The organism is Campylobacter volucris (genome assembly GCF_008011665.1).
Taxonomy (GTDB): Bacteria; Campylobacterota; Campylobacteria; order Campylobacterales; family Campylobacteraceae; genus Campylobacter_D; species Campylobacter_D volucris_A.
This window is the reverse complement of sequence record NZ_VOWJ01000013.1, coordinates 1-57,671: the sequence shown is the minus strand read 5'-3', so window position 1 is coordinate 57,671 and position 57,671 is coordinate 1. Positions and strand designations below refer to the sequence as shown.

General features: G+C 28.7%; 59 protein-coding genes and 1 pseudogene (1 of these 60 running past the window's edge). 36 read left to right on the top strand and 24 right to left on the bottom strand.

Annotation, left to right across the window (positions count from 1 at the left end):
* From FPD38_RS01075 to FPD38_RS01050, 6 genes are all read left to right on the top strand, one after another.
* Window positions 1–1,182, top strand: the 3' portion of a protein-coding gene (locus FPD38_RS01075) for an AAA family ATPase (protein WP_147554955.1). 948 nt of this gene lie to the left of the window's left edge; only the last 1,182 of its 2,130 coding nucleotides appear in the window; the start codon falls outside the window, past its left edge; it ends in the stop codon at window positions 1,180–1,182.
* The gene (gene aat, locus FPD38_RS01070) at window positions 1,157–1,798 is read left to right on the top strand and encodes a leucyl/phenylalanyl-tRNA--protein transferase (RefSeq protein ID WP_147554954.1); all 642 of its coding nucleotides are present in this window, start codon (window positions 1,157–1,159) and stop codon (window positions 1,796–1,798) included. Before FPD38_RS01075 ends, aat begins: the two co-directional genes overlap by 26 nt.
* Window positions 1,799–1,887: 89 nt before the next feature.
* Complete coding sequence (gene flgB, locus FPD38_RS01065) at window positions 1,888–2,319, top strand: flagellar basal body rod protein FlgB (protein WP_147554953.1); 432 nt, start codon at window positions 1,888–1,890, stop codon at window positions 2,317–2,319.
* Between the two features lie 10 nt (window positions 2,320–2,329).
* Window positions 2,330–2,824 carry a flagellar basal body rod protein FlgC gene (gene flgC / locus FPD38_RS01060; protein WP_133373488.1) on the top strand — a complete coding sequence of 165 codons (495 nt, stop codon included), beginning with the start codon at window positions 2,330–2,332 and terminating at the stop codon, window positions 2,822–2,824.
* Window positions 2,825–2,834: 10 nt separating this feature from the next.
* Window positions 2,835–3,125: a flagellar hook-basal body complex protein FliE gene (gene fliE / locus FPD38_RS01055; protein ID WP_147555105.1), complete on the top strand. Its 291-nt coding sequence runs from the start codon at window positions 2,835–2,837 to the stop codon at window positions 3,123–3,125.
* 3 nt (window positions 3,126–3,128) lie between these two features.
* Window positions 3,129–4,922, top strand: a complete 1,794-nt coding sequence (locus tag FPD38_RS01050; RefSeq protein WP_147554952.1) for a peptidoglycan D,D-transpeptidase FtsI family protein — start codon at window positions 3,129–3,131, stop codon at window positions 4,920–4,922.
* Here FPD38_RS01050 and hemH read toward each other — a convergent pair.
* The 3 genes from hemH to FPD38_RS01035 all read right to left on the bottom strand — a co-directional run bounded on the left by hemH (window position 4,919) and on the right by FPD38_RS01035 (window position 7,849).
* Window positions 4,919–5,824 (bottom strand): ferrochelatase, encoded by a 906-nt coding sequence (hemH, locus tag FPD38_RS01045; protein WP_147554951.1) that lies wholly within the window; start codon window positions 5,822–5,824, stop codon window positions 4,919–4,921. The two genes, FPD38_RS01050 and hemH, sit on opposite strands and share 4 nt — an antisense overlap.
* A gap of 80 nt (window positions 5,825–5,904) precedes the next feature.
* Complete coding sequence (locus tag FPD38_RS01040; protein ID WP_147554950.1) at window positions 5,905–6,771, bottom strand: Gfo/Idh/MocA family protein; 867 nt, start codon at window positions 6,769–6,771, stop codon at window positions 5,905–5,907.
* Between the two features lie 4 nt (window positions 6,772–6,775).
* Window positions 6,776–7,849, bottom strand: coding sequence for a DegT/DnrJ/EryC1/StrS family aminotransferase (locus tag FPD38_RS01035; RefSeq protein ID WP_147555104.1), 1,074 nt, complete (start codon window positions 7,847–7,849; stop codon window positions 6,776–6,778).
* 106 nt (window positions 7,850–7,955) lie between these two features.
* Between FPD38_RS01035 and alaS the strand changes: the two genes are divergently transcribed.
* The 6 genes from alaS (at window position 7,956) to FPD38_RS01005 (ending at window position 16,486) form a co-directional block, all read left to right on the top strand.
* The gene (gene alaS, locus FPD38_RS01030) at window positions 7,956–10,493 is read left to right on the top strand and encodes an alanine--tRNA ligase (protein WP_147554949.1); all 2,538 of its coding nucleotides are present in this window, start codon (window positions 7,956–7,958) and stop codon (window positions 10,491–10,493) included.
* Complete coding sequence (gene maf, locus FPD38_RS01025) at window positions 10,493–11,047, top strand: septum formation inhibitor Maf (protein ID WP_147554948.1); 555 nt, start codon at window positions 10,493–10,495, stop codon at window positions 11,045–11,047. Before alaS ends, maf begins: the two co-directional genes overlap by 1 nt.
* A complete protein-coding gene (locus FPD38_RS01020; protein WP_261798268.1) occupies window positions 11,034–12,965 on the top strand; it encodes a transglycosylase domain-containing protein in 1,932 nt (643 codons plus the stop codon). The genes maf and FPD38_RS01020 overlap by 14 nt, the downstream gene beginning before the upstream one ends.
* Before the next feature lie 81 nt (window positions 12,966–13,046).
* Window positions 13,047–13,940, top strand: a complete 894-nt coding sequence (gene msrP, locus FPD38_RS01015; protein ID WP_147554946.1) for a protein-methionine-sulfoxide reductase catalytic subunit MsrP — start codon at window positions 13,047–13,049, stop codon at window positions 13,938–13,940.
* Window positions 13,940–14,521 carry a ferric reductase-like transmembrane domain-containing protein gene (locus FPD38_RS01010; protein ID WP_147554945.1) on the top strand — a complete coding sequence of 194 codons (582 nt, stop codon included), beginning with the start codon at window positions 13,940–13,942 and terminating at the stop codon, window positions 14,519–14,521. Before msrP ends, FPD38_RS01010 begins: the two co-directional genes overlap by 1 nt.
* A gap of 69 nt (window positions 14,522–14,590) precedes the next feature.
* Entirely contained in the window at window positions 14,591–16,486 is a 1,896-nt protein-coding gene (locus FPD38_RS01005) for an NAD(P)/FAD-dependent oxidoreductase (RefSeq protein ID WP_147554944.1), read from the top strand.
* On the opposite strand, the gene FPD38_RS01000 is transcribed toward FPD38_RS01005, so the two are convergent.
* From FPD38_RS01000 to FPD38_RS00985, 4 genes are read right to left on the bottom strand one after another with little or no spacing between them, the layout of a single operon-like run.
* Window positions 16,462–18,612, bottom strand: a complete 2,151-nt coding sequence (locus FPD38_RS01000) for a heavy metal translocating P-type ATPase (protein WP_147554943.1) — start codon at window positions 18,610–18,612, stop codon at window positions 16,462–16,464. The two genes, FPD38_RS01005 and FPD38_RS01000, sit on opposite strands and share 25 nt — an antisense overlap.
* Window positions 18,605–18,799 (bottom strand): heavy-metal-associated domain-containing protein, encoded by a 195-nt coding sequence (locus tag FPD38_RS00995; RefSeq protein ID WP_147554942.1) that lies wholly within the window; start codon window positions 18,797–18,799, stop codon window positions 18,605–18,607. Before FPD38_RS00995 ends, FPD38_RS01000 begins: the two co-directional genes overlap by 8 nt.
* Before the next feature lie 12 nt (window positions 18,800–18,811).
* Window positions 18,812–19,126: a DMT family transporter gene (locus FPD38_RS00990; RefSeq protein WP_039665784.1), complete on the bottom strand. Its 315-nt coding sequence runs from the start codon at window positions 19,124–19,126 to the stop codon at window positions 18,812–18,814.
* Window positions 19,123–19,464, bottom strand: a complete 342-nt coding sequence (locus FPD38_RS00985) for a DMT family transporter (RefSeq protein ID WP_147554941.1) — start codon at window positions 19,462–19,464, stop codon at window positions 19,123–19,125. The genes FPD38_RS00990 and FPD38_RS00985 overlap by 4 nt, the downstream gene beginning before the upstream one ends.
* Window positions 19,465–19,606: 142 nt before the next feature.
* On the opposite strand from FPD38_RS00985, the gene FPD38_RS00980 reads away from it, so the two are divergent.
* From FPD38_RS00980 to FPD38_RS00960, 5 genes are read left to right on the top strand one after another with little or no spacing between them, the layout of a single operon-like run.
* A complete protein-coding gene (locus FPD38_RS00980) occupies window positions 19,607–20,314 on the top strand; it encodes a YebC/PmpR family DNA-binding transcriptional regulator (protein WP_147554940.1) in 708 nt (235 codons plus the stop codon).
* A gap of 8 nt (window positions 20,315–20,322) precedes the next feature.
* Window positions 20,323–20,814: a peptidylprolyl isomerase gene (locus FPD38_RS00975; RefSeq protein ID WP_039665787.1), complete on the top strand. Its 492-nt coding sequence runs from the start codon at window positions 20,323–20,325 to the stop codon at window positions 20,812–20,814.
* 19 nt (window positions 20,815–20,833) lie between these two features.
* Window positions 20,834–21,475, top strand: coding sequence for a DedA family protein (locus FPD38_RS00970; protein ID WP_147554939.1), 642 nt, complete (start codon window positions 20,834–20,836; stop codon window positions 21,473–21,475).
* The gene (locus tag FPD38_RS00965; RefSeq protein WP_147554938.1) at window positions 21,448–22,224 is read left to right on the top strand and encodes a threonine/serine exporter family protein; all 777 of its coding nucleotides are present in this window, start codon (window positions 21,448–21,450) and stop codon (window positions 22,222–22,224) included. The genes FPD38_RS00970 and FPD38_RS00965 overlap by 28 nt, the downstream gene beginning before the upstream one ends.
* Complete coding sequence (locus tag FPD38_RS00960; protein WP_147554937.1) at window positions 22,221–22,724, top strand: threonine/serine exporter family protein; 504 nt, start codon at window positions 22,221–22,223, stop codon at window positions 22,722–22,724. The genes FPD38_RS00965 and FPD38_RS00960 overlap by 4 nt, the downstream gene beginning before the upstream one ends.
* Window positions 22,725–22,727: 3 nt before the next feature.
* Here FPD38_RS00960 and argS read toward each other — a convergent pair whose 3' ends face one another.
* From argS to mnmG, 12 genes are all read right to left on the bottom strand, one after another.
* Window positions 22,728–24,323, bottom strand: a complete 1,596-nt coding sequence (gene argS / locus FPD38_RS00955) for an arginine--tRNA ligase (RefSeq protein ID WP_147554936.1) — start codon at window positions 24,321–24,323, stop codon at window positions 22,728–22,730.
* Window positions 24,324–24,342: 19 nt separating this feature from the next.
* Window positions 24,343–24,579, bottom strand: coding sequence for a twin-arginine translocase TatA/TatE family subunit (locus tag FPD38_RS00950; RefSeq protein WP_147554935.1), 237 nt, complete (start codon window positions 24,577–24,579; stop codon window positions 24,343–24,345).
* Window position 24,580: 1 nt separating this feature from the next.
* Window positions 24,581–25,195, bottom strand: coding sequence for a guanylate kinase (gene gmk, locus FPD38_RS00945; protein ID WP_147554934.1), 615 nt, complete (start codon window positions 25,193–25,195; stop codon window positions 24,581–24,583).
* Window positions 25,192–26,334, bottom strand: coding sequence for a hypothetical protein (locus FPD38_RS08110; protein WP_187153071.1), 1,143 nt, complete (start codon window positions 26,332–26,334; stop codon window positions 25,192–25,194). The genes gmk and FPD38_RS08110 overlap by 4 nt, the downstream gene beginning before the upstream one ends.
* 60 nt (window positions 26,335–26,394) lie before the next feature.
* Window positions 26,395–27,165 carry a flagellar biosynthetic protein FliR gene (fliR, locus tag FPD38_RS00935; protein WP_147554933.1) on the bottom strand — a complete coding sequence of 257 codons (771 nt, stop codon included), beginning with the start codon at window positions 27,163–27,165 and terminating at the stop codon, window positions 26,395–26,397.
* Complete coding sequence (locus FPD38_RS00930; RefSeq protein ID WP_147554932.1) at window positions 27,152–27,787, bottom strand: ABC transporter ATP-binding protein; 636 nt, start codon at window positions 27,785–27,787, stop codon at window positions 27,152–27,154. Before FPD38_RS00930 ends, fliR begins: the two co-directional genes overlap by 14 nt.
* 2 nt (window positions 27,788–27,789) lie before the next feature.
* Window positions 27,790–28,866: a translation elongation factor Ts gene (tsf, locus tag FPD38_RS00925; protein WP_147554931.1), complete on the bottom strand. Its 1,077-nt coding sequence runs from the start codon at window positions 28,864–28,866 to the stop codon at window positions 27,790–27,792.
* Entirely contained in the window at window positions 28,866–29,651 is a 786-nt protein-coding gene (gene rpsB / locus FPD38_RS00920; protein WP_147554930.1) for a 30S ribosomal protein S2, read from the bottom strand. Before rpsB ends, tsf begins: the two co-directional genes overlap by 1 nt.
* Window positions 29,652–29,824: 173 nt before the next feature.
* Entirely contained in the window at window positions 29,825–30,952 is a 1,128-nt protein-coding gene (locus FPD38_RS00915; RefSeq protein ID WP_147554929.1) for a c-type cytochrome, read from the bottom strand.
* A 2-nt stretch (window positions 30,953–30,954) separates the two neighbouring features.
* Entirely contained in the window at window positions 30,955–32,199 is a 1,245-nt protein-coding gene (locus FPD38_RS00910) for a cytochrome b (protein WP_147554928.1), read from the bottom strand.
* A gap of 1 nt (window position 32,200) precedes the next feature.
* Entirely contained in the window at window positions 32,201–32,704 is a 504-nt protein-coding gene (gene petA, locus FPD38_RS00905) for a ubiquinol-cytochrome c reductase iron-sulfur subunit (RefSeq protein WP_147554927.1), read from the bottom strand.
* 170 nt (window positions 32,705–32,874) lie between these two features.
* Entirely contained in the window at window positions 32,875–34,725 is a 1,851-nt protein-coding gene (gene mnmG / locus FPD38_RS00900; protein WP_147554926.1) for a tRNA uridine-5-carboxymethylaminomethyl(34) synthesis enzyme MnmG, read from the bottom strand.
* Between the two features lie 103 nt (window positions 34,726–34,828).
* On the opposite strand from mnmG, the gene ribE reads away from it, so the two are divergent.
* The 16 genes from ribE (at window position 34,829) to lepA (ending at window position 50,867) form a co-directional block, all read left to right on the top strand.
* A complete protein-coding gene (gene ribE / locus FPD38_RS00895) occupies window positions 34,829–35,437 on the top strand; it encodes a riboflavin synthase (RefSeq protein ID WP_147554925.1) in 609 nt (202 codons plus the stop codon).
* Window positions 35,401–36,072: a purine nucleoside phosphorylase YfiH/LACC1 family protein gene (locus FPD38_RS00890; RefSeq protein ID WP_147554924.1), complete on the top strand. Its 672-nt coding sequence runs from the start codon at window positions 35,401–35,403 to the stop codon at window positions 36,070–36,072. The genes ribE and FPD38_RS00890 overlap by 37 nt, the downstream gene beginning before the upstream one ends.
* Before the next feature lies 1 nt (window position 36,073).
* Complete coding sequence (locus FPD38_RS00885; protein WP_147554923.1) at window positions 36,074–36,280, top strand: hypothetical protein; 207 nt, start codon at window positions 36,074–36,076, stop codon at window positions 36,278–36,280.
* A gap of 1,480 nt (window positions 36,281–37,760) precedes the next feature.
* Window positions 37,761–38,351, top strand: a complete 591-nt coding sequence (locus tag FPD38_RS00880) for a bacteriohemerythrin (protein ID WP_187153070.1) — start codon at window positions 37,761–37,763, stop codon at window positions 38,349–38,351.
* 73 nt (window positions 38,352–38,424) lie between these two features.
* A complete protein-coding gene (locus FPD38_RS00875; protein ID WP_147554921.1) occupies window positions 38,425–38,985 on the top strand; it encodes a bacteriohemerythrin in 561 nt (186 codons plus the stop codon).
* Window positions 38,986–38,995: 10 nt separating this feature from the next.
* Window positions 38,996–39,217 carry a YlcI/YnfO family protein gene (locus tag FPD38_RS00870; protein WP_147554920.1) on the top strand — a complete coding sequence of 74 codons (222 nt, stop codon included), beginning with the start codon at window positions 38,996–38,998 and terminating at the stop codon, window positions 39,215–39,217.
* Window positions 39,218–39,329: 112 nt separating this feature from the next.
* Entirely contained in the window at window positions 39,330–39,767 is a 438-nt protein-coding gene (locus FPD38_RS00865) for a c-type cytochrome (protein WP_147554919.1), read from the top strand.
* A gap of 14 nt (window positions 39,768–39,781) precedes the next feature.
* A complete protein-coding gene (locus FPD38_RS00860; protein WP_147554918.1) occupies window positions 39,782–40,894 on the top strand; it encodes an ABC transporter substrate-binding protein in 1,113 nt (370 codons plus the stop codon).
* Between the two features lie 12 nt (window positions 40,895–40,906).
* A complete protein-coding gene (locus FPD38_RS00855) occupies window positions 40,907–42,025 on the top strand; it encodes an ABC transporter substrate-binding protein (RefSeq protein WP_147554917.1) in 1,119 nt (372 codons plus the stop codon).
* 8 nt (window positions 42,026–42,033) lie between these two features.
* Complete coding sequence (locus FPD38_RS00850) at window positions 42,034–42,930, top strand: branched-chain amino acid ABC transporter permease (RefSeq protein ID WP_147554916.1); 897 nt, start codon at window positions 42,034–42,036, stop codon at window positions 42,928–42,930.
* A 2-nt stretch (window positions 42,931–42,932) separates the two neighbouring features.
* Window positions 42,933–43,964, top strand: coding sequence for a branched-chain amino acid ABC transporter permease (locus FPD38_RS00845; protein ID WP_039665815.1), 1,032 nt, complete (start codon window positions 42,933–42,935; stop codon window positions 43,962–43,964).
* Window positions 43,961–44,731, top strand: a complete 771-nt coding sequence (locus FPD38_RS00840) for an ABC transporter ATP-binding protein (RefSeq protein ID WP_147554915.1) — start codon at window positions 43,961–43,963, stop codon at window positions 44,729–44,731. Before FPD38_RS00845 ends, FPD38_RS00840 begins: the two co-directional genes overlap by 4 nt.
* Window positions 44,718–45,413: a high-affinity branched-chain amino acid transporter, ATP-binding protein gene (locus FPD38_RS00835; protein ID WP_039665817.1), complete on the top strand. Its 696-nt coding sequence runs from the start codon at window positions 44,718–44,720 to the stop codon at window positions 45,411–45,413. Before FPD38_RS00840 ends, FPD38_RS00835 begins: the two co-directional genes overlap by 14 nt.
* 2 nt (window positions 45,414–45,415) lie before the next feature.
* The gene (gene ccsB, locus FPD38_RS00830; RefSeq protein WP_147554914.1) at window positions 45,416–48,646 is read left to right on the top strand and encodes a c-type cytochrome biogenesis protein CcsB; all 3,231 of its coding nucleotides are present in this window, start codon (window positions 45,416–45,418) and stop codon (window positions 48,644–48,646) included.
* 8 nt (window positions 48,647–48,654) lie between these two features.
* Window positions 48,655–49,077 (top strand): hypothetical protein, encoded by a 423-nt coding sequence (locus FPD38_RS00825; protein ID WP_147554913.1) that lies wholly within the window; start codon window positions 48,655–48,657, stop codon window positions 49,075–49,077.
* Complete coding sequence (gene lepA / locus FPD38_RS00820) at window positions 49,071–50,867, top strand: translation elongation factor 4 (protein WP_147554912.1); 1,797 nt, start codon at window positions 49,071–49,073, stop codon at window positions 50,865–50,867. Before FPD38_RS00825 ends, lepA begins: the two co-directional genes overlap by 7 nt.
* Before the next feature lie 18 nt (window positions 50,868–50,885).
* Here lepA and FPD38_RS00815 read toward each other — a convergent pair whose 3' ends face one another.
* Window positions 50,886–51,506: a hypothetical protein gene (locus FPD38_RS00815; protein ID WP_147554911.1), complete on the bottom strand. Its 621-nt coding sequence runs from the start codon at window positions 51,504–51,506 to the stop codon at window positions 50,886–50,888.
* A 265-nt stretch (window positions 51,507–51,771) separates the two neighbouring features.
* On the opposite strand from FPD38_RS00815, the pseudogene FPD38_RS00810 reads away from it, so the two are divergent.
* A pseudogene (locus tag FPD38_RS00810) lies at window positions 51,772–53,107 on the top strand (MATE family efflux transporter).
* Here the strand turns inward: FPD38_RS00810 and FPD38_RS00805 are convergent.
* The 4 genes from FPD38_RS00805 to thiD are packed head-to-tail and all read right to left on the bottom strand — an operon-like array spanning window position 53,088 to window position 55,917.
* Complete coding sequence (locus FPD38_RS00805) at window positions 53,088–53,720, bottom strand: uroporphyrinogen-III synthase (RefSeq protein WP_147554910.1); 633 nt, start codon at window positions 53,718–53,720, stop codon at window positions 53,088–53,090. The pseudogene FPD38_RS00810 and the gene FPD38_RS00805 sit on opposite strands and share 20 nt — an antisense overlap.
* 2 nt (window positions 53,721–53,722) lie before the next feature.
* Entirely contained in the window at window positions 53,723–54,337 is a 615-nt protein-coding gene (gene thiE / locus FPD38_RS00800) for a thiamine phosphate synthase (protein ID WP_147554909.1), read from the bottom strand.
* Window positions 54,324–55,103, bottom strand: a complete 780-nt coding sequence (gene thiM, locus FPD38_RS00795; protein WP_147554908.1) for a hydroxyethylthiazole kinase — start codon at window positions 55,101–55,103, stop codon at window positions 54,324–54,326. Before thiM ends, thiE begins: the two co-directional genes overlap by 14 nt.
* Before the next feature lies 1 nt (window position 55,104).
* A complete protein-coding gene (gene thiD, locus FPD38_RS00790) occupies window positions 55,105–55,917 on the bottom strand; it encodes a bifunctional hydroxymethylpyrimidine kinase/phosphomethylpyrimidine kinase (protein WP_147554907.1) in 813 nt (270 codons plus the stop codon).
* A gap of 194 nt (window positions 55,918–56,111) precedes the next feature.
* On the opposite strand from thiD, the gene FPD38_RS00785 reads away from it, so the two are divergent.
* Together FPD38_RS00785 and FPD38_RS00780 are read left to right on the top strand one after the other, a co-directional pair.
* Complete coding sequence (locus FPD38_RS00785; protein ID WP_147554906.1) at window positions 56,112–56,573, top strand: low molecular weight protein-tyrosine-phosphatase; 462 nt, start codon at window positions 56,112–56,114, stop codon at window positions 56,571–56,573.
* A 67-nt stretch (window positions 56,574–56,640) separates the two neighbouring features.
* The coding region (locus FPD38_RS00780) for a PDC sensor domain-containing protein (RefSeq protein ID WP_187153069.1) at window positions 56,641–57,671 on the top strand (1,031 nt) is incomplete at its 3' end.

Below are 57,671 nucleotides of genomic sequence, written 5' to 3'. Positions count from 1 at the left end.
ATAGATGAACCAAGCGAAGAGGAATGCTTTTTAATATTACAAGGCTTAAAAAGCAAATATGAAAATTTTCATAAAATCAAGCTTAGTGATGAAATTTTACAAATTAGCATTAAGTTAGCCAAACAATTTTTGCATGATAAATTTTTACCTGATAGTGCTATTGATTTGATAGATGAGCTTGGGGCTAGCTTTGCTTTGATTGATAAAAAAACAAAAAAAATTATTAAAACTAAAGATTTAGAAAATACCCTAGCTAGAATGACTCGCTCGCATAAAATTTATGAAAGCGATCAAGGGGTAATTTTAAAAAATTTAGAAAAAAATCTAAAAGATAATATTTTTGGTCAAGATGAAGCTATTAAAGCTTTATGTTCAGTTTTAAAGCAAAGCTATGCTGGATTAAAAGCTAAAAATACTCCTAGAGGTGTATTCTTATTTACAGGCTCTAGCGGAGTTGGGAAAACTGAACTTGCCAAGCAATTAGCGCAAAATCTAAATTTAAATCTTGAAAGATTTGATATGAGTGAATACGCTCAAAAACATGATATTAGCAAACTTATAGGAACATCTGCTGGTTATGTAGGATATGAAGATGGTGGATTATTAAGCAATAGCGTAAGAAAAAATCCTTTTAGCGTAATTCTTTTTGATGAAATTGAAAAAGCTCATCCTGACTTAACCAATACTTTTTTGCAAATTTTTGACAATGCAAGTTTAACTGATAATAGCGGTTTAAAAGCTGATTTTAAAAATACCATTATTATCATGACTTCTAATTTAGGCCTAAAAGAAACAAACGAATTAGGATTTTTAAGCAATAATCAAGAAAAAAATAATAAAGCTATTAAAGATTTTTTTACACCTGAATTTATTAATCGTATCGATAAAATCATACATTTTAATGACTTAAATGATGATATTTTAGAACAAATCGTGCAAAAAGAACTTGATTTAATATCATTCAATTTAAAAAATATTAGCATAGAAGCAGATAAAAAAGTGAAAGAATTTATTGCTGCTAAAGCCACTTCAAAAGAATTTGGAGTGAGATTATTAAAACGCATTATTGCAGATGAAATTGGTGAGAAATTAAGTGATGAAATTTTATTTGGTAAATTAAAAAATGGTGGAAAAGTTAAACTAAAACTTTCTAAAAATGCAAAAATCGAATTTATATTCTAAGCTTTTAAAAAGTCCTGATGATGCACCAGTTTTTATAAGTGATAAACTAGAGGTGGATTTTATACCTTTTGCTTATAGCTTAGGGCTTTTTCCTTGGACAAGTAATCCAGTAACATGGTGGTGTCCATCTCCTAGAATGATACTTTTACCAGATCAAATTCACATTCAAAAAAGCATAAAAAAAGCTTTAAAAAACTATAAAATCAAACTAGATCAAAATTTTTGTGATTTGATAAAACTTTGTGCTTTGAGAAAAAAAACATGGATATCAAAAGAATTTATTACAATTTACACTCAACTTTTTGAAAAAAATATCGCTCATAGCGTAGAAGTTTATGAAAATGATGATCTTATAGGTGGATTATACGGGCTTATCATAGGAAAAGTATTTTTTGGAGAAAGTATGATAAGCCTTAAAAAAGATGCTTCTAAAACTGCTTTAATTAAACTTTGTGAAATTTTAAAACCTTGTGATTTTATAATTGATTGTCAAGTTCCTAACAAGCATTTAAAATTTATGGGCGCAAAAGAAATTTGTAAAAAAGATTTTTTAAAAATTTTAGAGCAAAAAGTTACCCTTGAAAGTGGTTTTGAAAATTTCAAAAATTTACTATAAAAAGATATAATTAAACCTAAAAATGATTATATATATTTTTGGAATGTTTTTTGCTTTTATTTTTGTAAAGCTTTTAAGAAAGGAAAAATATGATAAGCCCTTTTAAATCAAAAGAACTTATTGTTGATGCACTAGCAGGAAGAAACCTAAGAAGTCAAATGATTAATTCTAACCTTGCAAATGTTGATACTCCTTTTTATAAAGCAAGAGATATTGAATTTGAAACTGCTTTAGTTAATAGAGCAAATGAAATTTTTAAGAAAAAAGATAACAAAGAGCTTGAAGTTGCTACTACTCATGAAGGTCATCAAAAGCCTTGGAAATTTCCAGATCCAAATAAATCTACTATTTATTTAAGAGATGGTCATTTAGCAAGAAATGATGCAAATACTGTTGATTTAGATGTTGAAACAACAGAAATGGGTAAAAATACAATGATGATTACAGCTTTAGATGGTGTCTTAAGAAGACAAAGTAATATTTTTTCAACCATCATTGAAACAAGTTCTAAATTAGGCTAGGAGATAAATAATGGCTTATTTAAGTGATTTTGATATTAGCGGATATGGGCTTAGCGCTCAGCGTTTTAGAATGAATGTTATTAGCTCAAATATAGCTAATGCAAATACAACTAGAACAGCAGAAGGTGGGCCTTATAGAAGAAGAGAAGTGATTTTTAAAGCAACAGATTTTAATGAAATTTTAAATAAACAAATCGAAAAAAATAATAATTTTTTAGAATATGAAAATCCTTTAAATGATCCAGATGCTCAAAAATATGCAAAACCACCTATAATGAGCGTAGTAGTAGATAAAGTTGTAAGAGATGATAAAGATTTTCGTATGAAATTTGATCCTTCTCATCCTGATGCTAATGAGCAAGGATATGTTGCTTTTCCTAATATCAACCCAGTTATTGAAATGGCTGATTTGATAGAAGCAACAAGAGCATATCAAGCAAATGTTAGTGCATTTACAAGCACTAAAACCATAGCACAAAGTGCTATAGATTTACTAAGAGGTTAAGATGAATACTATAAATAATATTAATCAATTAAATAATGTTAATAATAAATCTAATACCAATACAAACGCAAACAATATCGGAGATGAATTTTCAAAATTGTTAAAAAATTCCATCAACGATCTTAATAAAAACCAAGAAGTTGCAGAAGCAGCAATGGTAGATATAGCAACAGGTGAAGTAAAAGACTTGCATCAAGCAGCTATTGCCATTAGTAAAGCTGAATCAAGTATGAAATTTATGCTCGAAGTTAGAAATAAAGCTATAAACGCATATAAAGAAATTTCAAGAACTCAAATATAATATATGCTCCAAAACACTATTAAAAATAGAGTTTCTAAGGTTGCCTTTGCATTTTGTATGACTCTGTTTTTTATGGTTTTATTTTTACTTTCTACCTTTTTTCTTACCTCTAAACGCCATATTCCTAACACAGAAAAAGAACAATATTTATCAGCTTTAAGGGGAAATATCATTACTAGTGATAATTTTACTATTACTTCTAGTAGGCAAATTTATAGAGCCGAAATTGATTTAAGAAGCCTAAATCCTGATAAAAAAGAACTTTTTTTAAAACTGTTTCAAATTTATAGTGGTGCTAGTGATGAAGAAATGCAAGATATCAAAAAAAGAATGAATGCGAAGAAAAAAAGAAGTTATAGTTTTATACTCTTGCAAAATATTAATTCTAAAAATGCAAGCTATTTAAAAGAACTTGCTAAAAAACTTTACACGCAAGGTTATTTTAAGGCCTTTACAAATAGCAATGGTCGTGTTGAAACAAGAGGACTTGACATCATCGAGCACAAAGAAGATCGTATTTATATGCCAAAAGATTCCTTAACTCCAGTTGTGGGATACACTAGAACCTATATGGATGAAGAAAACGAAATTTTTAAAAATACAGGTATCAAGGGCTTGGAAAAATACTACAATGATTGTCTTAATCCTTTGCAAAATGCAAAAATACAAGGCTTAAAAGATATAGGTGGTAATATCATTTTAAATTTATATTCTTACGAACAACGCAAAATTAACGGCTGTGATTTATACTTAAATATATCATTAAAACTGCAAAAAAGCTTAGAAAAAGCAATCGATCAAAGAAATGAAGATCTAAAAGCAAACGAAATCATCGTTGGAATTATGGAAAGTAAAAGTGGTAAAATTCTAGCACTTGCTAGCTCAAGAAGATACGATCCTCAAAATCGCGGAAGAGATTTATCTGTATTAAATGCTAGTGCTATTGAGTATGGATATGAAGCAGGTTCAGTTATAAAGCCTTTTATATTTACTACTGCATTAATGCTTGATAAGATTAAAACTAATGAAATCATAGACACCAACAAAGGCCAATACAAACTTGGAAGATTTACCATACGCGATGATCATATTAAAAACAAAATGAGTATGGAAGAAATAATTACTTATTCATCAAACATAGGTATGATTAAAATTGCTCAAAGACTTAGTAATCTTGAAATCATTTCTGGTCTTAGAATTTTTCGCTTTGGAGAAAAAAGTGGTATAGATTTACCTTATGAGCAAAAAGGAGAAATTCCTAATCCAAAAAGACTAAGAGAGATAGAAAAATCGGTTTTAAGCTATGGTTATGGTCTCAAAACCACTTTCATACAACTTCTAGCTGCTTATAATGTTTTTAACAATGATGGAATTTATATCACGCCACAAATTGCAAATAAATTTTATCAAAATGGTAGATTGGTAAAATTAGATGAAGATATCAAAAAAGATAAAATTCTTTCAAGCAAAGCAGCTAAAGAAATGCAACAAATTCTAATTAATGTTATAGAAAAAGGCACAGGAAAAAAAGCTATCACAGAAGGTATTATCATAGGTGGAAAAACAGGAACAGCAAGGATAGCTGAAAGAAAAGGATATACTTCAAATCGCTATAATGCTTCCTTTTTTGGCTTTGCTAATGATGCAACTCATGCATATACCATAGGAGTTTTAGTAAGAAATCCTACAAAAGCTTATAGCTACTACGCGGCTCAAAGTGCTTTACCCATGTTTAAAGATACGGTAAATATTTTGATTAAAGAAAGCTATTTAAAACCTATCAAAACCCAAGATTAAATTTTTAAATAATTTAAAATAAATTCTATAAATTCATGACTATCATTTGGACAAGGAATTAATTCATAATCACATTTTGCTAAATACTTATACTCCATACCTAATTCAAAAATAGTTTCAGAACAATCTATACAAAAAGATATAGGATAAATCAAAGCTTTTGAATTTAAATTTGCTAAAACATCGCTAGTATTTGGCTCAAGCCATTTTACAGGACCAAGTTTTGATTGATAAGAAAGATAAATTTCATCAAATTTATCTTTTAATTTTTCTTTTAAAAATTCAACATGTTTTACCACATGCTTTTCATATAAATCACCTTTTTTAATGATAGAAAGCGGTAAAGAATGCGCAGAAAAGATCAAAGCCTTATAATCAAAATGGCTTTTTTTCTCCAAAATATGCTTAATAATCATTTGATTATACATATCATCATTATAAAACACATCTATTACCCTCACACTAGCTTGAATTTTTATTTTTTTTAATTCTTTTTCCATCATTTCCAAAGAAGTACTAACAGTGGTTGTAGAATGATGAGGATACAAAGGAAATAAAATTATTTCATCTTCTTGTTTGAATTTATATTTACTTAAAACATCTAAAGCAAAAGGAGGTACATATAAACTAATAAAATCGAATTTATATTCATTGCTTTTTAAATTCAATTTATCGCACAAATTTTGAGTTATTTGTGTCAAAGGCGATTTTCCTCCCATTTTTTCATAATTTTCTCTCATGGCTTTAAGTCTAGATTTTGTTATCATAAAAGCAACAAATTTTCTAAGAAGATTATTTTTAATACCTAAAATATAAGGATCATTAAACATATTTTTTAAAAAAACTTCACATTCTTCTAGCTTATTAACCCCACCCATATTTAAAAATAAAACCAATTTCATATAAAAGCCTTTTTATTTTAATAAAATCTAAAACACATCAAATTTTTAATACACTTTTTTTAATTTTATTTTGATTAAAATCAACAATTTTCTAAAATTTCTTGCACCGCATAAGCATCAGCGATAGTAGCTAAATAACTTAGTTTATCTAAGAATAAATCAAGTAAAGCCATATGTTCACCAAAAAGTGGCGTTTGGATATCAAATTTTAAAGCAACTCCATCTTTACTTAGACAAAAATTTAACAAATCTACTTCATAAAAATGATTTTTACTTATAAGTGAAATTTTTCTCAATCTTTGAGTGCTATTCCAACTTTCATGTGTACAAGCTATAGCACCACTTGCAAATTCACATAAAATCATGCTTTCATCTTCTCTTATTTTATCTTTATGAAAATATTTTAAAATATTTGCCTTTATAATTTTTTTACCACTTAAAAAATAAAATAAATCAAGATCATGCACAGCTAAATCTTGCAAAATTCCCACATCGCTAATTCTTTGTGGATAAGGTGAAAATCTTTGTATATTTATACTAACAATTTCTTCATTCGCAAGCTCTTTTTTTAAAGCTAAAACAGCAGGATTAAATCTTTCGCAAAATCCCACACTAGTTTTTACATTATATTTTTGAGCTAAATTAGAAATTTCTTTTATCTCTTGTAAATTTAATGCTAAAGGTTTTTCAATCAATACGCATTTACATTTACAAAAAACTTTTTTTGCTATTTCCAAATGCGTTTTGGTAGGAGTTGCTATAATAATAATATCATTATTTTGATTTAAAAATTGCTCTAAATCATCATAAAAAATATCTTCATAAAAACTTAAATTTGAATTCTTATGAAGATCAAAAAGTGCATTAATTTTAAAATGTTTATTTTTACCAAGCTCATTTAAATGGTTTTGACCCATTTTTCCAAGGCCTATAATACCTATTTTCATCATTTTAATCTTTAAAAAGCAAAATTACTTGTTCTTGATCTTTTTGTGTTAAAAAAGGCGAAAAAGGTAAAGATAAAATATGCTTGCTTGCATATTCTGCATTTTTAAGCTCTAAATTTGAAAACTCGCTAAAACAAGGTTGTTTATGCAAAGGAGTTGGATAATGAATAGCATAAGGAATATTTGCTTTTTCAAATTTTTCTATTATCCTAGCTCTATCTTCTACTAAAACACTATATTGAGCGTATGCACTTATAGCATTTATGTCAATTTTTGGAATTTGACAATTTTTTAAATTTATATCATAAATTTGTGCTATTTTTTGTCTTTTATCTAATTCTTCTTCTAAATGTTTTAATTTTACATTTAAAATTGCTGCTTGTAAGCAATCAAGGCGTCCGTTTATACCTATAAATTTATGCTCATAACGCTTAGTTTGCCCGTGATTGAGTAAAATTTTGATTTTTTTAGCTAATTTATCATCATGACAAAAAATCGCTCCACCATCTCCATAAGCACCCAAAGGCTTTGAAGGAAAAAAACTCGTGCAAGAAATCGGAGCAATGGAACAAGATTTTTTTCCTTTAAAGCTTCCACCAAAACTTTGTGCACCATCTTCAATTAAAACGATATTTTTTTCTTTTAAAAATTCATTTAAAGCTTTTAAATCACTCATTTGTCCAAACATACTAACTGCTATAACGGCTTTAGTTTTTGAAGTGATAGCTTTTTTTACTGCATCAAAATCAAGATTATAATTTGTTAAATTTATATCTACAAAAACAGGTTTGGCGCCTACCAAAGCCACTGCTTCAGCTGTTGCTATAAAAGTAAAACTAGGCACTATAACCTCATCATCTTTACCAATTTCTAAAGCCCTTAAAGCAAGATATAAAGCACTAGTCCCGCTCGAACATCCAATTGCGTGTTTAATACCTACATAGCTAGCCAAATTTTGCTCTAATTCTTCAAGTTTTGCCCCACCTATAAAAGAAGAACTTTGCAAAACTTCGCTAATTGCTAAATCAATTTCATTTTTATATGTATTATATTGAGTATTTAAATCTATAAAAGGAATTTGCATATTCAAACCTTATTAAAAGTAAAATGTGATTATAAGATAGCTTTACTTAATTTAAAGTATTTTTGGTATTATTTTAAACAAAAACTAACGGGATTAATTTATGGATATAAGAAAAGAATATCTAGAATTTTTTAAATCAAAAGGGCATGAAATCACTCCTAGTGCACCATTGGTACCTGACGATGCAAGTTTGCTTTTTACAAATGCTGGGATGGTGCCTTTTAAAAGTATTTTTACCGGAGAAATTCCTCGTCCAAATCCTCCAAGAAAAACAAGCTGTCAAACTTGCATACGCGCAGGTGGAAAGCATAATGATTTAGATAATGTTGGCTATACAGCAAGACACCATACTTTTTTTGAAATGCTTGGAAACTTTAGCTTTGGTGATTATTTTAAAGAACAAGCTATTGCTTATGCTTGGGAATTTGTTACACAAATTTTAAAATTACCTAAAGATAGACTTTATGTAACAGTGCATGAAAATGATGAACAAGCATATGAACTTTGGCAAAAACATATAGAAAAAGAAAGAATCTACAAATTTGGTGACAAAGATAATTTTTGGCAAATGGGAGATACTGGCCCTTGCGGACCTTGTAGTGAAATTTTTTATGATCAAGGAAGTGAGTATTTTAATTCAGATGAAGATTATATGGGTGGTGATGGAGATAGATTTTTAGAGATTTGGAATTTAGTATTTATGCAGTATGAAAGAAGTGCTGATGGAACGCTTACTTCACTACCAAAACCAAGCATTGATACGGGTATGGGGCTTGAAAGAGTTGTAGCTATAAAAGAAGGAAAATTTAGCAATTTTGATAGCTCTTTATTTATGCCTATAATCGAAGTAATTACTAAGCTTTGTGGAAAAACTTATACCTATGAAGATGGTGCAAGCTATAGAGTAATAGCTGATCATATCCGCTCAAGTGTATTTTTGCTAGCTCAAGGGGTGCGTTTTGATAAAGAAGGTAGAGGCTATGTTTTAAGAAGAATCATGAGAAGGGCTTTAAGACATGGTTATCTACTAGGATTAAAAAAGCCTTTTATGTATCAATTAGTCGATGTAGTATGCGATTTAATGGGCAATCATTACACTTATTTAAACGAAAAAAAAGATTTTATTAAAGAGCAAATTCGCCTTGAAGAAGAAAGATTTTTAAGCACCATTGAAAATGGTATTCATATTTTCAATGAAGAATTAAAAAATACTAAAGATATTTTTAGCGGAGAAGTAGCTTTTAAACTTTATGATACTTATGGTTTTCCGCTTGATTTGACTGCTGATATGTTAAGAGAAAAAAATATTAAAATAGATGAGACTGAATTTGAAAAATTAATGCAAGAGCAAAAAATAAGAGCAAAGGCTTCTTGGAAAGGCAGTGGAGATAAAGCAATTAATGGTGATTTTAAAATTTTACTTGAAAAATTTGGCACTAACATCTTTAGTGGCTATGAAAATTATGAAGAAAAAACAAAAATTTTAGCTATTTTGGATGAAAATTTTAAAATAATCACAAATGCCAAAATAGGCCAAAAAGTATGGTTAATGCTTGAAAAAACTCCATTTTATGCTACAAGTGGCGGACAAAGTGCAGATACTGGCACAATTAACAATAATGAAGTTTTAGACACTCAAAAATTCTTTGACATTAATTTATCTTTTGTCAAACTTAATCAAGATGTAAAATGTAATGATGAAGTTATTGCCTGCATTGACACTATAAAAAGAGAACAAATCGCAAGACACCATAGTGCAACACACCTTTTACACCATGCTTTAAGAGTGATTTTAGGCTCACACATTAGCCAAGCTGGATCTTTAGTAGAGCATAATAAATTGCGTTTTGATTTTACCCACACTAAAGCACTTAGCAAAGAAGAACTGCTTCAAATTCAAAACCTAGTAAATGACTATATAGCTAAAGCTAGTTTAGCTAAAACCCAATTATTAGAACTAGAAGAAGCCAAAAAAAGGGGTGCTATAGCTTTGTTTAGTGAAAAATACAGCGATAAAGTTAGGGTTTTAACTTTAGGTGAGAGCAAGGAACTATGCGGTGGCACTCATGTAAAAAATACCTCTGAAATTGGTAGTTTTTATATAGTAAAAGAAAGCGGAGTAAGTGCTGGAGTTAGAAGAATAGAAGCTGTGGTAAGCAAAGCTGCGCTTACATATGTAAATTCTATTTTTGAAGAATTCAATAAAATCAAAGAAGAATTAAAAACTAATGATGTATTGAACGCTTTTAATAAATTAAAAAATGAAAATTTAAATTTAAAAAATGAATTAAAAAATTCAAACAAACTAGATTTAAAACATGAAATAATCAATAATATAGCAGTTTGCATTATGCAAATTCAAAATAAAGATTTAAAAAATTTAGTGGATGAATTTAAAAACAAATTTGACAAGTGTGTGATTTTACTCTTGCAAGAAAAAGATTTTAAAGTGCAAATTGTAGCTGGGGTTAAAAATGCTCCTATTAAAGCTGGAGCGTTAGTAAAAGAAATTGCTACCATATTAGATGGAAACGGTGGAGGTAGAGATGATTTTGCCACTGCTGGAGGTAAAAACATAAGTAAAATTAACGAAGCTTTAGAATATGCTCAAAAAATTATCAATGAGAGTTTAAATTAATGTTATATCTAGCTTCAAGCTCTAGCTCAAGAGCAAAATTACTCAAAGAAGCCAATATAAATTTTAAACAAATCTTTTTTGATTATAATGAAAAAGGCGTGCAAGATAAAAATCCTTTTTCATATGTTCAAAAAGTAGTTTTTGAGAAAGAAAAACAATTTTTAGAAAAACACTATGAATTTAAAAATATTTTATTTGCTGATAGTATAGTTTGTGTTGAAAATGAAATTTTTACTAAAGCTACAAATGATGAGGAAGCTTTAAAAATGCTAAAATTTCAAAGCGGCAAAACCATTAGCGTTTTAAGTGCTATGATTCTTATTTTAGATAATAAAAGACTTATAAATTTAAGCAAAAGCGATTTAATACTAAAGCATTTTGATGAAAAAGATTTACAATCATATATTGACTCAAAACTTTATCAAAATAAAGCAGGAGCTGTGATGAGCGAAGGATTTCACAAAAAATATATCAAAAAAATCATAGGAAACCAAAGCACTATCTTAGGTTTAAACATCGAAATTTTGAAAGCATTTCATGATAAAAATATTTAAAATTTTTATTTCTTTTTGTGTAGTTTGCACTATAGGAATTTTTATTTTTATTGCATATTTATTTTCTGATTCTGATTTAAATCAATACACTTTTAAAGATTACAAACCACCTCTTACTACTCAAATTTTTGATAGAAATGGTAAGTTAGTAGCAAATGTTTTTGATGAACATCGTTTTTATGTAAATTATGAAGAACTGCCTCCAAGATTAATAGAAGCTTTGGTTGCCATAGAAGATACTAGTTTTTTTGAGCATGATGGAGTAAATTTTGATGCTATTTTTAGAGCGATTATAAAAATTGTAAAAAGTGGTGGAAAGACTATGGAAGGAGCTTCTACACTTACTCAACAATTTATAAAAAATACAGAATTAACCCCTGAAAGAACATTAAGTAGAAAATTAAAAGAGGCTTTACTTGCATACAAAATAGAAAATACTTTAAGTAAAGAACAAATTTTAGAAAGATATTTAAATTTCATCTTTTTTGGACATGGATATTATGGAGTAAAAACTGCTGCTTTGGGATATTTTAGAAAAGATTTAGATGAGTTGAGCTTAAAAGAAATAGCTATATTAGTAGGAATGCCAAAAGCTCCTAGCACATATGATCCTACTAGACATTTAGATTTATCTTTAGCAAGAGCAAATAGTGTTATCCAAAGAATGTACAATCTTGGTTGGATTAGCCAAGAAGAATACATAAATGCATTAAATGAAGTTCCAAAAGTTTATGATGATACTTTAACTCAAAATGTAGCCCCTTATGTAACACAAGAGGTTTTAAAACAATTAAGTGGCATTAAAGATCTTAAAAGTGGTGGTTATAAAATCGAACTAGCCATAGATCTTGAGGTGCAAAATATCGCTAGAGAATCTTTAAAATTTGGTTATGATGAGATAGTTAAAAGAGATAAAGATGCAAATTTAAGCACGCTAAATGGGGCTATGATAGTTGCAAATCATCAAACAGGAGATATTTTAGCCTTACTTGGTGGTGTAAATTATGCAAAAAGTAATTTCAATCGTGCAACTCAAAGCTTAAGACAACCTGGAAGCTCATTTAAACCATTTTTATATCAAATAGCTATAGATTTAGGTTATTCTCCAATGAGTAAGGTAGCAGATATTTCAAGAATTTTTGAAAGTACTGATAAAAATGAAAAAAACTGGAAACCAAAAAATTATGGAGGAAATTTCCAAGGATTAATCACGCTAAAAGAAGCTTTAACTGGCTCAAGAAACCTAGCAACTATCAATCTTGCTTTATCGCTTGGGCTTGATGTAATACATGAAAAATTAAACAATATGGGGTTTAAAAACATCCCTATTGACTTATCTATTGTACTTGGAAGTTTTGGAATTTCAATTTATGATTATGCAAAATTATATACAGTATTTGGAAATTACGGGGTGCAAAAAGACTTAATACTCATTAAAAAAGTGCTTGATAAAAATGGAAATATAGTTGTAGAATTTAATTCTGGCGAAAGAAGAGTTAGTGATGAAACTCAAGCTTTTTTAGTTAATGATATGATGCAAAATGTCGTAAAAAATGGCACAGGTAAAAATGCAAAAGTAGAAGATATAGAAATAGCGGGCAAAACAGGAACTTCAAACAAAAGCATAGATGCTTGGTTTTGCGGATTAACTCCAGAAATTGAAGTGATTATTTGGTATGGTAATGATGATAATAAACCTATGAGGCAAATAGAAGGAGGAGCTAGGACCGCAGCTCCTGTGTTTAAAGATTTTTTAACCAAATACTTAGAGCTTTATCCTGATAGTGCTAGAAAATTTAGGATTCCAAATGGAGTTTATCAAGGATTTTTTGAAAAAAACAAAGAATATTATACCAATACATCTCCTTTTCCTAGACAAAACCCTATACTTATTGAAAATAACGATATAATTTTTTAAGATATTTTTTATAAAATAATAAAAATTATTTTTTGTTTTCCTTTATATGTTTTAATTTTACAAATCATATAAAGGAAAAGCATGAATATTACCCATGAAAATTTATATAACAATAGACGCCATTTTTTAAAGCTTGGCGTAGGAGCACTTATTGGAACAAGTGTGATACAATCAAAACTAATGGCTTTAAATTTTACCCCTAGTGACAATATGCAAAATTTAAAAATAAGCGATGAAAAAGTTGCAACTAATTATGTAAATTTTTATGAATTTTCTACTGATAAAAAAAGAGCAGTTGAACTTGCTAGAAATTTCAATACTAATGGTTGGAAAATAGAAATAAGCGGAGAAGTAGAAGAGCCAATAACCTTAACAATGCAAAATTTATTGTCTCTTCCTTTAGAAGAAAGAGTATATAGATTTCGCTGTGTTGAGACTTGGTCTATGGTGGTGCCTTGGGTTGGTTTTGAACTGAGAGCTTTAATAGAAAAATGTAAAGTAAAAAGTAGCGCAAAATTTGTTAAATTTACTACACTTTTTGATAAAGATCAATTTCCAGATCAAGCTTCATTTTTTCCTACTATTGATTACCCTTATGTGGAGGGCTTAAGAATGGATGAAGCTATGCACCCTTTAACCTTAATGGCTGTTGGTATGTATAAAAAGCCTTTATTGGGACAAAATGGGGCTCCAATTCGCTTAGTAGTGCCTTGGAAATATGGCTTTAAGAGTATTAAGTCTATCGCTAAAATCGAATTTGTCAAAGATCAACCAAAAAGCACTTGGGAACTAGCCAATCCTAGAGAATATGGTTTTTATGCTAATGTAAATCCGGAAGTTTCTCACCCAAGATGGTCTCAAGCAAACGAGCGTCCTTTGGGAGAATTTTTTACTAAACCCACTTTAATGTTTAATGGTTATGGTAAAGAAGTGGCATATTTATATAAAGATATGGATCTAAAGGCCAATTTTTAATGAAAACAAAATTCGCAAATTTAAGCACTTTAATTTTATTTATCTTAAGCATTGCTTTTAGTATCTATCAACTTTTAAATGAATTTGATATAGTTAAGGCTGTATATTTTTATAGTGGTATATTTGCTTTAACTTTTTTTGCCACAAGTTTGTTTTTTTCTTTATTTAAATTTAAAATCACTAAAGATTTTCCAAAATTTTTAGGTTTTTACACCTTTTTTTGGGCATTAATTCATTTTTTAAATTATTTCATTTTTACAAAAAATTTTAATTTCTTTGTATTTTTAAAAGATACTTTTAGCAAAAATTTAGAATTTAGCGGATTTTTAGCATTTTTCATATTAATTTTAATGTTTATTAGCTCTTTTAAAAAATTTAGAAAAATTACTAAGATAAGAAAACTAGGATATGTTTGCTTTATAATTAGTTCATGGCATTATTTTATATCTGCTAAAGTTCCACAACTTCCACATTTTACTTTTATTTTAATTGCTTGTTTGTTTTTATTGCTCAAAATATTTAAATTTCTTAAAAAGAGAAAAAAAGTAACCTTTTTTATAAAATCACCTCAAACAAAATAAACATTAAGATTGAGATAATTATCTTTTCCTTAAAATAAGATTTAAATTATCTTATTTTAAGGAAATTTTATGCAAAGAAGAGATTTTTTAAACGGAATGGCATTAACCATACTTGCTGGTATGACTCCTTTGCAAGTACTCTATGGAAAAGATGCAAAAGTCGAAGATTTTACCAAAGAATACTATCCACCAAAATGGCTTGGATTAAGAGGTAGCAATAATGCAAGTTATGAATTTGCTCATATGTTAAGAGATGGGCACAAATTTGATTTTAGCTCGTTAAAACCAAAACAAGAATATGATTTAGTTGTAGTTGGAGCTGGCATTAGCGGTTTAGCAGCTGCCTGTTTTTATCAAAATAAATTTGGTAAAAATAAAAAGATTTTAATTCTTGACAATCATGATGATTTTGGTGGACACGCTAGAAGAAATGAAATAGAACTTGAAGATGGAACAATTTTAAGCTATGGTGGAAGCGAATCGTTTCAATCTCCAAAAGCTTTATATTCTAAAGAAGTGGTTGATTTATTATCTTCTTTAGGAGTAAATATTGATGATCTTGCAAAGCGTTTTGATGTGAATTTTTATCCTGATTTAAATTTGAGTAGAGGTGTGTATTTTTCTAAAGCTGAATTTGGAGTAGATAAAGTAGTAAGTGGAAATCCTAGAAAAGTAATTTGTGATGATATTCCCGAAAGCAAAAGCAACGGAAGAAGCATAGAAGCTTTTATAGGAGATTTTCCGCTTAGTAAAAAAGATAAAAAAGATCTAATTGCATTATTTAAAAGCGAAAAAGATTATTTAAAAGGTATGAATAAAGAACAAAGAGAAGAGTATGTTGCTAAAACTAGTTACAAAGACTTTTTAAAAGACAAAGTAAAACTTTCACCTCAAGCTATTAAATTTTTTGAAGGAATGACAGATGATTTTCTAGCTTTAGGTATAGATGCTACTTCATGCGAAGATGCTAGAATTTCTTTCTTACCAGGATTTGATAAACTTGGACTTGATCCTATAGAAGGTGAAGCTTTGGCTGAAATGGAAGAACCATATATTTATCATTGTGCTGATGGAAATGCCACGGTTGCAAGATTAATGGTAAAAAGATTAATCCCTGAAGTTTCTTCTAAAGGTAAAGATATGGATGATATTACCTTAGCTCATTTTGATTATTCTAAACTTGATTTACCTAAAAATAAAGTCAGATTAAGATTAAATAGTACAGTCGTCAATGTAGAAAATACTAAAGATGGAGCTTTAGTAACTTACATCAATAAAGGTAAAAGCTACAGAGTCAAAGCTAAAAAAGTTGTCATGGCAAATTACAACAGCATGATACCTTACATCATCCCTACTCTACCTAATGAACAAAAAGAAGCTTTAAGCAAAAATGTCAAAACTTCTCTTTTGCATACTAAAGTTATAGTTAGCAATTGGGAGCCTTTTATAAAGCTTGGCGTTCATGAAATTTACTCTCCAAAAATGCCTTATGCAAGAACAAAACTAGACTATCCAGTAGATATGGGCGGATACCATCACCCAAGAGATCCTAAAAAACCAATTTGCATTCATATGGTATGTTCACCATTGGCATTTGCTAATATACAAGGAATAGATCTAAATGGTATGGATGCAAGAGATAGAGCTAGAGTTGGGAGAAATTTACTATATGCAATGAGTTTTGATGAACATGAAAAAATCATACGCGATCAGCTTCAAGGTATGCTAGGCTCAGCAGGATTTGATCATGAAAAAGATATTAAAGCTATCGTTGTAAATCGTTGGGGACATTGCTACTCATATACAGAAAATTCTCTTTATGATGATAGCAATGAAGCGCAAAAAACTATAGAACTTGCAAGGAAACCTTTTAAAAATATCGTTATAGCGAATTCAGACTCTGATTGGTCTGCTTATATGCATTCTGCTATTGATCAAGCTCATCGTGCTGTTAATGAATTATGATATTTTAAACTCCTTAATCTTAAGGAGTTTAAAACTACTGCTATAGAACTACAACTCATTGCCAAAGCTGCTAAATGAGGGCTTAAGCTAATCCAAGGCACAAAACCTGCTGCTATGGGAATACATAAACCATTATAAACAAAAGCCCAAAATAAATTTAGTTTTATAATTTTTTTAGTTTTTTTAGCTAATTTAAAACAATAATCAATTAACATCAAATCATCTTTAATCAAAATAAAATCACCACTTTTTTTAGCCAAATCACTCGCTTTAGAAAAACTTATACTCACACTGGCTAAATTTAAAGCAGGAGCATCATTGATCCCATCTCCGACAAAAAGTACTTTTTCTTTATGCATTTTTGATTTAATAAATTCAAATTTTTCTTCTGGTTTAAGAACAGCATAAAATTCAGTAATATTAAGATTTTTAGCTATTTTAGCAACACTTTCTTGATTGTCTCCACTTAAAATAATACTTTTTATATTTTTATTGGTTAAATTTTGTATTAATTTTTTAGCTTGAGGTTTTAACTCATTTTTAAAACAAACCCCACCTAAGCAAACTCTATTTTTTATGAAATAAATAGTCGTTGGAGCTATTTGTTTAAATTGATCTAAAAAAAAATTACTCTTAGCGATATTAATATTTAATTGATTGCAAAATGATTCATTAACTATAAAATATTCATCATTTTTATCCTTATATGCAATACCACTTCCGACCATTACTTCAATCTCACCTAATAAATCTTCTTTAGTGTCTAAATTTTTCACCAAAGCTTTAGCTATAGGATGAGAGCTAAATTTTTCAATTTGAACTAATTTTTTAAAATCTTCTTCACTTAAATCATATTTATAAACACTAAGTTCATCTTCACTTAAAGTGCCTGTTTTGTCAAAAATAGCTAGTTTAATGTCTGATAAATTTTCTAAAACTGCTGGATTTTTTATTAAAATGAAATTTTTAGCACCATTTGATAATGCACTTACTATTGCTATAGGCGTTGCAAGTCCTAAAGCACAAGGACAAGAGATTAAAAGTGTAGCGCAAGCATGCAAAAAGGCCAAATTTAATCCTTCTTTAAAATACCAAAAGCAAAAAACACCCATAGCAAGTAAAATAATAAAACCCACAAAATATGCTGAAATGATATTAGCTAAATTTGCCAAAGGTGTTTTTATATTGCCTGCTTTAAAAACCAAATCTTTAATTTGCTCTAGCGAACTTTCTATGGATTTTTTACTCGCTTTGATTTTTAAATTTCCATTTATCAAAACACTCCCGGCTAAAATTTCATCTCCTTCTTGTTTTAAAAGAGGTAAAAATTCACCCGTTAAAAAGCTAACATCTACCTCAGCTTTACCATTAAGCACTACACCATCAGCAACAACACTCTCTCCTTCTTTAACTAACATCACATCATCCTTTTTCACAAAAGAACTAGAAATTTCTTTAATACTACCATCATCACAAATTACATTAGCGTATTTAATATCTATATTTTTTAATTGATCATGATATGCCAAAGATTTTAATTTAGCTTTTTCTTCTAAATATTTGCCTAAAAGTATAAAACTTATAATCATACTTCCACTGCTAAAATATAAATACCCATCCTTATTAAACACATCAAAATAAACCAATAAAGAATACACAAAAGACACCAAAGCACCCAAAGAAACCAAGGTATTCATATCTAAATTTTTACAAAACAATCCTTTTATAGCATGAGCAAAAAAACTTTCACCACAATAAAAAATTCCAACAAAAGATAAAACTAGTTGGATTAAATTCGAAATTTGTCCTTGCGCAAACATTTCAAAATACATCACAATAATGCTTAATGCTATACTAAGCAAAAGATTGTTTTTAAGTTTTTTTAATTCTTGTATTTTGTGTAATTTTAAATTTTGCTCATCTTCTAAAATTTCAAAACCTAAAGTTGTAATTTTTTCTTTGATTTTTTCTATACTTTTATCATCTTTTAGCAAAAAAACACCACTTGAATTCACATAAGAAACGCTTACATCTTCAACACCATCGATTTTAGAACACACTTTTTCAATTGCATTAGAGCAATTTACACAAGTCATTTTAGCTATTTTGAGTTTTAATTCAATCATTTTCTATTATTTCAAAACCTAAATCTTTTAAATCATCTTTAAATTTTTGAATTTGATTAGGATTTAAATCAATATCAATTGTTTTACTTTCTACATCTATACTCATAATACCATATTCATCTTCTAATGAAGCTTTGATTAAATTTACACAACTTTCACAATTAATATTTTTTGTTTTTATTTGCATTAATTATCCTTTTTAAGAATTTAAAAGTACCACTGCGATTAAAACCACAACAATACCAGCTAAACCAATTTTATTTAATTTTTCCTTATAAAAAATCCAACCACCAAGACAAGTTCCTATAATTCCAACAGCACCCCAAGTAGAATATGCAATACTTAATGGAACATATTCTAAACTAAAAGAAAGCATAAAAAAAGCTAAAATTGCACAAAAAATCGCTCCAAATCCCCATTTTTTATGCTTGAAACTTTCAGATTTTTTTAGCAATAAATTTGCCACTATATCAAGTATGGCTGATAAAATAATTACTATTAAATATAATTTCATTCTTCTTTTACCTCGCCTAAATTAATCATTACAATTCCAATTATCGATAAAATAATTCCTAAAATTTGTAAATTAGTTAAATTTTCTTCAAACAACACAAAAGAAACCAAAAGAATCAATATCATCCCTAAAAGTTCCCATACCGCATAAGCAATACCAATTTGAATTTTTTTAATTGCAAGCCCCATAAGAAAATAAGAAAAAGCAATAAATAAAGCCATGAAAAAATAACCAAAAAGCTTATTTTCTATTTTTAAAAAACTAGTTCCTATAACTTCAAAAACAATAGCACCAATTAAAAAAAACCATGCAATCAAAACTTCTTTTTTTACACTCATAATTTTCCTTAGATTTTTGAATTTTATATTGTGAGAGATAAATTTTAAGAGTTGTTTATTCTATCTAAGAAATCTTTAAAATCAAATTTAGACTTCTTAGTTTATACTTTTGTGCTAAAAATTATTTAGAAAGAGAGATTTTATGGGAAGAGCGTTTGAATATCGCAGAGCCTCAAAAGAAGCAAGATGGGATAAAATGAGCAAACTTTTTCCAAAACTTGCTAAAGCCATACAAGTAGCCGCTAAAGAAGGTGGAATTGATCCTGATATGAATCCAAAACTAAGAAGCGCCATAGCTACAGCCAAGGCTAATAATATGCCAAAAGATAATATCGATGCAGCTATAAAAAGAGCAAGTGGAAAAGATAGTGCTGATATTAAAAACATACACTATGAAGGAAAAGCAGCACATGGAGCTTTGATTATAGTTGAATGCATGAGTGATAATCCTACTCGCACAGTAGCAAATGTAAAAGCTATTTTTAGTAAAAATGGTGGAGAAATTTTACAAAATGGTTCTTTGACATTTATGTTTTCACACAAAGCTGTGTTTCATCTTGAAAAGACTGATACAGATTTAGAAGAACTTGAATTGGATTTAATCGATGCTGGACTTGAAGAATTAGAGCAAAACGAAGAAGAATTGTTAATCATAGGAGACTATACTGCTTTTGGTGAACTTAGTAATGCTATAGAAAAAAAAGGTTTAATACTTAAAAAAGCAGGACTTGAGTATATCGCAAATAATCCTGTAAACTTTAATGAAGAACAATTAAACGATATAGAAAAATTACTTGATAAATTAGAAGATGATGATGATGTTCAAGCAGTTTATACAAATATAGAATAGGAGAAAACATGCTTAAAAAAATCGACACTAAAAATGCTAAAAAATACAATTTTGCCATTATTAGCACTGACAAAGGCGATATGACTTTAAAATTATTTCCTAATGAAGCTCCACAAACCGTGTGTAATTTTGCAAATTTAGCAAATGATGGTTTTTACGATGATTTGATTTTTCATCGCGTGATTGCAGATTTTGTTATACAAGGAGGCTGTCCTCATGGCATAGGCTCGGGTGGACCTGGATATGAAATAGAATGTGAATGCGATGATCAAAAACACAAACACTTAAGAGGAACTTTATCTATGGCTCATGCTGGTAAAGATACGGGCGGATCGCAATTTTTCATTTGTCATAGCCCTCAACCTCATTTAGATGGAGTTCATACCATCTTTGGACAAATTGATGAAAATGACAAAGAAAGCTTAGAAGTTTTAGATAGTATCAGAGAAAATGATAAAATCAAAACTATAAAAATTTTAGAAAAACTCGAAGAAAAATAATTTTATTTTAGGGAAAATAATGCTTGGAGAAATTGTAGATTTTTTACTTACACTAGCAAAAGATTGGGGTTATCTAGGCATTATCTTTTTAATGTTTATTGAAAGTTCTTTTTTTCCATTTCCTAGCGAAGTGGTTATGATTCCTGCGGGTTATTTGGCTCATCAAAATGAATTAAACTTTTGGATTTGCCTTTTTTGTGGAACATTTGGAGCACTTTTAGGGGCTTTATTTAATTATTATCTTTGTTATTTTTTAGGACGCAATGTGGTTTTAAAAATATGTAAATATTTTGGCATAAACGAAGAAAAATTTCATAAATTTGAAGTATTTTTTAACAAACACGGAGAAATTTCAACCTTTACAGGCAGGCTAATCCCTGGTTTGCGCCAATACATTTCACTGCCTGCTGGACTTGCAAGAATGAATTTAAATAAATTTATTTTTTACACAAGCTTGGGCACTGGAATTTGGTGTTTGATTTTACTTATATTAGGATATATTTTAGGAAAAAATGAAGATTTAATAAAACAATATTTACATTTAGTGATTATAGCTTGTCTAGTTTTTGTTGCCATTATGATAGCAATTTATATATTTTTTCAAAAAAAAGAAAGTAAGCCAACTAAACAAAAATGCACAAACCAAATATCCAAGAATTAACCAATTTTTTAATTTCTTATATAACCATATTTTTAGGAGCTGGAACTTATACAGCAAGAGTTGCAAAATGCGTAGATAGGATAGCTCGTGCTTATGACTATGAAATCAATATGAATTTTTTCTTTCATCATACTGCAATTAATATTTATGATAAAGAAAATAACTCCAATCAAAGAACTTTTATCATTCCCAATAATTATAAACATATAAATTTTAAAATCATTTTAGAATTAAGCGCTTTAAGCTGGCAAATTTACGATCATAAATACAATTTAACACAAGCAAAAAAATCATTTGAAAAAATAATCCAAACAAAAGAAAATCCTATACTTTTAGATCTTTTTTTAATTTCTAGTGCTAATGCTGCATTTTGCAAGCTTTTTGGCGGGGATTTATATGGATGTGTTTTTGTATTTATCGCAACATTAATAGGATTGAGTTTAAAATTTATACTTACTAAAATAAAAATAGATTTAAGAATTCAATATATCATATGTTCATTTATTTCATCTTTGATAGTATTTATAGGAGTTGATTTAAATCTTATCAAAGATCCTAATGTAGCACTTGGATCAAGTATTTTATATCTTATACCTGGAGTTTATTTTATCAATTCAATTGTAGATATTTTAAAAGATCATATTTTAATGGGACTTAGTCGTATTATTAGCGTTGCTATTTTAATTTGCTGCATAGCTATTGGAATTTACACAACTTTAAGCATTAATAATTTTGGAATTTTACAATGATTGATTATAGCTCTATACTTTGGGATATGTTTTTTGCAGCACTTACAGGATTTGGCTTTGCATATGCTTACAATCCTCCACTTAGAACACTTTTTTTATCTGCATTATTGGCTGCATTTGCTCATAGTTTGCGTTTTACCTTGATAAATTATTTTAATTTTCAAACTCTTGCTATAGCTACATTTATTGCCTCATTTGCCATAGGATGCATAGGTTTAATTTTGGCAAAAATTTTTAAAACACCTGCAGAAATTATAGCCTTTCCAGCTCTTATACCTATGATACCTGGAATTTATGCCTATAAGGCAATTTTATATCTCATAAGCTTTATAAGATCAGATGATACTATCATTAAAACAGAAGCACTTATACAATTTTTTGATTATTTTTTTACCACTCTTTCAGTTACATTAGCTTTAGCCACAGGAGTAAGCGTAACTTTGCTTTTATTCTTCGAGCAAAGCTTTATGATGACAAGAAATATTAAAAAACACGATTAAAAATTAATCGTGATTCATTTTATTTTTAGCTTCAATTCCCATTAATGCAAATGCAGTTTTAATACTCAAAGCACAAACCGCAAAAAGTTTTAAAAGCTCATCTTCATTTGATGAACCAACAACTTTGTTTTCATTATAAAATTTATGAAAAAGTGCTGCTAAATTTTTTAAATAATCAGGAATTTTTTGCAAAGCCCTACTTTCAAACGCATCATGCAACACAGCTTTTAAATTCAAACTTTCAAATAAAAGATTCATTCCATCTTCATTTAAGGTTTGAATTTTTACATCTAAAATATCCTCTATATTTTTATTAGCCTTAGCAAAAACTTGATGAATTCTTGCATGTGCATAATTAATATAATAAACAGGATTAGAACTATCTTCTTTTTTAAATTCATCTACATCAAATTCTAAATGCGTATCGCATTTTTTACTTAAAAATATATATCGTAATGCATCACTACCAAGTTCTTCTAAAACATCACTCATTAAAATAAAATTACCAGCTCTTTTGCTCATTTTATAAGGCTGACCATTTTTTAATAAAGACACCATTTGAGCTAAAATGATTTCTAAATTTTTCGCATCAAACCCTAAAAATTCCATAGCTGCTTTTATTCTAGCTATATAACCATGATGATCAGCTCCCCAAATATTAATACATTTAGTATAAGGCCTACTCATTTTATCTTTATGATAAACTATATCAGCAGCTAAATAAGTACCCTTACCATCATCTTTAATAATCACACGATCTTTTTCATCGCCTTTTTTAGTAGAAGCAAGCCAAATTTTTTCTTCTTTTTCATAAGTACCATTGTACATCTTTAGTGCTTCTAGGGTATTTTGCAATTGAGAATAATAGCTAGTTTCACTAACATAAAAATCAATATAAATTTTAGCATCAGCTAAATTTTGCTTAATCAAATCAAGCATTTTATCTTTAGCCCAATTTGCAAGTTCAGGTATATTTTCATCGATAAAAAAAGTTTTATCAAAATTAACAAAAGCTTCTTTAGCAATATCTACAATATATTCACCTTTATAATACTCTTGGGGATATTGCACATTTTCTTTTAAACAGTGTTCTTTTACAGCAAGCAATACTGATAAACCTAAAAGATAAATTTGATTACCTGCATCATTTATATAATATTCTGTATCAAATTTATATCCTAAATGTCTAGCAACTCTTGCCAAGCTATCTCCAAAAATAGCACCTCTTGCGTGACCTATATGCAAAGGACCTGTAGGATTTGCACTCACATATTCAAGTAAAAAACTTTCATTTTTTAAATCATCTTTTGCAAAATTCTTAGGATCTTTTAAAGCTTTAGTAGATAAAAAATCCAAAAATGTTTTTGAAAGTTTAAAATTTACATAACCATTAACAGCTTCAACACTTTCAAAATATTCACAATCTTGCAATTTTAAAACAATATCTTGCGCTATTAACATAGGATTTTGCTTTAACTCTTTAGCCAAAGAAAAGGCTAAAGGAGTTGCAAAATGAGCTAAATTTTTATTTTTAGGATTTTCTAAAATAAGATCCCTACCAAGTTTTTCTTTAATTGCTTCATAAATTAAAGTTTTCAAAGCTTGCCTTTATGTAAAATTATACTTTTTTTATATCTTCATTCTCTTTTATAACAGCATCTTTTTCACCAACTTTTTCTATTTTTTGAGCATTATCCTGCGATAGTTTTTTATCATCTTCAGTATTCATTTCATCTTTAAAAGTTTTAATACCTTTTCCTAATCCTTTTGCAAGTTCTGGTATTTTTTTGGCACCAAATAATAAAACCACTATAAGAAGTATAATCAGCCATTGAGTTCCACTTGGCATATGCATGCTAATCTCCTTTATTCCATTGGATTTGAATTTGTTCTAAATTGAATTTTTTACTTTTGATTTTAGATACTTCAAACACAGCTTCTAATTGCTTATAACTTGTTTCAAGATCTTCATTAATAATTAAAAAATCATACTGAGATAAAAATTTCATCTCCTCACTAGCATTTTCTAATCTCTTACCAATATCTTCTATTTTATCAGTATTTCGCTTAAGTAATCTTTTTTCAAGCTCTTTTTTATTTTTAGTGGTAACAAAAACAGAAGTGATAAAATTTGACATCTTTTCTTTTACTATACAAAAACCTTGGACATCAATATCAAAAATAACACTCTTTCCATCTTCTAAAGCTTTTTTAATGGGAATCAAAGAAGTGCCATAATAATTTTTATGTACCAATGCCCATTCTAAGAATTCTCCATTTTCTATACCTTGCTTGAATTCAACTTCACTAATAAAATGATAATCTACTCCATTTTTTTCATTTTCTCTTGGAGCTCTTGTAGTGCTTGATATAGAAAAATAAATATTTTCTTTTTCTTTAAAAAGTCTTTGTAATAAAGTGCTCTTACCAGCGCCACTTGGACCAGATATAATTAAAATTTGGCCACTCAATTTTTATTACTCTCATCAAAACTAATGTTAATATTTATATTCATTTTCATACCTTTTAATGCTGCTTTTAAGGTATCATCGGTAATGCTTGAAGTAATTGTTTGGGCTATGCTTTTGCTTAATTCATCAACCATTTCTTCATTATTCTCAACATCTTCTAAATCACTAATGTGATTATTCATTTTAACATCATCTTGTAAATTTACATCATTAGATGTTGTTTCTCCTAGAGCCATCTTGATTTCTTCTTCACTTAAAGAAGCAAAATCATCTTGTTCATTTTTCATATTTTCATCCATGTTAATAAATTCACCCATTGTTTTTTCATCCAATTCTTCTAATTCCTCATCAAGCTCATCAATAGCAGCTAATTCTTCTTTTATCTTATCTTGAGTACTAATTTCTTCATCAAAAGTAAAATCTTCTTGAATATTTTCATTTTTAGACTCAAGTAATTCTTCTACTTGCGGCTGTTCATCATCTAAATTTTCATCTAAATTTTCATCCTCATTGCCAATAAATTTCGCATCTTTTGGAATATCGTCAAAATCCACTTCTTTTTCACCAAGTTCTTCCACCAATGGTTCTTCTAAATCATTAATATTTTGTAAATGCGCGGCATTTTCTTCTACATTTTCTTCTACATTTTCTTCTACATTTTCTTCTACATTTTCTTCTACATTTTCTTCTACATTTTCTTCTACATTTTCTTCATCTAAATTTAAATCTTTTAACAATTCATCTGTATCCAACAATTCATCATCTTCTAAAATTTTATCCTCATCAAAACCAAGCAATTGCTCATCCAAATTATTATTTGATTGTTCTTGCCCCGCTCCACTAAATTCTTTAATTCCACCTAATAACTCTATAAAATCAGTAGGTAAAAAAGGCTTATATAAACACTCTATATCTTCTTTTTTTTCTTGATTTCTTGGTAATAAATAAATCAATCTATCACATTTTGTTTTAAGTTCATTTAAATCAACATCATTATCATGATCTACGATGATAATATCATAATGCGAAAGTTCACCTTCAATATCTGCAAGTTCTTCAAAATCATAACCAAGTTTTTGCACACCCAAACTTACTAATTTAGACACAGCAACATTAGAATTTATAAGTAAAACTTTCATTCACTTCTCCTAAAAACTTAAAAAATGTGTTATTCTAAAATATTTTTAATTATTTATTGCTTATAGATTAAAAAACAATAATTCAATATGTTCAAAACTTTTCATTATTAAATTTTTAAAATACTCCATCATTACAAGCAAAATAGCTATTAATACGGCAAATGATAAAAATATTTTTATTGGATATCCTACAACTAATAAATTAAATTGAGGCATTGTTTTCATAAGCATACCAAAAATTACATCTGATAACAAAGAAATAGCCAAAATAGGAAAAGCCATAGAAAAACCTAAAACAAAAATATTAACCATAGCTTTATTTAAATAAAGCATTAAATTTTCATGCGGGTAAAATCCGCCTAAGCTGATATAATCTAAAGAATTTGATATGAAAAGCAATACCAAATGATGTCCATCAAAAGCTAAAAAAAATAATAATGCTAATAAATTCAACACTTGAGAAATCACTGGAGTATTAGCCCCGGTTGATGGATCAACAATGCTAGCCATAGAAAATCCCATGGTAAAAGATACTTGTTCCCCTGCCATTTGTAAGATGGCAAAAACCATTTGTAAAATCAACCCTGCAATTATTCCAAACAAAACCTCACCTAAAAGAAAAAATATAAAAAAAGAATCGGGAGTGTTTCCTTCTACTTTTGCCAAAGGAAATAAAAACATAGTTAAAAATAATGCCAAAGTAGTTTTGATGACTATAGGAATACTATTGTGAGAAAAAAAAGGAAAAAAAACAAACAAACCGCTCATTCTTGCAAAAAGCAACATGAAAGCAACTACATTTTGATCACCTAAATACTTAACAAATTCCATGATTTCCTAAATGAAAAACAAAATCACATTTTTTTGCAAGTTCTTGATCATGAGTAACAAATACCAAAATCGCATTATGATTTTTAACATAATCAATCAAAATTTCCATCACATTATGGGCATTTTTATAGTCTAAATTTCCAGTTGCTTCATCAGCAAAAATAATTTTAGGTTTTTTACTTAAAACTCTAGCAATGCTTACTCTTTGCTGTTGGCCACCGCTTAATTTTGTAATTTTTTGCTCTAATAAATCATCTATACCTAACTGCCTTAAAAACTCATAATCAATTTCTTGCTTACTTAGAATACTAGCTAATTCAATATTTTCAAAAGCAAAAAAACCTTTAAATAAATAATGTGTTTGAAAAATAATTCCAAATTCATTTCTGCGAATTTTTAACAACTGCTCTTCTTTGAGTTGATATATATTTTGATTTTTATAAAAAACATTTCCAATTTTTGGTTTTAATAAAGTAGAAAATATATGCAAAAGAGTTGATTTGCCACAACCACTACTTCCTTGTATAGCAATACAATCTCTTTCACACAATGATAAATTCAAATTTTCAAAAAGCGGATATTCAAAACTATGTCCTAAATTCTCCGCTTTTAAAATTTCCATAATTAGCTCATTTGCGCAGCAACTTCAGCAGCAAAATCTTCAGTTTTCTTTTCTAAGCCTTCACCTACTTCAAAACGGATGAATTCAACTATTTTTATACTTCCGCCAAGTTCTTTTTCTTTTTCAGCAATAACTTGCTCAATAGTTTTTTTATCATCCATTACATAAAATTGACCCATTAAAGTAAGTCTACTATCAAGCTGAGAATTATCAGCAATAAAGCTATTCATCTTACCAGGAATAATATTATCCCAAATTTTTTCAGGTTTCCCTTGTGCTTTAAGTTCTGCTTTAATATCCTCTTCAGCTTGTTTTAAAATAGCTTCACTAAGTTGCTTTCTGCTTGCAAATTTAGGAATTTTATGTTCAGGTTTGTTTGGATCTTTTAATCTTCTTCTTTCCTCGTTATCTTTTTCGAGTTCAGCTGCTAAAGCTTTGTATTCATTTTCTATAAACTCCATATCTAAATCTTCATAAGATAAATAGCTAGGTTTCATAGCTGCTATATGCATACAAATATGTTTTAAAAATTCTGAGCATTTAGAAGCGGTAGCTTCACTATCACAAGCTGCGGCAATAACAACACCAACACGACCATTAGTATGAATATAGCCATTTACCACACCATTAGCACTTGCTTTTAAAGTAGCAAATCTTCTCACAACTAAATTTTCGCCTATAGTTGCAATTTGACTTTTTAAATATTCTTCAAATTTCACTCCATTAATTTCACTAGAGTGTAATTCTTCAACACTTTGAATATTTCTAGTTTGAATATGACTTGTAGTATCTTTAGTTAAAGCGATAAATTGTTCATTTTTAGCAACAAAATCTGTTTCTGAATTAATTTCACTAACAGTTGCAAATTTAAAATCATCGCTTACTTTTACACTAACCAAACCTTCGGCTGCTAAACGATCGGCTTTTTTTTCTGCTTTACCAAGACCTTTTTCTCTTAAAAGTTGAACTGCTTTTTCAAAATCACCATCTGTATCTTTCAAAGCATTTTTACAATCCATCATACCTGCGCCAGTGCTTTCGCGCAGTTCTTTTACCATTTGTGCAGTGATTTCAGCCATTATTCTTTATCTCCTTCAAAATCTTCTTCACTCATAGCTTCTTCTAAAACTTCTTTTTTTTCTTCTTCGCTAATTGGTAATTCTGTTTGTATATCACCATCTTGCTCTCTTAAAGCCTTCCCTTCATTAATTGCTTCAGCCATCTCTTGGCAAAAAAGTTGCACTGAACGAATAGCGTCATCATTGCCTGGAATCGGAAAATCAACTAAATCAGGATCACAATTTGTATCTAAAGGAGCTATTACAGGAATTTTTAATCTATTTGCTTCTTGCACTGCGATTTTTTCTTTTACTGTATCTATTACAAATATCATATCAGGTTGAGTTTTCATATATCTAATCCCACCAAGATATGCCAATAATTTTTCTTTTTTTCTAGTAAGCATTAAAGCTTCTTTTTTTGTTAAAAGCTTGATACTTCCATCTTCTTCCATTTTTTCTATAACTTCTAATTTTCTAATTGATTGACGAATGGTGCCAAAATTAGTCATCATACCACCAAGCCATCTATGATTAACATAAGGCATACCACATTTTTCAGCATATTCTTTAATAGCACCACCAGCTTGTTTTTTTGTTCCAACAAAAAGTATAGTTTTACCTTCAGCTGCCGCATCACGAACAATATTATATGTGTATCTAAAATATCTTAAGGTTTTTTGTAAATCAATTACATATATACCTTTTCTTTCGCCAAAAATAAATTTTTTCATTTTTGGATTCCATCTTCTAGTTTGATGTCCAAAATGAACACCACATTCTAATAAATCTCTCATGCTTACCATGATTTTCTCCTTGTTAAATATTTTAGGTTTATTCCTCCGCATTCATTAAACCAAATAAGCAACCTAAATAAGGAAATTAATGCGTGTGAAATGAGAAAGTATTTTATCTAATTTTGTTTATATTTAGCTTATTGTAAAATAAATAACGCTAAAAAGCGTTATTTTTTAAATTTTTAATGAAGTTTTGACCAAACAGATCTTTTCCATCCAATAGCAAAAATACTTAAGATAGCAAAGAAAATCATAATATAAATTCCAGTTTGCTCTCTCTCTTCTTTTTTGCTATCACCAACTTTTTCAAGATAATCAATAACTTCTTCTTGAGCTTTTTCATTTAAACCTACTCTAGGCATAGCTGTGCCATGAATTTTCTTTTGAGGTTCATTAATAAAAATATCAAGATAATCTCTTCCTTTAGATCTAATCATCATTGATAAATCAGGAGGTGTCATACCAAGATAATTTTTCAAATCATCCATATTTGAACTAGAAACAAACCCATCATATTTCACATCATGACATCTTCCACAAGCATTTTCAAAAACTTGCTTATCTTTTGCAAATTGAAGTTCTTTTGCTATTAAAGAATTCTTAGCTTCTTGGGATAATTCTTGATTTTTAGCATATTTTGCTTCTAATTCTTTTTTTGTTGTATCTTCAAAATCTTTTTCATATTTAATAGCAGTATCTTTTAAAAATGCTATTAAATCAGCCAAATCTTGTCCATCTTTAGTATCATCTCCACTTAAAGGATAAGCAGGCATTAAAAAAGGTTTTTCATCATTAAATTTATGTGAAATTTGCATAGCTTTAACTGGATCTATAATCAACGCAGCTAAAAATTTCTCATCATAAATACTACCTGCATCACTTAAATCAGGTGGAGTAACACCCAAAGAAGAATCTGTAATACTAGCTGGAATTCCTGCAGCTTTTACACCATGACATGCTATACAATTTCCTTCAAAAATTTCTTTACCCTTTTGCACGTTTGCTTTTGAAAAATCAATTTTTGAAATTTTTTCCCACATTTGTTTAGTGCTTTGTTCTTGACTTTGTAAAAGTTCTAAAGCTTTTTGTGTAGCAATAATAGCTTTTTCATTACCAGAAGCTTTAGCTTCATCTAAAGCCTTTGTTTTAGCTTCAATTTCCTTTTGAAAAAATTCTTCATCAGCTTTTGCAAAATCAAAATTTGCAGGAGTTGAATGTGGATTCATAACCGAATGTGCAAATGGTTCAACCCCCCAGTATACCAAAGCTGTAAAAAATACAACTACGAAAAATATTTTTAATTCTCTCATTATTAGCCCCTTTTTCTTTCCATAATTGTAATAATTGGCAATACTACTAATAACAACAATAAAAATACCATAGATGCATAAAATCCTATCCAAGCATTAATACCAGTTGGAGGAAGTTTTCCATATATTGTTAATACAATCATGTCTATTAATAACACCCAAAACCAAATAAAAAACATCGGTCTTTCATGTGCTGGTTTTACTATATCACTTCTATCAAGCCATGGTAATAAGAAAAAGATAATTTGCGCTATACCAAATGCAGCCAAACCGATATCAAAAGCTTTTATACTTCCAACATCAAAGAAAAATCCTCTTAATACTTCATAACTCCATAAAAAATACCATTCAGGATAAATATGTGCTGGAGTTTTTAATGAATTTGCAGGTTCAAAATTTATAGGATCCATAGCAAAATTGAATTTAAAACTAACCAAATAAAAGAAGAAAATCATAAATAACGAAATATACATAAAATCTTTTGCTAAAAAGCCTGGCCAAAAAGGTATAACCTTAGAACCTTTAGTATCACCAGCCAAATATCTCTCAGCTTCTAAATCAAAGTCAATTTCTTCTGAAATTTCATTATTAACATGAGGAATTCTTAACGAATAAAAATGAAAAGCTATAATACTTAAGATCACTATAGGCAACAAACAAACATGAAGCATGAAAAACCTTGTTAATGTTGGATCTGAAACTGCATAATCACCCCTTATCCAAATAACAAGTTCAGGACCTATAAAAGGAATACCTCCAAATAAATTGGTAATAACTTGAGCAGCCCAATAACTCATTTGTCCCCAAGGTAACATATAGCCACTAAATGCTTCTGCTGAAAACACAACAAACAATAGCATACCACTTACCCAGATCATCTCACGACCTTTTTTATAAGATCCATAATAAATTCCAGTAAGCATATGAATATAAATAATCAAAAACACAATTGAAGCGGCCACACCGTGAATATGACGCCAAAGCCAACCATACTCAACTTCTTGCATAATAGTTTTATTTACACTATCAAAAGCCAAAGCTACATCGGGTTTGTAATACATTACCAAAAATAAACCTGATATAAAAAGCATTGCAAAAAGTGTTGTCAAAATTACACCCATTGCCCATAAAAAATTAATTTGTTTTGGTATCCAATATTGCGCCATTAAAACATTAAAAAGCTTATTTACAGCTAATCTTTGATCAAGCCAATCAATAATACCAGTAGCTTTTTTAATTTGTGCCATATTAAGCTTCCTCCATCATTTTTTTATACTCTGGACCTTCTTCCCCTAAAACCAATTTTGTTCCCTCTATCCTAAAAGGTGGGATATCTAAAGGTCTTGGAGGCGGACCAAATACATTAACTCCATTAACATCAAATTCTCCACCATGACAAGCACATTTGAATAATCTTTCACTTGGAGCATAAGCTGGAATACAGCCTAAATGAGTACAAAGACCAATAACAACAGTGTAAGCAACATCACCTACAACCACATCTCTTTTACTATCTTTTGCCATATCTGCATCTTTTTTGAGAATAAAAATTGGCTTTTTACGCCATTCTATTGTCCTCAATTCCCCTTCTTTCATGCTTGAAAGATCTACAGTTGTAATCCCCGCTGCTTTAACACTTGGAAGTGGATCCCAAGTCTTTTTCATTGCAACTAATGAAAAAGCACCTCCCACAGCAGCTACTGTTCCAAAAGCAAATCCCATAAAGCTTCGCCTACTCTCAGATGTAGCCATATTACTCCCTTATTTTAAAATTATTTTTCAATGTAAAAAGTAAGTAGTGTATCGTAAAAATAATAAATTTTTTCTTTTGCAAAAGCCTTATAAATAAGATTTAAATGGTATTATTTAAATTGATTTTAGTTGCGAGATTTAAAATAATTTAGACATTATAATTATCTAAATTATTTTTTCATTTTAATATATATGTATAAAATATCTAATGCAGCAGGAGTTATACCACTAATTTGCGAGGCAGCAAAAATAGTAGGTGGGTTAAATTTTTGTAATTTTTCTACAACTTCATTGCTTAAACCACTTACTTTATTAAAATCAAAATTTTCAGGAATTTTAACTTCATGCAAATGTTTCATTTTATCTATCTGAGCTTTTTGCATTGCTATATAATGATAATACTTTGCTTCATTTAAAATTTCATTTAATGAATATTCATCCATTTTTTCAAACATTTCACTTAAAGCTTTTAACTTATCTATAGTAAAGCTTGATCTTGCAACAATTTTTTGCAAACTTACTATGGAAGAAATTTTTTCTTCATTGATACTTTGTAAAAATTCATTGTTTTGATTGCTTGGAGTCCAAGAAGTTTCTAATAAATATTCTAGTCCTTTTTGAACATTTTGTTTGATATGATTTATATATGAAAATTCTTCATCATTTAAAAGGCCAAAATTATATCCATACTCTCCAAGTCTTAAAATAGCATTTTCTTCTCTTAGTAAAAGCCTATATTCAGCTCTTGAAGTAAACATTCTATATGGTTCTTTTGTGCCCTTAATTACCAAATCATCAATCAATACTCCTATATAAGCCTCATCGCGTCTTAATACAAAAGGATCTTTTTTTTCAATGGCCAAAACCGCATTAATCCCGGCCATAAATCCTTGCGCTGCTGCTTCTTCATAGCCTGTTGTACCATTAATCTGACCAGAACAATATAAATTTTTAATCTTTTTAGTTTCTAAAGTGTGCTTTAACTCGGTTGGATCAATATAATCATATTCTATAGCATAGCCAAAACGCGTAATTTTAGCATTTTCAAAACCTTCAATACTTCTTAGCATAGCAATTTGCACTTCATAAGGCAAAGAAGTAGAAAGCCCATTAATATAATATTCTGTCGCATCTTTAGTTTGAGGTTCTATAAACAAATGATGACTTTCTTTATCTTCAAAACGATTAATTTTATCTTCAATAGAAGGACAATATCTTGGTCCTATGCCTTCGATTTGACCTGTAAATAACGGAGCTCGATAAAAATTATTTTTAATAATTTCATGTGTTTTTAGATTGGTTCTTGCTATATAACATGGAAGCTGATTAGGAGTAAAATTTTTTGTTTTAAAACTAAAGGCCTTAGGATTTGTATCACCGTGTTGAATTTCTAATACATTAAAATCAATACTTTTAGCATCAACTCTTGGACAAGTTCCCGTTTTTAATCTTCCTATTTTTAAACCACTTTGTTTTAAATATTCTCCTAAATTTATTGAAGCAAGTTCCCCCACCCTACCTGCTTGAAGCTTTTTTTCTCCTATATGGATGAGTCCATTTAAAAAAGTTCCTGTTGTAAGGATAATTTTTTTTGCAAAATATGTATTATCTAAATTAGTTTTTACACCTTTAACAGCATCATTTTCTATAATCAAAGATACAACTTGTTCTTGTGAAATTTCTAAATTTTGTAGTTTTAAAAGTTTATTTCTAGCACAAATTCTATAAGCATCCATATCAATTTGTGCTCTACTTCCACGAACTGCCACTCCTTTACTTTCATTTAAAATTCTAAATTGAATTCCAGATTCATCGGTGATTTGTCCCATTAAACCACCCATAGCATCTAGTTCTTTTACCAAGTGCCCTTTAGCTAAACCTCCTATGGCAGGATTGCAACTTGCTGCACCAATTTGCTCTATTAAAGTCGTTAAAAGTAAAATTTTTTTACCCATTCTAGCAGCAGCTGAACTAGCCTCTATACCAGCATGGCCACCGCCTATTACAATCACATCAAACATATTTTGCCTTTATTTTCTAAAAAGGCAAGGATTATATAATATTTTACTTAAAACTAAATTTATAACTTTTGGATAAAATTAATTAAAAAATCAAGGTTTATCAATGTTTAACGGGCTTATTAGAGAGTTAGCTTTTGTCAAATCTTATCAAAATAATACACTTACGCTAAATGCTAAATACAAACCAAATTTAGGCGATAGCATCGCTGTAAATGGTGCATGTTTAAGCGTAACTCAAATTTATCATAATGGATTTAGTGTAGAGCTTTCTTATGAAAGCAGGACCCACATAGCTATAGAAAATTTTAAAGATTATGTTCATATAGAACCTGCTTTAAAATTTGGAGATAGACTTGATGGGCACTTAATGCAAGGACATATTGATGCAATTGGAGAAATTATAAAAATACAAAATAACCAAAATGGAATTGATTTTTATATTAAAGCTCCTAAAGATATAATGATGTTGATTGCAAATAAAGGTAGTATAGGTATAGATGGAGTTAGCCTAACAATTAATGAAGTTTTTGATGATTCTTTTCGTTTAACCATCATCCCTATAACTTTTAAAGAAACTTTATTTAAAAAATATACCATAAAAAGAAGAGTAAATATAGAAACAGATCTTCTAGCTCGTTATATTTATAGACAAATTCATCATAAAGAAACACTCACATGGCAACAAATCGATCAAATTTCATCACTTTATTAGAAAATGATTATGTAAAAGCATTTGTTGCTTTTGATAAAGATTATAATATTTTCAGAGAAAATATTATCCATCATAGCGTATTTGAATTTGATACTAATATACAAACTTGCGTTTTTTTAAATCAAATTCATTCTAATATAGTTAGTGTTTATAATGATGATTTTAATATAAATTGCGATGGAGTGGTCAGCCCTTTAAAAAAGACTGCTTTGTGTATTTCAAGCGCTGATTGTTTGCCTTTGCTTTTATATGATGAAAATAAAAAAATCATTAGCGCTTTACACTCAGGAAGAAAAGGTTGCTTCGAAAATATTTTAAACCAAGCAGTGTTAAAAATGCAAACAAAATTTCAAAGCAATCGCCAAGATATCACTTTAATCATTTCTGCAGGAATTTGTGGGTTAAATTATGAGATAAATGGAGAAATTTTAGACTTTGCTCAAAAGAATTTTTCTAATTTTTTAGATAAAAACAAACTTGATTTAAAAAAAATGGTTAAATTTCAAGCAAATGATTTAGGTATAGAAAAAATTATAGATATTAACATTTGTACTTTTGATGATGAAAGATTTTTTTCTTATAGAAAAAATCAAACTCCAAAACGCATAGCAAGTGTGATTTATTTAAAGGATTAATATGTATGAAATAAAAAATTTACAAGCTTTAAAAATTTTACAAAAAGCAAGAGAATTTTCAGATAATGATCTTAGCAATGAGCTCTTAACCACACAAATGTTAAATTATAATATCAACCCGCTCAATAAACAAGATAGCCAAGAAATTACAAATTTTATCAACACTCTCATAATAGCAAAAGAAAAAGCTAAAATGAGCAATAAATAATCAATTTTTCCAAGTTAATATAAAACAAGTTTCTTCTTTAAGTTTGCTTTAAACTTCTATATTTATATAGTGCTCATCACATATTTTTTTTAACCAAAGAAAATCCTATACTAAAACCACCTTGATCATTATTAAACCTCATATAACGATCAAAGATTTTACTCAAATTTGTTTCAGAAATTCCACAACCACTATAATCATTAGTCTTTCTTTGTATAAATTAATCTCTATGTGTCCATTTTTTATATTATATTTTATAATATTACTTGATTATCAAACATTATTAAAAAATTACTCTTTATTGATTAAAATTTAACCTTCATATCGCAAATCAAGCTTTAAAGTAATATTTTTGCTCTAAAAATATTTTAAATATTCTATCCTTTTTAATAATTAAAGGTTTTAAAAATCTGTTCTTTATTAGAAGAACAAGCTTGATAAAAATTTAAAAAAGTAAAATCTTATTTTTTCGAACTTTATACACTCATAAAATCACACTAATTGAAGTATTAATCTCGCAAGTAGTAATCTTTAATAAAATTATTTAAAAATTTACCTTAATTTTTAGAGGTTTTAGAGTAAATTTTAAAATAAAATACCATATAATACCCAATATAAACTAAAGAAAAAATCATCGTAAAAATAACTTTAAACCTAATAGAGTGAAATATCACCTCATTGTGTCAAAACTCTCAAAATGATTAACATCACCTAAAATATCTAAATTTAAATTTCTCAACAAAATCTTATTTAATCTTGCATTAGCAATATAAATCAATTTCTTATCATAAATATCGACATTATCTAATTTAAAAAGTAAAGTTTATACAAGAAAATCCAAATTTTAAAAATACGCTTTTATCTTATCCAAAATAGCAAATTTGACAATTAAAAAGTTGAGTAATAGCTGGAATACTGATATTTATAAGATCAAAATTTTTTATTTATATTACAATAAGACAGTATCCTTACCTTATTTTATATACCAAATCCAAAACAAAATGTCAATTTACTACCTATATTAATAAGGTATAAAAAAATCAATTATCAAGGCAATTTTTTAGTTTCTTGCAATACAGGAATCTCATACCTTTTTGGTTAATAATACTATCTTTGCCTAAAAAATTTTAGTATAAACTCTTAAACCAAACTCACTTAACTTTTGATTATAATCCTAAATTTCTTCAAAAATACAAGCAGTCTCTATAAATTTTCCTTTATTTTTGCAAGCAAAGATAAAAAGTTTTAATTCTTTTAAAGGTAAAGATAATAGCTTATATTTTAAAAATTTACTGACAATAAATTTAATTAAACAATATCATCTTATAATAATAAAAAATTTTTACGCAATTTTTAGCTTTTTTGATATTAGCATTATTAAAAAAACCATCTTGTTTATACGAATTAAAATGAATTTATAAAAATTAAAGCCTATTGTTTATAGAATAATTTAAGTTGTATTTAATGATTTAGGATGATTATGTTGCCAGAATGGGATCAAAAATATAGCGTAAATAATGAAATTTTAGATGCTCAACACCAAAAGCTTTTTAAATTAGCAGCAAAAGTTGAAGAAATGTCTGATAGAGCTATTTATCAAATCGAACTTAAAAAAATCATTGCTGATTTTTTTCATTATATAAAATTTCATTTTGATGAAGAAGAAAATTATATGCAACAAATTAATTATCCATATATCGAACAACACAAACTAATGCATAAAAAAATCACAAATACCATGGTAAAACTCATCAAAGAAGTAAAAACCACTAATGATTTAAAAGAAAAATTAAACACTATTGTAAGCTCATGGCTAATTGAACATATTATTCAACATGATATCATGATAGAACATTGGTATAAAAGCACTCAAAACAACAATAAAAATTCTAACAACATCAAAGAAGAAAATAAAACTAATTTTTTCGTATATCATTGTGCTTGTGAAGGAAAGAAACACAAAGTTTCTTATGATATTCATTTAAAAATTCAATATACTAAAGCTAATTTTAAATGTAAAGAATGTACAGGTAATCTTACATTTTCTAAAGAAGAAGAAATATTTACATAGAGATTTATGATATAATTATAATTATAATTATATTTATAATTAAAATATAATTTAAAATAAATAAGGGATTAATATGCTACCTAAATGGTGTGATAAATATAGCATACACAACAAAGCAATAGATGAACAGCATAAAAAACTCTTTGAACTTGCCGCAAATGCCGAAATGATTTCAGACAAACCTATACACAAAGGTCAAGTTAAATTTTTACTAGCCGATTTTTTTAACTATATGAAAGAACACTTTTCTGATGAAGAAAAATATATGGCAAAGATTGGATATCCTGATCTTGCAAATCATCAAAGAATTCACAAAAGCATTATACAATCAATGATTGAGCTCATTCAAAACATAAAAAGCACAAATGATTTAAAAGAAAAATTAAATATTATTGCGTCAAAATGGTTACTTGAACATATTTTAAAAGAGGATATGAAAATAGAACAATGGCATCAAGAACACTTAAAAAAATCACACCCTAAACACAATGTAAATACGCAAAACACTTATGAGTATATTTGTTTGTGTAAAGATAAAATTCATAAAGTATCTTATGAAATTCATCAAAAAATTCAAACTACAAATGCAAATTATAAGTGCAAAATTTGTCAAGAATACATAAAATCAAAATAAAGGTTGCAACATGAATAAACGCTGTACTTTTTCATTATCTCAAAATTTATTTGATCGCTTAGATAAAACAGCTAACATTTCAAAAAAGAAAAAAGCTCAAATTTTAAGAGATGCTTTAGAAAATTACCTAGATGAAATGGAAGATTTTGCTCCAGCTATAGAAGCTTTGGAAGATTTAAAAGGTGGTGATAGTAAAAAACTTGATAGTATTATCAAAAAATTAAAATGCTAAAAATTAACTTTTGACATAACATTATTTTAAAATATTTGTATCTATAAAGTTAGTGTTTATTTTTTTTAGATATAATTAAAGTTTATTTTATAATCAAAGTAAGGTATATTTTATGTTGCGATTGGCTTTATTTATCTTTGCACTAACTAGTTCCTTGATAGCTTTTAATGTAAAATCTTTATTAACATATACATTTAATGATAATGTTAGTTATAACATGCAAAAAGCTAAAAAAATATACTTTGAAAATAAATGTAATGTTTGCCATGGTGACAATGGAGAAAAAAATGAGTTTGGCAAAAGAGCTATAAAAGATTTAACTCCTGCGCAAATTAAAGGCTTATTAAAAGATTATGCAAATGGTTATTACCAAAATTCAAATGTAGATAGCATCCAAATGGGAATTTATGCAAGAAAATTAAGTGATGATGACATAAACCATATCATTGCCTATTTAAAAGGTCAAAATTTTTCTATAGAATTAAACCAAGAAGATTTACTAGAAGAAGAACCAAAATCCAAAACCAAACACGGAACATTTTTAAAATAATTTAAGGAGTATTCATGAAAAAGAAACTTATACTAGCTAGTCTATTTTGTACAGGCGCAATTTATGCAGCAGAAGTAAAAATAGGTGTTATTTTACCACTAACTGGTCCTTTGGCTGCTTATGGACATGATGTATATGAAGGTGTTAAACTTGCAAATACCCTTAATCCAAATTTAAAAAATGGTGATAGTGTAAAAATCATAGCTATTGATACAAAAGGCGATAAAATCGAAAGTGCTAATGCGGCAACTAGGCTTATATCTCAAGATAAGGTTTTAGGCTTAATCGGAGAAGCAGTTACTCCAAACACCATGCAAGTAATATCTATAGCTGAAGAAAGAAAAATTCCAGTCATTGCACCTGTAGCTTCAGGTGATAAACTTTTAGATAAAAAAACTTATGCAAGTAGAGTTTGTTTTATGGATAGTTTTCAGGGTGATAAATTTGCAAACTATGCTTATCAAACTCTAAATTTAAAAAGTGTTGTGATTATAATTGATCAAAGCAATGTTTATTCTTTAGGTCTTGCAAGAGCCTTTGAAAAAGAATTTAAACAAAATGGTGGTAAAGTGCTTAAAAAACTTACCATCTCTTCAGGGGATAAAGATTTTAAAGCTATAGTTTCTCAATTAAAAAATATAAATCCTGATTTTGTTTATATGCCAATTTACCATCCAGAAGCAGCATTAATTGCTAGACAAGCAAAAGCAGTAGGTTTTGATAAACTCTTAAGCGCAGGAGATGGAGTAAATAATAAAACATTCATCGAACTTGGCGGAGATGCTGTAAATGGAGTAGTTTTTACTGATAGTTTTGATTACAATAATCCTCCGACAAAACTATCTAAAGATTTTATACAAACTTATGAGAAAAACCATAATACAAAAGAACTTCCAGCGTTTTCAGCTATGGGAGCTGATGCATACTATGTGATGACAAATGCAATGAATGAATGTCAAAACAATCTCACTCCAGAATGTATTAATAATAAAATTCATTCTACACTAAATTTTGAAGGTGTTGGTGGAGTTATAAGTATAGATAAAAATGGCAATGCTAGTCGTTCTGTAGTTATTAAAGAAATACAAGAACAAAAGCAAGTATATAAAACTATTATTAATCCTTAAAAGGGAAAAATTATGAAAAAAATTAATATTGCTATATTATCTATTATAGCCGTAGCAAGTATTATACAAGCAAAAGAGATTAACATTGGCGTAGTTCTTCCTTTAACAGGAGCAACCGCCGCATATGGACAAAGTGCTTTAGATGGTATAAAAATTGCAAATTCTATGAAAAATACTCTTAGCAATGGCGATAAAATTAATCTTGTAGTAGTTGATACAAAAGGTGATAAAATCGAAAGTGCTAATGCTAGCACGAGATTAGTTTCACAAAATAAAGTTCAAGCTTTAATTGGAGAAATGATCACGGCTAATACTTTACAAGTTATAAGAATTGGTGAAGAAAAAAAGATTCCCGTTGTAGCTCCCGCTGCAACTGCAGATAAAATTTTAAACAAAAAACTTTATGCAAGTAGAGTTTGTTTTATGGATAGTTTTCAAGGTTCGTCTTTAGCAAATTATATTAAAAATAAGCTCCAATACAACAAAGCGGTTATAATTACCGATCAAACAACAGATTATTCTTTAGGTTTAACTAGAGCTTTTGAAAAAGAATTTAATAAACAAGGTGGAAAAATTTTAGATAAATTTAGAATTACAGCTGGAGATAAAGATTTTAAAGCAATTATCTCTCAAGTTAAAAATTTAAATCCTGATTTTATATATCTTCCAGTTTATTATACCGAAGCATCTTTATTTGCAAGACAAGCAAAAACTATGGGTGTAAATATCCCTATGGGTTCAGCAGATGGAGTTGCAGATGAAACTTTTATCAACTTAGCTCAAGATGCTGCTGAAGGATATATTTTCACTGATAGTTTTGATTATAATAATCCTCCAACTAATTTATCTAACGAATTCATACAAGCATATGAAAAAGAAAAGAAAAATAAAGAAGTTCCAAATTTTAGTGCAATGGGAGCTGACGCCTATTTTGTCATATACGAAGCGATGCAAAAATGTGTCAATAATCTTAACGCAGAATGCATTAATGATAATATACATTCTACTTTAAATTTTCAAGGTGTAAGCGGAGTTATAAGTATAGATAAAAGTGGCAATGCAACTCGATCTATTGTAATTAAGTCAATAGAAAATCAAAAGCAAGTTTACAAAGATACAATTCTTCCTTAAGAGGTTCAATGGATAATTCTTTAATTTTACAGCAAATTATAAATGGTTTTAGTTTAGGTAGTATGTATGCACTTATAGCCATAGGTTATACTATGGTTTATGGCGTTTTAAGATTAATCAATTTTGCACATGGTGATATCATGATGGTTGGAGCTTACTCAGCTCTTTTTTGTGTAACTAGCATGAATATTCCTTTTTTGGGAGCTTTATCTTTAGCTATGTTATTTGCGGCTGCTGTAGGTATAGCTATAGATAAGGTTGCCTATAAACCACTTAGAAAAGCACCTAGAATTTCTTTGTTAATTACCGCTATCGGTATTAGTTTTTTAATACAAAATGTTTTTAATGTAGTATTTGGCTCTACCCCAAGATACTTTCCAGTTCCAAGTTATTTAGAAACAGTAATTAATATTAATGATATAAGCATGGGTGCAAATAGTATTTTAGTGCCTATTTTGACTTTTTTTATTTTACTTGTTGTTTTGTATATTCTTTATAAAAGTAAATATGGTATAGCTATTAGAGCATTAGCATTTGATATTCATACAGTAAATTTAATGGGAATTGATGCAAATCGTATTATAGCTATAGTATTTGCATTAGGATCAGCCTTGGCTGCTATAGGTGGAATTTTTTGGGCAGTAAGCTATCCTTCAGTAGAACCTAGCATGGGCACCTTGATAGGCTTAAAAGCCTTTGGTGCCGCTGTTTTAGGTGGTATTGGATCTGTTGCTGGAGCTGTTTTGGGTGGATTGATTATAGGATTTACTGAAGTTGTTGTTGTTGCTCTTTTTCCTGATCTTTCAGGCTTTAAAGATGCTTTTGCATTTATATTTTTAGTATTAATTTTATTATTTAAACCTACTGGAATTTTAGGTATAAATTTTGAAAAAAGCAGGTTTTAACTATGGTTTGTAGAAAAATTACTCATTTGACATTTTTCTTTATTGCTATTGCTATTATTTTTATATCTCCTTATTTTTTAAATGATTACAAACTAGGAATTTTAAGTAATATCGCAATTTTCATTATTTTAGCAGTGAGCTACAATCTCATCAATGGGGTTACAGGTCAATTTTCATTAGAACCAAATGGTTTTGTTGCAATAGGTGCTTATGTAGCTGCTTTAGTTTTACTAACTAGCGAAAGCAAATTAGATCAATTTTCATTAGAAGATCCAAGCAGTTTTATTTTAATGATTCATTCTCCAAGTTTTATCATAGCTTTATTAGCAGCTGGTTTTTGCGCGATGCTTTTATCTTTGATCTTAGCTTTTGCTGTATTTAGAGTTAGAGGAGATTACCTAGCTATTGTCACTTTAGGATTTGGGATTATTATTAAACTTATGGCTATAAATTTTGCCTCCATTACCAATGGATCTTTAGGTTTAAATGATATACCAAAACATACTACTTTGTATTGGAGTGGCGGGATAGCCATCTTTGCTGTTGTTATTATTTTAAATATAGTAAGTTCTAAATTTGGTAGAGCGATGAAAGCTGTTAGAGATGATGAAGATGCAGCTTTAGCTATGGGTATTAATACCTTTAAAATCAAAACTTTAGCATTTAGCACTTCAGCCTTTTTAGAGGGCGTTGGCGGAGCTTTATTAGCTTGCGCTTTAGCTTCTGTTTCTCCAGAACAATTTGACTTTTTATTTACTTTTCAACTTCTAATCATTATAGTCTTAGGAGGCTTAGGTTCTACAACAGGAGCTATTATAGGAACTATTTTAGTCATTGGTGGCAGTGAATATTTAAGATTTTTAGATGAAAGTATGAATATTTTTGGCTATGAAACACCTGCTATGCCAGGTCTTAGAATGGTCATTTTTTCTATAATATTAATTTTAGTCATGCTTTTTGCAAGAAAAGGTATTATGGGCGATAAAGAACTTACTCATTTTCTATTTAAGTTTTCTAAAAGGAATAAAAAATGATTTTAGAACTTAAAAATATTCATAAAAATTTTGGTGGAGTTGCAGCTATAGTAGATACTTCATTTTCCATTAAAGAAGGTGAAATTTTTGGTCTTATAGGTCCAAATGGAGCAGGAAAAACTACCCTTTTTAACATCATCACTGGCAATTATAAACCAAGCAGCGGTGAAGTTTTTTTTCTAGATAAAAAGATCGATCATTTAAAACCTCATAAAATCGTACATTTGGGTATAGCAAGAACCTTTCAAAATATAAGACTTTTCTCAAGTATGAGTGTTTTAGAAAATGTTTTAATTGGATTTGATCAAAGTATCAAATATGGAATTTTGGAAGCATTTTTACATTTAGGAAGATTTAAAAATCAAGAAAAAATAGCCAAAGAATCCGCCTATGAAATACTAGAACAACTAAATATAGCTGATTTGGCAGATGAAAATGCTACTAGTTTAAGCTATGGACAACAAAGAAAAGTTGAAATTGCAAGAGCTCTAGCAACCAATCCAAAATTATTATTGCTTGATGAGCCTGCTGCGGGTATGAATTCTACAGAAAGCGATGATCTTGCACAATTAATTTTTGACATTAGAGATCATAAAAAAATAAGTGTTTTATTAATAGAACATGATATGAAATTTGTAAATAAACTTTGTGATAAAGTTATGGTGCTTGATTATGGCAAGACTATATTTGAAGGAAAACCAACAGATGCTGTGTTAAATCCTGAAGTTATTAATGCTTATTTAGGAGATTTTAATGCTAGTTGTTAAAGATCTGCATGTTTATTATGGCTTAATTGAAGCTGTTAAGGGTATTGATTTTACTATTAATACTGGAAGCATTGTAAGCTTAATAGGCTCTAATGGTGCTGGAAAAACTTCAACTTTAAATGCAATGTTAAATTGTGTTAAAAAAACAGGTGAAGTAAATTTTTTAGGTTATGACACTCAAAGACATTTACCTCATACTTTGGTTCAAAAAGGCATAGCTTTGGTTCCTGAAGGTAGAAGAGTGTTTATAAATTTAACTATTGAAGAAAATTTAAAAATAGGTGCATTTAATAATGCTGAAAATTATGAACATTTAAAAAATCAAATGTATAAACTTTTTCCAAGATTAAAAGATAAAAAAAATGCTCTTGCAGGAACCTTAAGCGGTGGCGAGGCTCAAATGCTTGCTATTTCAAGGGCTCTTATGAGCGAACCAAAACTTTTAATGCTCGATGAACCTTCTTTGGGCCTTGCTCCAAAAATAGTTGGAGAAGTATTTGACATCATAGTTAAACTTAAAGAAGAAGGTATTACAATTTTACTTGTAGAACAAAATGCATTTTCTGCACTTAAAATTAGCGATTATGCTTATGTTTTAGAAAATGGTAAAATCGCTATGCATGCGCCTGCTAAAGATCTTATTGGAAATGATGAGATAAGGAAAAAATATCTAGGAGCTTAAATTTGAAAAATCAACTTCTAACTTTTGGTAATATTAAAATCTCAATATTTTTATTTTTACTTTTTGCCCTATTTTGCGCTTTAGCTACTTTTATAGAAAGTGTATACGGCACACCAACAGCTTGGGCTATGATTTATGGGACATCTTGGTTTGGCTTTATACAACTTCTATTAGGACTTAATCTTTTAGCAGCCATTTTCAAATACAAGATGTTAAATAAGAAAAAAATACCTCTTTTTATTTTTCACATCTCTTTTTTATTGATATTGTTTGGTTCTGCACTTACTAGATATGCGGGTTTTGAAGGAAATTTACACATTAGAGAAAATGAAAAAAACAATATCATAGAAACATCAAAAAGTTATATTTATATTGCCACTTTAATGGATGATAAAGTTTATAGTGCTTCAAAATCTGAATACATTTCTATTTTACCATTTGTGAATAATTTTTCTTTTGATCTAATCTTACCTCAAGATAAAGTTACCGTTACTTATAAAAATTTAATCTTAGATGCTAAAGAAGTTTATAAAGAAGATGCTAATGCATCTGCTCTTTTATCTTTAATGATTTCTCAAAACAATCAAGCAAAAGAATTTACATTTCAAGCAGGAGAAATTCAAACCATTGATGGAGTAAATATAGCCTTTTTAAATGATGAAGTTAGCAAACCTTATATAAAAATAGATAAAAATTTAAATCTTAGCTCTAGCATGGATTTAAAATTTATGTCTATGAGTGATGGTAAAGAAAGCATTTTAAAAGCTTTTAAAACCGCAGATGCTAAAGATAAAAGATTATATTCTTTTAATAATGCAAATTTGGTTGTTAAATTTGCTTCTTTAAGTGGTATAAAAACTTTAGAAGGAATTAATGCTGCACAAGATGAGAGTTTTTTAACTTGGTTTAAAACAAGCTGGATTGAATTGGGAAGAAATGCTTTAATATCTTTATTTGGCGAGGCAAAAAATTGGAATAATCCTATTTTAAATAATTTTAAAGATTTTGCTCAAAGCACAAAATATATGCCAACCCAACTTTCTAATAATACTATAAATGCCTTAAATTTAAGCATCACTTATAAAGGTGAAACCAAGGAAGTATTTTTAATCGAATACAATTCTCCTTTGCGCATAGATATAGCAAATCAAGCATTCTTCTTAAGATGGGGACCTAAAGGATATGAAATGCCATTTGAAATGTATTTAAAAGATTTTGAATTAGCACGCTATCCTGGTTCAATGTCTCCGATGTCTTATGCAAGCTATGTTGAAGTAAATAATAAAGATGAAAAATTTGATTATAAAATTTTTATGAATAATGTGCTTGATTATGAAGGTTTTAGATTTTATCAAAGCTCTTATGATCAAGATGAACAAGGCACAATATTATCGGTTAATAAAGATCCTGGTAAGATTCCTACTTATATAGGATATTTTTTATTGACTTTAGGTATGTTTTTAAATATTTTAAATCCTCATTCAAGATTTAGAACTCTTGCTAAAATGATTAATCAAGATTCATTGAAAAAAACAGCTATGGTTTTATTTTTTACCTGTTTTTTACTAAACACGCAAAAGATCTATGCAATAGAACCAATTAAAGTAGATGAGCAGCATGCTAAAGAATTATCTACCTTAGTCGTTCAAAAACCCGATGGAAGAATGGTTCCGTTTAATACTTTAGCAACAGAAGTATTGGAAAAAATTTACAAAAGTACTAATTATCAAAACCAAAGCCCTGAAGCAACTATTATTTCTATGATATTTGATGGATCTGCTTGGTATGATAAAAAAATAATTTTTATGCCAAGAAATAAAATTATTAACGAGCAAATTTGTGAAATTTTAGGGCTAGAGCCTACTGATTATGCTAGCTTTAAAGATTTTTTCACAACTAAAAATTATAAACTACAAAAATATGTAGAAAGTGCAAATAGAAAAAATCCAAATAGAAGAAATATATTAGATAAAGAAATTATCAAGCTTGATGAAAGAGTAAATATACTTAATCTAATTTTTTCTGGTGAAATTTTCAAATTTATACCTTTGCAAAATAGCACCAACAACCAATGGATTTCTTTTTACCAAGCTTATGTGGGATTAAAAGATGAAGAAGGTTTAGTGGTAAAAAAATTATTAGAAGATTATTTTAACGCAGTAGAATTTTCTATAAAAAATAATAATTGGCAAAATGCAAATGTTGCATTAAATGAAATTAAAAATTACCAAGATAAATATGGGCACGAAGTCATGCCGAGTTTGAAAAAACTTAATACAGAAATTTTCTTTAATAAAAGTGAAATTTTTGTAAATTTAGCTCCATTGTATTTATTCGCAGGATTTTTACTTTTAGTCATTGTTTTTGTAAAAATGCTTATGCCAAAAGTTCGTATAGATTTTGCTTTTAAATTTGTATATGTTGTTAATATTATTGCATTTTTTATACATACACTAGGACTAGCATTACGCTGGTATATAGCAGGTAGAGCTCCTTGGAGTAATGCTTATGAAAGTATGGTTTATATTGCTTGGGCTTTATCACTATCTGGAATTTTCTTTTCAAGAAAAAGTCCTATTGCGCTTTCTTTAACTTCGATTTTAGCAGGTGTAACCTTAGGTGTGGCTCATCTTAGTCAAATGGATCCGCAAATTACCAATTTAGTTCCCGTTTTACAATCATATTGGCTAACTATACATGTTTCTGTAATTACTGCTAGTTATGGATTTTTAGGCTTATGTGTATTGCTTGGAATTTTTGTTTTAATTTTATTTTGCATGCTCAAAGCAAATGGAAAACATAATGAAAACATATTAAGAAATATAACAGAAGCTACAAGAATCAATGAAATGGCTATGATTTTGGGACTATGCTTATTAACTGTTGGAAATTTCTTAGGAGCAATATGGGCTAATGAAAGCTGGGGAAGATATTGGAGCTGGGATTCTAAAGAAACTTGGGCTTTAATTAGTATATTAACTTATGCAGCAATTTTACACATCCGTTTAGTTCCAAAATGGTCTAATCAATATACTTTTGCAATCTGCTCTATGTTTGCTTATTGGGTTATTATTATGACTTATTTTGGAGTTAATTATTTCTTAACTGGAATGCATTCTTATGCGGCAGGAGATGCAGTTAAAATTCCAAATTATGTATATTGGAGCTTTATTTTTATGCTTATTTTAAGCATAGCAAGCTATTTTAAAAAATCTTATGCTAAAAAATTATAAGGGTAAATATGAGTATTTTTGCAATAGTTTTGATTTTAATTTTGTTGATTATTTTGATATTTGGCATAGTAGTATTAATATATTTTAACCATAAAAATAAAAATTCAAAGCGACAAGATACCAAATCTAGTATTAGAATCAGTGGTATAGAAGATTTTATTGCAAAAGCAAATTCAGCTAAAAATTCTCAAACCATACAAGAACTGATTTTGCAATTTTTAAATTCACAAAAACTCACAAGCAATCCTAAGGACTCTAACACAAAAAGAAAGCTTGATTTTGTAAGTGCAATATCAGCTAATGCTAATGCAACTCCAAAAAATATCTCTTTTTTAAATAATGAATTAAAAAAAAGATATAGCTCTTTAAAAAAAGAAATAGATGCTTATGAGCAAATTGGTCTTGCTAAAAGAAAAATGAGAGAATCTTGATGAAAAACATTAGAAATTTCTCAATCATAGCTCATATTGATCATGGAAAAAGCACGCTAGCTGATAGAATTATTAGTGAATGTGGTGCGATTAGCGATAGATTAATGAGTAATCAAGTTATGGATACTATGGATATAGAAAAAGAACGCGGTATTACCATTAAAGCTCAATCGGTGCGTCTAAACTATACTTATAATAATGAAGAGTATATACTAAATTTAATTGATACTCCTGGTCATGTGGATTTTTCCTATGAAGTTAGTAGATCTTTAGCAAGCTGCGAAGGGGCCTTACTTGTAGTAGATGCTTCACAAGGAGTTGAAGCACAAACCATAGCAAATGTTTATATAGCATTAGAAAATAATCTTGAAATAATCCCTGTTATAAATAAAATCGATTTATCATCAGCTGATGTTGAAAAAGTAAAGCACGAAATTGAACATATTATCGGGATAGATTGCAAAGATGCAATTTGCGTGAGTGCTAAAACCGGGGTTGGTATTAAAGAACTTATAGAAACTATCATTACAAAAATACCAGCACCAAAAACCGATGATGAAGCTCCTGTTAAAGCTTTAATTTATGATTCTTGGTTTGATAATTATTTAGGAGCTTTAGCTTTGGTTAGAGTTTATAAGGGAAGTATTTCCAAAAATGAAGAAGTATTAATAATGAGCACAGATAAAAGACATATTGTGCAAGATTTATTTTACCCACATCCTTTAAACCCCATAAAAACCAAATCATTGCAATCAGGTGAAGTTGGTGTAATCGTTCTTGGACTTAAAAATGTCGCAGATGTTCAAGTTGGAGATACCATAACCTTAACTAAAAATAAAGCAAAAGAGGCTATAGGAGGTTTTGAAAAAGCTAAAGCTTTTGTTTTTGCAGGATTATATCCTATAGAAACTGATAAATTTGAAGATCTAAGAGATGCGCTTGATAAATTAAAACTAAATGATAGCTCTATAACTTACGAACCTGAAACCTCTTTGGCTTTAGGATTTGGTTTTAGAGTTGGCTTTTTAGGACTTTTGCATATGGAGGTTATCAAAGAAAGACTAGAGCGTGAATTTAATCTTGATTTGATTGCAACAGCTCCTACTGTTACTTATGAAATTTATCAAACTGATGGAGAAATCTTAAAAATTCAAAATCCAAGCGAATTACCTCCCGTAAATAAAATCGATCATATTAAAGAACCTTATGTCAAAGCTACCATTATAACCCCTAGTGAATTTTTAGGAAATTTAATTACTCTTTTAAATCGCAAACGGGGTATGCAAGTAAAAATGGATTATATCACTCCTGAGCGTGTTTTGCTTGAATATGATATACCTTTAAATGAAATAGTTATGGATTTTTATGACAAATTAAAATCTTTAACCAAAGGCTATGCAAGTTTTGATTATGAGCCTATAGAATTTAGAATAGGTGATTTGGTAAAACTTGATATCAAAGTAGCTGGGGAAAATGTAGATGCGCTAAGTATAATAGTGCCAAATGAAAAAGCTTTAAGCAAAGGAAGAGAATTGGTAAAAGCTATGAAAGAAATAGTCCCTAGACAACTTTTTGAAGTAGCTATACAAGCAAGTATAGGTAATAAAATCATAGCCAGAGAAAATGTAAAATCCATGGGGAAAAATGTAACAGCAAAATGCTATGGTGGTGATATCACAAGAAAAAGAAAACTTCTTGAAAAACAAAAAGAAGGTAAAAAGAGAATGAAAGCCATTGGCAAGGTTCATTTACCTCAAGAAGCATTTTTAAGTGTTTTAAAAATTGACTAATCCCTAGAATACTAGGGATTATGCATTGATATCTAAAGAATTTCCACCCAATTGGTTAATCTTTTGAGTTACCTTTTCAATAGCTTTATCAATAGTTTGATAGCTGATATCAGGAAGCTTGCCACCCCACATTTTTTCTGCTTGCTCAAATCCTGTTTTTAATCCTTCTAAACCTTTTTGGAGTTTTTCTACATCATCTCCGGCTCCATTGATAACAAAATCAGCCAATCTTTGAGAAGTTTTTGCTATACCAAAAAATCCATCCTCACTAACAAGTTCTTTAGCCTCATCACTAGTTAGGCTAAAAATATCCTTGCCTTCATACCCTATTGCCTTAAAATCTATACCAGAAAGAACAGAAGATAAAGGATTGTTTGAATTTGCTAAACCTGCTATGTTAGCTTGTGAAAAGCTATTTGCTGAACTCATACTTAAAGTTTGTTGCATAAAACTCATGGTATAAAGCTCAGTGATGCCTTTTCCGCCTAAACTTGCAAGCTTATCAAGTTTTTCTTTGTCAATATCCTTTGTGCTATTTGCACTTTTGGTATTAGTATCTTCAAGTTTTGTATTCAAATCAGCCTTCCTATTGCTAACTTGTGACTCCACAGCCACTCTAGAATACGAATTTATTTGCATCCTTGCTCCTTTTGTTGTGGGTTTATGAAAATCGGTAAAAATCATTTAAAATTTATATTAAGTTGTATATAAATAATTTTACAATATAATACTTACATTATTTTAACAAATAGGATTTTTAAAATTTAGGTGATATATGTTTTTTGCAACTCTTTTTGTAATAACTTTGATGCTATATTTTAAAGATACTATAGAGGATATTGAAAGTCTTTATTAGCTTTATTTGTTTTTTAAAAAAATTAAACAAACATTAATAAGGAATTTCATGTCGATACATAATTTTTACACTTCATCAAACCCCACTAAGTTATTTTTTAAATGTGCATTGCCTAATATGGCTAGCGCAGCTTTTATATATCTTTATATAATTATTGATGGAATTTTTGTTGGTAGATATCTTGGAGTAGATGCTTTAGCAGCTATGAATTTAGTGATGCCTTTTATTATGATTAGTTTTGCATTAGCAGATATGATAGCCATAGGATCGTCTGTACAAATTTCTATCAATCTAGGAAAAGGAAAAATAGAACAAGCAAGAAGAATTTTTTCTTTTTGTCTTTTATTGATTTTTATCATTTCATGTTTTATGGGAATTTTAGGCTTTTTTCTTGCAAATTCTTTAAGCAAACTCATGGGAGCAAGTGAACATATACAAATTTTATCCACTCAATATATGCAAATTTTTGCACTTTTTGCACCAGCTACTATGCTTTCTTTTGCACTTGATAATTACTTAAGAATTTGCGGAAAAACTTTTTATAGTATGATGGTAAATATCATCATAGCTTTAAGTAATATTATTTTAGATTGGCTTTTTATTGTAGTTTTTGGATGGGGACTTTTTTCAGCTGCATTAGCAACATGCATAGGTATGTTTTTGGGCACTATACTAGGTTTTATCCCATTTATATTTAAAAATCTTATTTTAAAATTTAAAAAACCTCTGATAAATTTTAATATACTAAAAAGCATTCTTTATAATGGTTCTTCTGAATTTTTCTCAAATATTTCAAGTTCAATTTACACTATACTTGCTAATGCTATCTTGTTAAAAATAGCAGGTAATAATGCTTTGGCAGCATTTTCTATTATACTTTATTTAAGCACCTTTGTTTTTATACTTGTTATAGCAATGTGTGATGCGATGCAACCAGCTATAAGCTATAATTATGGACACAAAAACCTAAAAAGAATTCAAGATATTTTCAAAAGAATGTTTTTTGCTTCTTTTTTCATTGGAATTTTTACATTTTTATGCGTTTATTTTTACAATGATTTTATCGTTAAAATTTTTAACAAAGACAATAATCAAGAATTTTTTCACATAGCACAAAATGCACTTTTGATTTTTTCTTTTTCTTTTTTATTGAGTTGGTTTGGTAAATTTTGTGCTTCGTTTTTTACAGCACTAGATAAACCTTTGCTTTCTTTGAGTATTTCAATCATACAAAGTTTAATTTTACCTTTTATATTTATTTATGCGTTGTCTTATTTTTTTTGGTTTAAATGGTATATGGACAGCTTCTATAGTCAGTGAAATTTGTGTGATTTTTATAGCTTATTTTATATTACGCAAAAGTTTTAAAAATCTAAACTTTTAGCCAAGTTAATGCAAGAATTTAAATCTTGCTCTTGGCAAATATATAAATTTTTAAAATGTTTTAACTTTTTAGCTGTTTTTTCACCTATAACTACGATCTTATCTTCTGTTTTTAACTCATAAAATTTTAAGAAATTATCCACGCTAGAAGGAGCACTAAAAACAAAAACAGCAGGATGATTTAAGGATATATTTTGAGAGTTTAGAGGAATATTTTCATACACTATTTTTTGAGTAAGATTTATATTAGAATTTAACAAAATTTCATCTAAACTAGAGCTAATTTTTTTTGCTCTTAGATATAGACATTTCTTATTTTTAAACTCATTTAAAAATTCATAAGCTAAATTTTCTCCATAAGCTTTGCTTGGATATTTTACATTTTTAAAACCAAGTTCTTTGGCTAATTTTGCACTTTTAAACCCCACAGTATATAAATTAATATCCCAATTTATATCAAAATCACTTTGCATTAAAGCTTTAAGAGCATTTTTAGAACTAATAATCAAACAATCAAATTCATACAAATTAACACAAAAATCACAAAATCTAATCTCGCTTAAAACGATATTTTCCACACCTGTAAATTCTTGCGTTCCTATAAAATAAACCATACCTATAAACTCTCAAAAGCTTTTTTTAGCTCAAATACACTTTTACTTGGATCTTTAGCATCTATTATAGCTCTAATTACTGCTACCCCGTTTATAGCAATACCTTTAAGTAAAGAAATATTTGTATGATCGATACCGCCAATTGCCACTACTGGCAAAGGACTTAAATTTACAATCTCTTTTAAGCCATCAATCCCAAGCACTATACATTCTTTCTTACTAGGAGTTGGAAAAACCGCACCAACTCCTATATAATCAGCTTTTTGCAAATTTACCAGCTCACTTTTATGATTAATTGTCAATCCTATTATTTTCTCATCTCCTAAAATTTGTCTAGCTATTTTTAAAGGTAAATCTTTTTGGCCAATATGCACCCCACTAGCATCCACTGCTAAAGCGATATCAATCCTATCATTAATTAAAAATAGAACTTTAAACTCATCACATAATCTTTTTACTTTTAATGCTAAATTATAAAATTCTAAAGTATTGAGTTCTTTTTCTCTAAGTTGGACTATATTCACTCCTGCCTTAAGTGCTTCTTTTATGATATTTAAAAATTTATCTTCGCTTTTTTGCTCTTTACTTGCGACTAAATAAATTTTATATGAGTTCATATTTAGCCTTGTTTTTAATATCTTCATCACTAATATTGCTTAGTTCATCAAGCAAATTCATCCTAAAGCTCCCTGTGCCTTTGGAATTTATTTGTGCTAACTCACAAACTATATTAAAACTAAGCATAGCATATAAGCTTGCTTGAAATTTATCTTCTATCGCCCCAGCAAATACTCCGCACACAGAAGCACACATACAACCTGCTCCGGTAATTTTAGTAGCCATGATAGAACCATTATAAATTTTTGCAATTTTATCTTTTGAAATGATAAAATCAATCTCACCAGTTACTACTAAAATTCTATCAGTATTTTGAGTGTATTCTTGAGCTTTTTGTAAAAAATCATCATTGATTATAAAAGTATTGTCTGCTCCTTTTGCTTTACCATCTAAACCAATAATGCTTGCAATCTCTGAAGCATTTGCTTTAATAATGCTAATTTTATTTGATAATAATTTGCTATTAATCTCATTTCTTGCACAAGTAACACCCATTGCAACAGGATCAAGAATAATAGCTTTATTTAATTTTTCATAATAAGCTACACTTTCATACATTGACTTAGCCACTCTTTCATTAATCGTGCCTGTATTTAAAACCAAACAATTAGAAATTTTAGAAAATTCTTCTTGTTCTTTGTCAAAATCAGTCATTATAGGGCTAGCACCTAAAGCTATAGTAGCATTTGCACAATCATTTGCTGTTACATAATTTGTCATATGATGGATTAAAGGTTTTATTTGTCTTATTTTTGCAATATACATTTTATTCTCTATCAAATTTAAAAAAATGATTTGTAGGGCCACAACCCTTGCCAAGCGCTAAAGAATTTAAAATAGCACCATAAACATATTCTTTAGCCAAAGCTATAGCTTGATATTTGTTTTTCCCAAGAGCTAAATTACTTGCTATAGCAGAACTAAGCGTACATCCTGTGCCATGAGTATTTTTAGTATCAATCTTTTCACCTTTAAAGATGCTAAATTCTTTCCCATCATAAAAAACATCATTAGTATTTTCTTTACTATGACCACCTTTTATCAAAACACTTTTAGCACCATAATCAAAAAGTTTTAAAGCTGCTTTTTTCATATCTTCTTCATTATAAATTTTAAAATCACATAAAAATTCAGCCTCAGGGATATTAGGAGTAAGCACATCTGCTAATGAAAGAATTTCATCTTTAAAAAATTGACAATTTTCCAAAGGCATTAAAGCATAGCCATTTTTAGCAAACATCACAGGATCAATTACTATATTTTCACATTCAAAACGAAGTAAATTTTCTTTTACACAACTTATAATCTCTTTAGAACCAAGCATACCAATTTTTACAGCTTTAGGAACAATATCTTCATAAATTGCTAGCATTTGTTCATCTATATTTTTTTTAGGTATATCAAAACAAGAAATAACCCTAGCAGTATTTTCAGCTACCACGCTTAACACTACGCTCATTCCAAACAAACCATGAGCACTAAAAGTTTTTAAATCAGCTTGTAATCCAGCTCCACCACTGCAATCACTGCCTGCTATGGTAAGAATTGGAATTTTTGTTTTAGTTTGTGCTTGTATCATTTTTTATCCTTACATTTAAAATAAGGAAATTTTTTGCAAGAATTTCAAAGTTTGCATTATCAAACTTCTCAAGGGTCGAAGCCAAACTTCCTCTCAGCAAAAAGCTCCCCAATAATTAAAAATTATACCTTAGTAATTTTAAATTATCCAAAACTATTGTTATAATTTTAAAAATATATATTTTAGGAAATTTAATGATTAAAATTGTTTTTGTATGTCTAGGAAACATTTGTCGCTCACCTATGGCTGAATTTATTATGAAAGATATAGTTCAAAACGCAAATTTAGAGCATCTTTTTAGTATATCTAGCGCAGGAACTTCAGGCTATCATGATGGTGAAGACATGCATTATAAAACCAAAGCCTTATTAAAAAGTAAAAATATCAAAGCTCATAATTTTTGTAGTCAAAAATTAACACAAAAAATGTGCAATGAAAATGATTATATCTTTGTCATGGATAATTCTAATTTTGAAGAAGTTCTTAAAAATTTTCCACAACATAAACATAAAATTCAAAAAATTACAAACTACACGCCAAATTTAGCATATACTGAAGTTCCAGATCCTTGGTATAGTGGAAATTTTGATGAAACTTACTCAATCCTCTCACATGCATGTAAGAATATATTTGATTTGTTAAAAAAAGATTTTTAAATTCAAAAAAATATTATTATTTTTGATATAATCTTTAGTCTAATAAAAATTTTATGAAAGGTTTTCAATGAAAAGCATCAAGCTAAAAATTTCATTAATTTCTAATATAATAGCCGTTATATGTCTTGTTATATTGGGTATTATTACTTTTATCTTTACCGAGGACGCTATAACCAATGAAGTGGTAAAAGCTGAAATAAACTATGTAAAAACCGCTGAAAAATCTATGAGGGATTTTAAAAACTATAATGTCCGCTCTTTAGAAAAATTAGCCCAAGCTATCACAAGATATTCTTATGAGGAATTAAACACTCAAGATAAACTTATGCGTAATGTGGGTAAAATCTTAAAGTCTTTTAGAGATGCAGGAGATTTCTTAGCAGTTTATATAGCACAAACCAATGGAGAACTAATCGTAAGCGATCCAGATAGCGACAGCAAAGGTTTAGAATATGGAATTTATGGTAAAGCAGATAATTACGATGCTACAACTAGAGAATTTTATATAGAAGCATTGAAAAAAAATGGATTGTATATAACTGCTGCATATATAGATGCTACTACAGGATTGCCTTGCTTTACTTATGCTATGCCATTATATAAAGACAATAAACTAATTGGTATTTTAGCAATTGATATTTTAGTAGATGATTTACAAAAAGATTTTAGCGAACTACCAGGCAATACTTTTGTATTTGATAGAGAACATAATGTTTTTGCTTCAACTGATAAAAAATTACTCGGAGAAAAAAATCCAGACATTCTAACTATAGGAAAATCTCATCAGCAAACAGGAGATTATAATCTTTTTTCTTACACTAGCAAAAACAAAGAGAAAAAATTTGCCATTTGTACTAAAATTGATGAATATACTATTTGTGCTAGCGAAGATTCTGAACTTATAGAACGCCCTGCACTAAACATTGCTTATATTCAAACAATTATAGTGATTTTCACAAGTATCATTAGCATCATCCTACTCTACTTCATCATATCACGCTATTTATCACCTTTAGAAAAAATCCAATCAGGCCTTAACTCATTCTTTGACTTTATTAATCATAAAACCAAAGATTCTAAACTCATAGATGTAAAAAC

Excerpts from the sequence above, each read along its gene's own strand:
- aat (WP_147554954.1), top strand. The coding sequence starts at position 1,157 with ATGCAAAAATCGAATTTATATTCTAAGCTTTTAAAAAGTCCTGATGAT.
- flgB (WP_147554953.1), top strand. The coding sequence starts at position 1,888 with ATGATAAGCCCTTTTAAATCAAAAGAACTTATTGTTGATGCACTAGCA.
- flgC (WP_133373488.1), top strand. The coding sequence starts at position 2,330 with ATGGCTTATTTAAGTGATTTTGATATTAGCGGATATGGGCTTAGCGCT.
- FPD38_RS01050 (WP_147554952.1), top strand. The coding sequence starts at position 3,129 with ATGCTCCAAAACACTATTAAAAATAGAGTTTCTAAGGTTGCCTTTGCA.
- hemH (WP_147554951.1), bottom strand. The coding sequence starts at position 5,824 with ATGAAATTGGTTTTATTTTTAAATATGGGTGGGGTTAATAAGCTAGAA.
- FPD38_RS01040 (WP_147554950.1), bottom strand. The coding sequence starts at position 6,771 with ATGAAAATAGGTATTATAGGCCTTGGAAAAATGGGTCAAAACCATTTA.
- alaS (WP_147554949.1), top strand. The coding sequence starts at position 7,956 with ATGGATATAAGAAAAGAATATCTAGAATTTTTTAAATCAAAAGGGCAT.
- maf (WP_147554948.1), top strand. The coding sequence starts at position 10,493 with ATGTTATATCTAGCTTCAAGCTCTAGCTCAAGAGCAAAATTACTCAAA.
- msrP (WP_147554946.1), top strand. The coding sequence starts at position 13,047 with ATGAATATTACCCATGAAAATTTATATAACAATAGACGCCATTTTTTA.
- FPD38_RS01010 (WP_147554945.1), top strand. The coding sequence starts at position 13,940 with ATGAAAACAAAATTCGCAAATTTAAGCACTTTAATTTTATTTATCTTA.
- FPD38_RS01005 (WP_147554944.1), top strand. The coding sequence starts at position 14,591 with ATGCAAAGAAGAGATTTTTTAAACGGAATGGCATTAACCATACTTGCT.
- FPD38_RS01000 (WP_147554943.1), bottom strand. The coding sequence starts at position 18,612 with ATGATTGAATTAAAACTCAAAATAGCTAAAATGACTTGTGTAAATTGC.
- FPD38_RS00995 (WP_147554942.1), bottom strand. The coding sequence starts at position 18,799 with ATGCAAATAAAAACAAAAAATATTAATTGTGAAAGTTGTGTAAATTTA.
- FPD38_RS00990 (WP_039665784.1), bottom strand. The coding sequence starts at position 19,126 with ATGAAATTATATTTAATAGTAATTATTTTATCAGCCATACTTGATATA.
- FPD38_RS00985 (WP_147554941.1), bottom strand. The coding sequence starts at position 19,464 with ATGAGTGTAAAAAAAGAAGTTTTGATTGCATGGTTTTTTTTAATTGGT.
- FPD38_RS00980 (WP_147554940.1), top strand. The coding sequence starts at position 19,607 with ATGGGAAGAGCGTTTGAATATCGCAGAGCCTCAAAAGAAGCAAGATGG.
- FPD38_RS00975 (WP_039665787.1), top strand. The coding sequence starts at position 20,323 with ATGCTTAAAAAAATCGACACTAAAAATGCTAAAAAATACAATTTTGCC.
- FPD38_RS00970 (WP_147554939.1), top strand. The coding sequence starts at position 20,834 with ATGCTTGGAGAAATTGTAGATTTTTTACTTACACTAGCAAAAGATTGG.
- FPD38_RS00965 (WP_147554938.1), top strand. The coding sequence starts at position 21,448 with ATGCACAAACCAAATATCCAAGAATTAACCAATTTTTTAATTTCTTAT.
- FPD38_RS00960 (WP_147554937.1), top strand. The coding sequence starts at position 22,221 with ATGATTGATTATAGCTCTATACTTTGGGATATGTTTTTTGCAGCACTT.
- FPD38_RS00950 (WP_147554935.1), bottom strand. The coding sequence starts at position 24,579 with ATGCATATGCCAAGTGGAACTCAATGGCTGATTATACTTCTTATAGTG.
- FPD38_RS08110 (WP_187153071.1), bottom strand. The coding sequence starts at position 26,334 with ATGAAAGTTTTACTTATAAATTCTAATGTTGCTGTGTCTAAATTAGTA.
- fliR (WP_147554933.1), bottom strand. The coding sequence starts at position 27,165 with ATGGAATTTGTTAAGTATTTAGGTGATCAAAATGTAGTTGCTTTCATG.
- FPD38_RS00930 (WP_147554932.1), bottom strand. The coding sequence starts at position 27,787 with ATGGAAATTTTAAAAGCGGAGAATTTAGGACATAGTTTTGAATATCCG.
- tsf (WP_147554931.1), bottom strand. The coding sequence starts at position 28,866 with ATGGCTGAAATCACTGCACAAATGGTAAAAGAACTGCGCGAAAGCACT.
- rpsB (WP_147554930.1), bottom strand. The coding sequence starts at position 29,651 with ATGGTAAGCATGAGAGATTTATTAGAATGTGGTGTTCATTTTGGACAT.
- FPD38_RS00915 (WP_147554929.1), bottom strand. The coding sequence starts at position 30,952 with ATGAGAGAATTAAAAATATTTTTCGTAGTTGTATTTTTTACAGCTTTG.
- FPD38_RS00910 (WP_147554928.1), bottom strand. The coding sequence starts at position 32,199 with ATGGCACAAATTAAAAAAGCTACTGGTATTATTGATTGGCTTGATCAA.
- petA (WP_147554927.1), bottom strand. The coding sequence starts at position 32,704 with ATGGCTACATCTGAGAGTAGGCGAAGCTTTATGGGATTTGCTTTTGGA.
- mnmG (WP_147554926.1), bottom strand. The coding sequence starts at position 34,725 with ATGTTTGATGTGATTGTAATAGGCGGTGGCCATGCTGGTATAGAGGCT.
- ribE (WP_147554925.1), top strand. The coding sequence starts at position 34,829 with ATGTTTAACGGGCTTATTAGAGAGTTAGCTTTTGTCAAATCTTATCAA.
- FPD38_RS00890 (WP_147554924.1), top strand. The coding sequence starts at position 35,401 with ATGGCAACAAATCGATCAAATTTCATCACTTTATTAGAAAATGATTAT.
- FPD38_RS00885 (WP_147554923.1), top strand. The coding sequence starts at position 36,074 with ATGTATGAAATAAAAAATTTACAAGCTTTAAAAATTTTACAAAAAGCA.
- FPD38_RS00880 (WP_187153070.1), top strand. The coding sequence starts at position 37,761 with ATGTTGCCAGAATGGGATCAAAAATATAGCGTAAATAATGAAATTTTA.
- FPD38_RS00875 (WP_147554921.1), top strand. The coding sequence starts at position 38,425 with ATGCTACCTAAATGGTGTGATAAATATAGCATACACAACAAAGCAATA.
- FPD38_RS00870 (WP_147554920.1), top strand. The coding sequence starts at position 38,996 with ATGAATAAACGCTGTACTTTTTCATTATCTCAAAATTTATTTGATCGC.
- FPD38_RS00865 (WP_147554919.1), top strand. The coding sequence starts at position 39,330 with ATGTTGCGATTGGCTTTATTTATCTTTGCACTAACTAGTTCCTTGATA.
- FPD38_RS00860 (WP_147554918.1), top strand. The coding sequence starts at position 39,782 with ATGAAAAAGAAACTTATACTAGCTAGTCTATTTTGTACAGGCGCAATT.
- FPD38_RS00855 (WP_147554917.1), top strand. The coding sequence starts at position 40,907 with ATGAAAAAAATTAATATTGCTATATTATCTATTATAGCCGTAGCAAGT.
- FPD38_RS00850 (WP_147554916.1), top strand. The coding sequence starts at position 42,034 with ATGGATAATTCTTTAATTTTACAGCAAATTATAAATGGTTTTAGTTTA.
- FPD38_RS00845 (WP_039665815.1), top strand. The coding sequence starts at position 42,933 with ATGGTTTGTAGAAAAATTACTCATTTGACATTTTTCTTTATTGCTATT.
- FPD38_RS00840 (WP_147554915.1), top strand. The coding sequence starts at position 43,961 with ATGATTTTAGAACTTAAAAATATTCATAAAAATTTTGGTGGAGTTGCA.
- FPD38_RS00835 (WP_039665817.1), top strand. The coding sequence starts at position 44,718 with ATGCTAGTTGTTAAAGATCTGCATGTTTATTATGGCTTAATTGAAGCT.
- FPD38_RS00825 (WP_147554913.1), top strand. The coding sequence starts at position 48,655 with ATGAGTATTTTTGCAATAGTTTTGATTTTAATTTTGTTGATTATTTTG.
- FPD38_RS00815 (WP_147554911.1), bottom strand. The coding sequence starts at position 51,506 with ATGCAAATAAATTCGTATTCTAGAGTGGCTGTGGAGTCACAAGTTAGC.
- FPD38_RS00805 (WP_147554910.1), bottom strand. The coding sequence starts at position 53,720 with ATGGTTTATTTTATAGGAACGCAAGAATTTACAGGTGTGGAAAATATC.
- thiE (WP_147554909.1), bottom strand. The coding sequence starts at position 54,337 with ATGAACTCATATAAAATTTATTTAGTCGCAAGTAAAGAGCAAAAAAGC.
- thiM (WP_147554908.1), bottom strand. The coding sequence starts at position 55,103 with ATGTATATTGCAAAAATAAGACAAATAAAACCTTTAATCCATCATATG.
- thiD (WP_147554907.1), bottom strand. The coding sequence starts at position 55,917 with ATGATACAAGCACAAACTAAAACAAAAATTCCAATTCTTACCATAGCA.
- FPD38_RS00785 (WP_147554906.1), top strand. The coding sequence starts at position 56,112 with ATGATTAAAATTGTTTTTGTATGTCTAGGAAACATTTGTCGCTCACCT.